Annotated in this window: 53 protein-coding genes (1 of these 53 only partly in view); 30 read left to right on the top strand and 23 right to left on the bottom strand. The window is 63.7% G+C overall.

Going from position 1 to position 56,392, the window contains the following annotated elements; all coding sequences use genetic code 11:
- A protein-coding gene (locus AB3X86_RS18885; protein WP_368597165.1) for a CBS domain-containing protein crosses the window boundary here: on the top strand, positions 1-433 show its 3' portion. Its footprint begins 62 nt before the window's first position; 433 of the gene's 495 nt are visible here — the last part of the coding sequence; its start codon lies beyond the left edge, outside the window; it ends in the stop codon at positions 431-433.
- Between the two features lie 31 nt (positions 434-464).
- On the top strand, positions 465-2,480 hold the full coding sequence (locus tag AB3X86_RS18880) for an acyl CoA:acetate/3-ketoacid CoA transferase (RefSeq protein ID WP_368597164.1): 2,016 nt from the start codon (positions 465-467) through the stop codon (positions 2,478-2,480).
- Positions 2,481-2,497: 17 nt separating this feature from the next.
- Here the strand turns inward: AB3X86_RS18880 and AB3X86_RS18875 are convergent, their stop codons facing one another.
- Positions 2,498-3,046, bottom strand: coding sequence for a hypothetical protein (locus tag AB3X86_RS18875; RefSeq protein ID WP_368597163.1), 549 nt, complete (start codon positions 3,044-3,046; stop codon positions 2,498-2,500).
- 240 nt (positions 3,047-3,286) lie between these two features.
- A complete protein-coding gene (locus tag AB3X86_RS18870; RefSeq protein ID WP_368597162.1) occupies positions 3,287-5,587 on the bottom strand; it encodes a filamentous hemagglutinin N-terminal domain-containing protein in 2,301 nt (766 codons plus the stop codon).
- A 527-nt stretch (positions 5,588-6,114) separates the two neighbouring features.
- On the opposite strand from AB3X86_RS18870, the gene AB3X86_RS18865 reads away from it, so the two are divergent.
- Positions 6,115-7,338, top strand: a complete 1,224-nt coding sequence (locus AB3X86_RS18865) for a YeeE/YedE family protein (protein ID WP_368597161.1) — start codon at positions 6,115-6,117, stop codon at positions 7,336-7,338.
- A 93-nt stretch (positions 7,339-7,431) separates the two neighbouring features.
- Here the strand turns inward: AB3X86_RS18865 and AB3X86_RS18860 are convergent, their stop codons facing one another.
- A complete protein-coding gene (locus AB3X86_RS18860; RefSeq protein ID WP_368597160.1) occupies positions 7,432-8,031 on the bottom strand; it encodes a DUF4410 domain-containing protein in 600 nt (199 codons plus the stop codon).
- A gap of 285 nt (positions 8,032-8,316) precedes the next feature.
- Between AB3X86_RS18860 and AB3X86_RS18855 the strand changes: the two genes are divergently transcribed.
- The gene (locus AB3X86_RS18855) at positions 8,317-9,972 is read left to right on the top strand and encodes an FAD-dependent oxidoreductase (RefSeq protein WP_368597159.1); all 1,656 of its coding nucleotides are present in this window, start codon (positions 8,317-8,319) and stop codon (positions 9,970-9,972) included.
- Between the two features lie 16 nt (positions 9,973-9,988).
- Here AB3X86_RS18855 and AB3X86_RS18850 read toward each other — a convergent pair whose 3' ends face one another.
- The gene (locus tag AB3X86_RS18850) at positions 9,989-10,891 is read right to left on the bottom strand and encodes a DUF4922 domain-containing protein (RefSeq protein WP_368597158.1); all 903 of its coding nucleotides are present in this window, start codon (positions 10,889-10,891) and stop codon (positions 9,989-9,991) included.
- Between the two features lie 51 nt (positions 10,892-10,942).
- Complete coding sequence (locus AB3X86_RS18845) at positions 10,943-11,428, bottom strand: adenosine-specific kinase (protein WP_176111261.1); 486 nt, start codon at positions 11,426-11,428, stop codon at positions 10,943-10,945.
- A gap of 586 nt (positions 11,429-12,014) precedes the next feature.
- Between AB3X86_RS18845 and AB3X86_RS18840 the strand changes: the two genes are divergently transcribed.
- The 3 genes from AB3X86_RS18840 (at position 12,015) to AB3X86_RS18830 (ending at position 14,520) form a co-directional block, all read left to right on the top strand.
- Positions 12,015-13,247 carry a tryptophan leader peptide gene (locus AB3X86_RS18840; protein ID WP_368597157.1) on the top strand — a complete coding sequence of 411 codons (1,233 nt, stop codon included), beginning with the start codon at positions 12,015-12,017 and terminating at the stop codon, positions 13,245-13,247.
- A gap of 64 nt (positions 13,248-13,311) precedes the next feature.
- Positions 13,312-13,641: a hypothetical protein gene (locus AB3X86_RS18835; RefSeq protein ID WP_176121955.1), complete on the top strand. Its 330-nt coding sequence runs from the start codon at positions 13,312-13,314 to the stop codon at positions 13,639-13,641.
- A 33-nt stretch (positions 13,642-13,674) separates the two neighbouring features.
- On the top strand, positions 13,675-14,520 hold the full coding sequence (locus tag AB3X86_RS18830) for a GNAT family N-acetyltransferase (RefSeq protein WP_368597156.1): 846 nt from the start codon (positions 13,675-13,677) through the stop codon (positions 14,518-14,520).
- A 19-nt stretch (positions 14,521-14,539) separates the two neighbouring features.
- Here AB3X86_RS18830 and AB3X86_RS18825 read toward each other — a convergent pair whose 3' ends face one another.
- Entirely contained in the window at positions 14,540-16,129 is a 1,590-nt protein-coding gene (locus tag AB3X86_RS18825; RefSeq protein ID WP_368597155.1) for a methyl-accepting chemotaxis protein, read from the bottom strand.
- A gap of 180 nt (positions 16,130-16,309) precedes the next feature.
- Complete coding sequence (locus tag AB3X86_RS18820; protein ID WP_368597294.1) at positions 16,310-17,266, bottom strand: LysR family transcriptional regulator; 957 nt, start codon at positions 17,264-17,266, stop codon at positions 16,310-16,312.
- A gap of 119 nt (positions 17,267-17,385) precedes the next feature.
- Between AB3X86_RS18820 and AB3X86_RS18815 the strand changes: the two genes are divergently transcribed.
- The 3 genes from AB3X86_RS18815 to AB3X86_RS18805 all read left to right on the top strand — a co-directional run bounded on the left by AB3X86_RS18815 (position 17,386) and on the right by AB3X86_RS18805 (position 21,679).
- Complete coding sequence (locus AB3X86_RS18815; RefSeq protein WP_176121951.1) at positions 17,386-18,552, top strand: mandelate racemase/muconate lactonizing enzyme family protein; 1,167 nt, start codon at positions 17,386-17,388, stop codon at positions 18,550-18,552.
- 147 nt (positions 18,553-18,699) lie between these two features.
- A complete protein-coding gene (gene dctA / locus AB3X86_RS18810) occupies positions 18,700-20,070 on the top strand; it encodes a C4-dicarboxylate transporter DctA (protein ID WP_368597154.1) in 1,371 nt (456 codons plus the stop codon).
- A gap of 61 nt (positions 20,071-20,131) precedes the next feature.
- Complete coding sequence (locus AB3X86_RS18805; protein WP_368597153.1) at positions 20,132-21,679, top strand: methyl-accepting chemotaxis protein; 1,548 nt, start codon at positions 20,132-20,134, stop codon at positions 21,677-21,679.
- A 34-nt stretch (positions 21,680-21,713) separates the two neighbouring features.
- Here the strand turns inward: AB3X86_RS18805 and AB3X86_RS18800 are convergent, their stop codons facing one another.
- The 4 genes from AB3X86_RS18800 to AB3X86_RS18785 all read right to left on the bottom strand — a co-directional run bounded on the left by AB3X86_RS18800 (position 21,714) and on the right by AB3X86_RS18785 (position 26,405).
- Positions 21,714-23,237 (bottom strand): ATP-binding cassette domain-containing protein, encoded by a 1,524-nt coding sequence (locus AB3X86_RS18800; RefSeq protein WP_368597152.1) that lies wholly within the window; start codon positions 23,235-23,237, stop codon positions 21,714-21,716.
- Positions 23,234-24,160, bottom strand: coding sequence for a branched-chain amino acid ABC transporter permease (locus tag AB3X86_RS18795; protein WP_368597151.1), 927 nt, complete (start codon positions 24,158-24,160; stop codon positions 23,234-23,236). The genes AB3X86_RS18800 and AB3X86_RS18795 overlap by 4 nt, the downstream gene beginning before the upstream one ends.
- Positions 24,161-24,183: 23 nt before the next feature.
- Positions 24,184-25,059, bottom strand: coding sequence for a branched-chain amino acid ABC transporter permease (locus AB3X86_RS18790; RefSeq protein WP_176111270.1), 876 nt, complete (start codon positions 25,057-25,059; stop codon positions 24,184-24,186).
- A gap of 80 nt (positions 25,060-25,139) precedes the next feature.
- Positions 25,140-26,405 (bottom strand): ABC transporter substrate-binding protein, encoded by a 1,266-nt coding sequence (locus AB3X86_RS18785; RefSeq protein WP_368597293.1) that lies wholly within the window; start codon positions 26,403-26,405, stop codon positions 25,140-25,142.
- Positions 26,406-26,966: 561 nt separating this feature from the next.
- Here AB3X86_RS18785 and AB3X86_RS18780 point away from each other — a divergent pair.
- The 8 genes from AB3X86_RS18780 to AB3X86_RS18745 all read left to right on the top strand — a co-directional run bounded on the left by AB3X86_RS18780 (position 26,967) and on the right by AB3X86_RS18745 (position 34,122).
- Positions 26,967-28,223 (top strand): ABC transporter substrate-binding protein, encoded by a 1,257-nt coding sequence (locus AB3X86_RS18780; protein WP_368597150.1) that lies wholly within the window; start codon positions 26,967-26,969, stop codon positions 28,221-28,223.
- Positions 28,224-28,263: 40 nt separating this feature from the next.
- The gene (locus AB3X86_RS18775) at positions 28,264-29,133 is read left to right on the top strand and encodes a carbohydrate ABC transporter permease (RefSeq protein WP_368597149.1); all 870 of its coding nucleotides are present in this window, start codon (positions 28,264-28,266) and stop codon (positions 29,131-29,133) included.
- Entirely contained in the window at positions 29,133-29,984 is an 852-nt protein-coding gene (locus AB3X86_RS18770) for a carbohydrate ABC transporter permease (RefSeq protein WP_368597292.1), read from the top strand. The genes AB3X86_RS18775 and AB3X86_RS18770 overlap by 1 nt, the downstream gene beginning before the upstream one ends.
- 102 nt (positions 29,985-30,086) lie before the next feature.
- Positions 30,087-30,926 (top strand): phosphatidylinositol-specific phospholipase C, encoded by an 840-nt coding sequence (locus tag AB3X86_RS18765; RefSeq protein ID WP_368597148.1) that lies wholly within the window; start codon positions 30,087-30,089, stop codon positions 30,924-30,926.
- A 1,067-nt stretch (positions 30,927-31,993) separates the two neighbouring features.
- Complete coding sequence (locus AB3X86_RS18760; RefSeq protein WP_368597147.1) at positions 31,994-32,149, top strand: hypothetical protein; 156 nt, start codon at positions 31,994-31,996, stop codon at positions 32,147-32,149.
- Positions 32,150-32,367: 218 nt separating this feature from the next.
- Positions 32,368-33,111, top strand: a complete 744-nt coding sequence (phbB, locus tag AB3X86_RS18755) for an acetoacetyl-CoA reductase (RefSeq protein WP_176378279.1) — start codon at positions 32,368-32,370, stop codon at positions 33,109-33,111.
- A gap of 305 nt (positions 33,112-33,416) precedes the next feature.
- On the top strand, positions 33,417-33,683 hold the full coding sequence (locus tag AB3X86_RS18750; protein WP_176111277.1) for a hypothetical protein: 267 nt from the start codon (positions 33,417-33,419) through the stop codon (positions 33,681-33,683).
- Positions 33,684-33,867: 184 nt separating this feature from the next.
- The gene (locus AB3X86_RS18745; protein ID WP_368597146.1) at positions 33,868-34,122 is read left to right on the top strand and encodes a hypothetical protein; all 255 of its coding nucleotides are present in this window, start codon (positions 33,868-33,870) and stop codon (positions 34,120-34,122) included.
- Between the two features lie 37 nt (positions 34,123-34,159).
- Here the strand turns inward: AB3X86_RS18745 and AB3X86_RS18740 are convergent, their stop codons facing one another.
- Entirely contained in the window at positions 34,160-34,537 is a 378-nt protein-coding gene (locus AB3X86_RS18740) for a DUF3022 domain-containing protein (RefSeq protein ID WP_368597145.1), read from the bottom strand.
- Between the two features lie 372 nt (positions 34,538-34,909).
- Between AB3X86_RS18740 and AB3X86_RS18735 the strand changes: the two genes are divergently transcribed.
- Positions 34,910-35,098, top strand: coding sequence for a hypothetical protein (locus AB3X86_RS18735; RefSeq protein WP_368597144.1), 189 nt, complete (start codon positions 34,910-34,912; stop codon positions 35,096-35,098).
- A 107-nt stretch (positions 35,099-35,205) separates the two neighbouring features.
- On the opposite strand, the gene AB3X86_RS18730 is transcribed toward AB3X86_RS18735, so the two are convergent.
- The 7 genes from AB3X86_RS18730 to AB3X86_RS18700 all read right to left on the bottom strand — a co-directional run bounded on the left by AB3X86_RS18730 (position 35,206) and on the right by AB3X86_RS18700 (position 42,970).
- The gene (locus AB3X86_RS18730) at positions 35,206-36,162 is read right to left on the bottom strand and encodes an ABC transporter permease (protein ID WP_368597143.1); all 957 of its coding nucleotides are present in this window, start codon (positions 36,160-36,162) and stop codon (positions 35,206-35,208) included.
- A 2-nt stretch (positions 36,163-36,164) separates the two neighbouring features.
- On the bottom strand, positions 36,165-37,175 hold the full coding sequence (locus AB3X86_RS18725; protein WP_368597142.1) for an ABC transporter permease: 1,011 nt from the start codon (positions 37,173-37,175) through the stop codon (positions 36,165-36,167).
- Positions 37,172-38,698 (bottom strand): sugar ABC transporter ATP-binding protein, encoded by a 1,527-nt coding sequence (locus AB3X86_RS18720; RefSeq protein WP_368597141.1) that lies wholly within the window; start codon positions 38,696-38,698, stop codon positions 37,172-37,174. Before AB3X86_RS18720 ends, AB3X86_RS18725 begins: the two co-directional genes overlap by 4 nt.
- 8 nt (positions 38,699-38,706) lie before the next feature.
- Positions 38,707-39,726: an ABC transporter substrate-binding protein gene (locus AB3X86_RS18715; RefSeq protein ID WP_368597140.1), complete on the bottom strand. Its 1,020-nt coding sequence runs from the start codon at positions 39,724-39,726 to the stop codon at positions 38,707-38,709.
- A 90-nt stretch (positions 39,727-39,816) separates the two neighbouring features.
- Positions 39,817-41,154 (bottom strand): amidohydrolase family protein, encoded by a 1,338-nt coding sequence (locus AB3X86_RS18710; RefSeq protein ID WP_368597139.1) that lies wholly within the window; start codon positions 41,152-41,154, stop codon positions 39,817-39,819.
- A gap of 149 nt (positions 41,155-41,303) precedes the next feature.
- Positions 41,304-42,089 (bottom strand): alpha/beta fold hydrolase, encoded by a 786-nt coding sequence (locus AB3X86_RS18705; protein WP_368597138.1) that lies wholly within the window; start codon positions 42,087-42,089, stop codon positions 41,304-41,306.
- Positions 42,090-42,091: 2 nt separating this feature from the next.
- Positions 42,092-42,970, bottom strand: coding sequence for a fumarylacetoacetate hydrolase family protein (locus AB3X86_RS18700; protein ID WP_368597137.1), 879 nt, complete (start codon positions 42,968-42,970; stop codon positions 42,092-42,094).
- Between the two features lie 130 nt (positions 42,971-43,100).
- Between AB3X86_RS18700 and AB3X86_RS18695 the strand changes: the two genes are divergently transcribed.
- From AB3X86_RS18695 to AB3X86_RS18670, 6 genes are all read left to right on the top strand, one after another.
- Positions 43,101-43,808 (top strand): FadR/GntR family transcriptional regulator, encoded by a 708-nt coding sequence (locus AB3X86_RS18695; RefSeq protein ID WP_368597136.1) that lies wholly within the window; start codon positions 43,101-43,103, stop codon positions 43,806-43,808.
- A gap of 786 nt (positions 43,809-44,594) precedes the next feature.
- The gene (locus tag AB3X86_RS18690; RefSeq protein WP_176378290.1) at positions 44,595-45,770 is read left to right on the top strand and encodes an ABC transporter substrate-binding protein; all 1,176 of its coding nucleotides are present in this window, start codon (positions 44,595-44,597) and stop codon (positions 45,768-45,770) included.
- A 96-nt stretch (positions 45,771-45,866) separates the two neighbouring features.
- Positions 45,867-46,727: a branched-chain amino acid ABC transporter permease gene (locus AB3X86_RS18685; RefSeq protein ID WP_176111280.1), complete on the top strand. Its 861-nt coding sequence runs from the start codon at positions 45,867-45,869 to the stop codon at positions 46,725-46,727.
- Between the two features lie 20 nt (positions 46,728-46,747).
- Positions 46,748-47,737 (top strand): branched-chain amino acid ABC transporter permease, encoded by a 990-nt coding sequence (locus AB3X86_RS18680; protein WP_368597291.1) that lies wholly within the window; start codon positions 46,748-46,750, stop codon positions 47,735-47,737.
- The gene (locus AB3X86_RS18675; RefSeq protein WP_176122625.1) at positions 47,734-48,498 is read left to right on the top strand and encodes an ABC transporter ATP-binding protein; all 765 of its coding nucleotides are present in this window, start codon (positions 47,734-47,736) and stop codon (positions 48,496-48,498) included. The genes AB3X86_RS18680 and AB3X86_RS18675 overlap by 4 nt, the downstream gene beginning before the upstream one ends.
- Positions 48,491-49,198, top strand: coding sequence for an ABC transporter ATP-binding protein (locus AB3X86_RS18670; RefSeq protein ID WP_368597135.1), 708 nt, complete (start codon positions 48,491-48,493; stop codon positions 49,196-49,198). Before AB3X86_RS18675 ends, AB3X86_RS18670 begins: the two co-directional genes overlap by 8 nt.
- Before the next feature lie 23 nt (positions 49,199-49,221).
- On the opposite strand, the gene AB3X86_RS18665 is transcribed toward AB3X86_RS18670, so the two are convergent.
- The gene (locus AB3X86_RS18665; protein WP_368597134.1) at positions 49,222-50,085 is read right to left on the bottom strand and encodes an alpha/beta fold hydrolase; all 864 of its coding nucleotides are present in this window, start codon (positions 50,083-50,085) and stop codon (positions 49,222-49,224) included.
- A gap of 108 nt (positions 50,086-50,193) precedes the next feature.
- Between AB3X86_RS18665 and AB3X86_RS18660 the strand changes: the two genes are divergently transcribed.
- Positions 50,194-51,045: a LysR substrate-binding domain-containing protein gene (locus tag AB3X86_RS18660; RefSeq protein ID WP_176111970.1), complete on the top strand. Its 852-nt coding sequence runs from the start codon at positions 50,194-50,196 to the stop codon at positions 51,043-51,045.
- 11 nt (positions 51,046-51,056) lie between these two features.
- Here the strand turns inward: AB3X86_RS18660 and AB3X86_RS18655 are convergent, their stop codons facing one another.
- A complete protein-coding gene (locus tag AB3X86_RS18655; RefSeq protein WP_176122628.1) occupies positions 51,057-52,187 on the bottom strand; it encodes an MBL fold metallo-hydrolase in 1,131 nt (376 codons plus the stop codon).
- An 84-nt stretch (positions 52,188-52,271) separates the two neighbouring features.
- On the opposite strand from AB3X86_RS18655, the gene AB3X86_RS18650 reads away from it, so the two are divergent.
- From AB3X86_RS18650 to AB3X86_RS18635, 4 genes are all read left to right on the top strand, one after another.
- The gene (locus tag AB3X86_RS18650) at positions 52,272-52,886 is read left to right on the top strand and encodes a TetR/AcrR family transcriptional regulator (protein ID WP_368597133.1); all 615 of its coding nucleotides are present in this window, start codon (positions 52,272-52,274) and stop codon (positions 52,884-52,886) included.
- A 209-nt stretch (positions 52,887-53,095) separates the two neighbouring features.
- Positions 53,096-53,470 (top strand): hypothetical protein, encoded by a 375-nt coding sequence (locus AB3X86_RS18645; RefSeq protein ID WP_368597132.1) that lies wholly within the window; start codon positions 53,096-53,098, stop codon positions 53,468-53,470.
- Positions 53,471-53,474: 4 nt separating this feature from the next.
- Positions 53,475-53,813, top strand: coding sequence for a hypothetical protein (locus tag AB3X86_RS18640; RefSeq protein WP_368597131.1), 339 nt, complete (start codon positions 53,475-53,477; stop codon positions 53,811-53,813).
- 23 nt (positions 53,814-53,836) lie between these two features.
- Positions 53,837-54,328: a lytic transglycosylase domain-containing protein gene (locus AB3X86_RS18635; protein ID WP_368597130.1), complete on the top strand. Its 492-nt coding sequence runs from the start codon at positions 53,837-53,839 to the stop codon at positions 54,326-54,328.
- 47 nt (positions 54,329-54,375) lie between these two features.
- Here the strand turns inward: AB3X86_RS18635 and AB3X86_RS18630 are convergent, their stop codons facing one another.
- Both AB3X86_RS18630 and AB3X86_RS18625 read right to left on the bottom strand, forming a co-directional pair.
- On the bottom strand, positions 54,376-55,644 hold the full coding sequence (locus AB3X86_RS18630; RefSeq protein WP_368597129.1) for an RNA polymerase sigma factor: 1,269 nt from the start codon (positions 55,642-55,644) through the stop codon (positions 54,376-54,378).
- Positions 55,641-56,009, bottom strand: coding sequence for a YciI family protein (locus AB3X86_RS18625; RefSeq protein WP_176111289.1), 369 nt, complete (start codon positions 56,007-56,009; stop codon positions 55,641-55,643). The genes AB3X86_RS18630 and AB3X86_RS18625 overlap by 4 nt, the downstream gene beginning before the upstream one ends.
- Positions 56,010-56,392: the final 383 nt, after the last annotated feature.

Here is a 56,392-nt window from a genome sequence, read left to right as displayed (position 1 = left end):
GTCCGCGAACCCGCGGGAGCTGGTTTCGGTCGGACCCGACGACACGGTGCTCAGCGCGCTTCAACTGATGGCCGACAAGGATGTGACGACGGTGCTGGTGCTGCAACGCAGCAATCTGGTTGGCGTGCTGTCCCAGCGCGACTACGCGCGCAAAGTCGACGTGCTCGGCCGCAACGCCGCCAACACCAAGGTTGGCGACATCATGACCACTCAGGTGTTTTATGTGACGCCCGAGCATACCTGCGATCAATGCCTCGCGTCGATGCACACGAAGCGGATCCGGCACCTGCCTGTTATCGAATCGGGGCGCGTCATCGGCGTGCTTTCCAATAGTGACGTGCTGGAGGAACTCCTGCAGGAAGACGAGCATTTCATCCGGGTTCTCGAGGACGACATGCTCCATCTGACCATCGATACCGGCGGCGCCTACTAGACGGTCGCGCTCGAATCAGACGAGGTGAAACGTGAGCACGCAATCAACCGCGGGGACGCCTTCACCGGCGATCCTTTCCCGCTCGTCGGGCAAAGTGGCGTCCGCGCGCGATGCCGTGCGCCTGATCCGCGCCGGGGATACGGTCGCGACAGGCGGCTTCGTCGGCATCGGCTTCGCCGAAGACATCGCTATCGCCATCGAGGAACTGTGTACGACCCGTGACGAGGATGCGTTAGTCGCCCTCCCAAAGCCCCGCGACCTGACGCTGGTCTATGCGGCCGGTCAGGGAGACGGCAAGGATCGGGGACTTAACCACCTGGCGACGCCGGGACTCGTCAAACGCGTCATCGGCGGACACTGGGGTTTGGTGCCGAAGCTACAGCGGCTTGCGGTGGATAACCAGATCGAAGCCTACAACCTGCCGCAGGGCGTGATCAGTCACCTGTTTCGCGACATCGCAGCCGGAAAACCCGGGCATCTTTCACGAGTCGGCCTCGGTACCTTCGTCGATCCGCGCTTCGGTGGCGGCAAACTGAACGAACGCACCACCGAGAACCTGGTCGAGTTGATGCAGATCGGCAACGAGGAATATCTGTTCTACAAGTCCTTCCCGATCAACGTCGCGATCGTGCGCGGCACCACCGCCGATCCCGACGGCAATGTGACGATGGAGCGCGAAGCGCTGACCTTGGAGGCTCTGGCGATCGCCATGGCCGCGCACAACTGCCACGGTCTGGTGATCGTCCAGGTGGAGCGCATCGCCGAAAGCGGCTCGCTCAATCCGCGACAGGTCAAGATTCCCGGCGTGCTGGTCGATTGCGTCGTGCTGGCACCGCCCGAGAACCACCAGCAGACCTTTGCCACACCGTACAGCGCGGCGTTCGCCGGCGAAATCCGGGTGCCCGCGAGCAGTGTGGCGCCGATGCCGATGAGTGAGCGCAAGGTGGTCGCACGGCGCGCGGCAATGGAACTCCAGCCAAACAGCGTGGTGAATCTCGGAATCGGCATGCCTGAGGGCATCGCCAGCGTCGCCAACGAGGAAAGAATCCTCGACCTGCTGACGCTGACCACCGAGCCCGGCGTGATCGGCGGCATTCCGGCGGGAGGCTTGAACTTCGGCGCGGCGACCAATCCGCAGGCGATCATCGATCAGCCCGCCCAGTTCGATTTCTATGACGGCGGCGGGCTCGACATCGCGTTTCTCGGCCTCGCGCAGGCCGATCGGATGGGTAACCTCAACGTGTCGAGATTCGGGCCGCGCCTGGCTGGTGCCGGAGGCTTCATCAACATCAGCCAGAATGCCAGGAAGGTCGTGTTTGTCGGCACGTTCATGGCGGGCCAAAGCCAGATTTCAGTCGTCGACGGCAAGCTGCGCATCCACCGTGACGGCACGGCCAGGAAGTTCATCGAGGAAGTCGAGCATCGCACGTTTTCTGGCCCGTATGCGGCGGCAGCGGGACAACCGGTCCTCTACATCACCGAGCGTTGCGTGTTCGAACTGGGCGCCGAGGGCATGGAACTCATCGAGATCGCACCTGGCGTCGATCTGGAGCGCGATATTCTGGCCAGGATGGACTTCGCACCGATCCTGCGTTCGCCGAAGCAGATGGACGAGCGGATTTTCCTGCCGGAACCGATGGGCCTGCGCTCGAATGTTTTGCGGCTGCCGCTGGAAGCGCGCTTCATCTACGACGACGACAAGAACATCATGTTTCTCAACTTCTCGCGTCTCGAGGTGAAGCGTCCCGACGACATCGCCGCGATCCGGGCTCAGGTATGCCGCGTCTGCGAACCACTGGACCACAAGGTTTATGCGGTGGTGAACTACGAGGGCTTCGTGTTGGACCCCGCGCTGGAAGACGCGTATGTCGAAATGGTCGAGGATATGGTGCAGCGCTACTACCTCGGCGTGACGCGCTTTACTACCAGCGCTTTCATGCGCGCCAAGCTGGGTGGCGCACTGACGCGGCGCGGGCTGTCACCTTATGTCTATGAGACGGAGGCGGAAGCGCAGGCCTTCCTGCGCGAGCAGTCGTCGGAGCGCTAGCGAAGCTGAAATCGACCTCACATCGGCTTGTTGTCACCACCCTGCAAGTGGAGCGGGTCCGGGCTCTTCTGGGTTGAGCGCAGCACGCCGGTGTCGTCGAAATAGAAATTAAACAGCAGGTACCAAACGTTGTCTTCCAGATAACGATAGCTCCAGACCTCGCGTTTCATCACTGGAAAGTAAGTCGTTTCCTCCGGCCGGCCGAAGTTGAACAGAACGTCATTCTTCGTCCACTTGTCAGGCTCCGCGCGGTAAAACTCGTTCGGCTGCAGCACTTGCCGGACGCGGATCACCTTGCCGGTCGGGTCGATGTCCGCGGCGACGGTGACTTCCCCCATGGGCTGCGTCGGCCACATCAGCCGCCTGGAACCGTCGGGCAGCTCGTAGACCTCGCGCGGCTGCCCCATTCTGGCGACCACGGCCGATTCCGGTTCGCCCGCATGGAACGCCTCCCACGGCTGCGCGCAGGCCCCAAGCGCGAATACCGCCGCGCCAAGCAGCGCGACGCGTGTGTGACGGGCACGACCGAATGCCGATCGCGATGAATTCGATCGCCGGGATGTCATTGGGGACTCTACCCGCCAAACTCCGGAGTCAGTGCCTGTGATGTAGCCAACCCATGTGATGGGCGTCGAGCCACTGGGTCATAGTCTCTTGCGGATGTGCGTGCCTGTATCGCCGCGCGAACACGAACGCGATGACCAGCAGGGCCGCCAACACCACTACCAGGCCGATCATTGACTGAGTCATGGCAGCCTCCTTTCTAGGTTGCGACCATGGTTATATGGTAGCCGATGCGCTCGATGTCAGGGCCCTGCCAGCCAGCGCAACTGCGGCCCCGGGTAGCCCGCGACCCACGTGCCGTTCGCGCTGAAATCCCAGGTCGGACCGAAGCTCGCCGGCTCGAGCAACTGTTGATCGGTGAGTCCGCTCGAGTCGGCCACCGCCGTGCCCGCGCCGACGCCCGCCGCCGCCCCTGACGATTCGCGGTTCCAGAACACGTTCGCGGCGATGCGGCCGCTGTTCGTGCCCGCGATACCGCCTGTCGTCGCGTTCGCGCCCGGCGTGAGCCGGGACGCGGCATACGACTCGCGGATGAAGCCCGTATTGGTGCCGACAAGCCCTCCGACAGTCGCGCCGCCGCTCAGGAATTCGTCTGCATACGATCGGGCGATCGCGCCATGGTTGGTGCCGACGAGTCCGCCGACTGTGCCTTGCGCATCGGCTGTTGCCCGGCCGATCGCGAAAGACTGACCGATGCGGCCATCGTTCAGGCCGACGAGTCCACCGATCTGATCCGCGCCGTTGATGGTCACGCCAGCCCACGAGCGCTCGATACGTCCAAAGTTCTCGCCCACCAGGCCGCCGGTCACCGTACTCGTGTTGCCTGTCACATCGATGGTGCCCGTGGCGCCGACGTTCACCATGTGCCCGTAGTTGACGCCGGCCAGCAAGCCGACCGTTCCTCCCGATGAGGTCGCGACGCCGTCCGCCAGCGTGAAATTGCGCACGACCCCGCTCTTGCCGATCACGCCGAAGAGTCCGGTATCGGCCGCGGCCGACAGATGCAGGTCCGCGGGCAGATGCCCCATGCCGTCGAACTGACCGGTGAACGGATTCGCGGCGGTGCCGATGCCGCCGAAGTCCGTCGCACCCGCGAATTCCAGCCCCCTGCTGCCGAGCGCATAGTTGCCGGACAGGTTGTTATTCACCGCGCTCAGATCCGCCATCGAGTTGACGAGCTGATAGGCCGTGAACTGCGTGACGAGCCCACTGAACGGCGCAGGGCGCCACGATGCGTTGGTGTACACGGTGCCGGGCGTGTAGCTGCCGTTCATGTCGTACAGGCCACTGACGATGCCCAGGCTGCGTGACCAGTCGATCGTGCCCAGATTGGTCAGGCTGCCGCCGTTGTCGAAACCATTGGTATCGGCGGACAGCGTGAGCGAACCTTTGCCCGCATTGGCGATGGTCGCCCGCGGTGCGATCGTAAGCGAGTGAGCCGCATCGAGCGTCAGCGAGGAGGCTCCGTGCCAGCGCACGCTGGCGTCGATCGCGATGTCTCCTTCACCGGTCGCACCGAGCTTGCCGTCCCCGCCGTTCGCGATCACGGAGATCGACGCGCCGTTGCTCAGGCTCGCGCCAAGCGTATATGCAGTGGGGCCGTCCGCGATGAAATCCCCGGTGGTGATGTTCCATGCTTTCGCCCGCACGTCCGCGCCGCCGACCTTGACGTCTTTGCCTGACATATCGACCGTGCCGCCGCTGCCGTCCGCATTGCGCGCGCTGATTCGCGCGCCGCGCGCATCGACGTTGCCGGAATTGACGAGGACCCCGTTGACGGTCGTGTTCGCGACGAGCCATACGTGGCCGTCGCGCGTCGCGGTGCCGGTGGCGCGCAGCGCACCCGAATGACCCGCGAGCGCGAAGATGTTGCCGTCGGCCGCCTGCACGTTGACGATCGCCGCCCGCACCGTGCCCGAGTTCGTTACCGTGCCGCCGCTGCCCACGTCCACGAAGACTTGTTGATATTTGCCGTCGTATAGACGCACCTGACGGCCCGTGGCGAGTTCGGCATTGCCGTTCGGCGCGACGATCGTCCCTGCGTTCGTGACCTTGCTGGCCGATATCAGGAACACGTCTCCACCCGACGAACTGATCTTGCCGAGATTGACGACGTCCGCCGTAGAACTGCCTGTATAGGCTGACCCACCGATCACAGGCGGGTTGAGAAAGACATCGTTGGGGACGTCGAGGGTCGAAGCGACGAAGCGCCCGCCCGTCGACACCACGCCGCTAGGCCCGATGAGCACGCCATGCGGATTGATCAGGTAGATGCTGCCGGTGCCCTTCAGCGTGCCGTAGATCGCCGACACGTCGTTACCCGTCACGCGATTGAGCGTCGCGCCGGTGCCGTTGTCGATCGACACCGTGCGGCACGATCCGATCGAAAAACTGTTCCATTCGATGATGCCGCGCGAACCCGCCTGCGTGATGCTGATGCCGGCGTCGTTCTGAGCAATGCTTCCGGAGCCGGCGACGAAATGGCCGCCCTGTGGCAGCGCCCCCGCCGCGCACGCGACGTGCGTCGTGAAAAGTCCGGTCAATGAAACAACGATGGCGGTTGAAATTCGCCCGCTTGAATGACGACGTTGCGATGCACGTCGCCGCAGCAGAGGTGGCCTTCGAGTTCTCATACATCCCCCCTTCCACGCTCGCGCGAAACGGCTGCGCCCCGTACGAAGACTAGCAGTTCGCCTGCTCGCCAGTTGCGGGAAATCTCAACGATTTGCGCCTTCCGGTAAGGCTTTTATTACCACCGCCTTCCACGTTGATGACGATTTCAATGCAAGTTTGAAATACCGTTATTACGATAGGTTATTAAACGACGGACCTCCAACCACCGTCGATTTCCGCAAAAACCCCGTCCGGCGGGCATTGCAGGCTCGCGACACCGCACGCGCCCCGACTTGCCGTCGAGTAGCGCGAACCTTGGCAGGCAGCGGCCGCGACCTGACATTTCGGTATACTCCCGGGCTTTCCCGAAACGATTATTTGCGGCCCCTCCCGCGCAGCGACCGCCGTTTGACCGGCGCGCCGCCCTCGCGCGACAAGCGCGTCCGCCCCACTCTTCATGTCCGATCTCTCCACGCCATTCGGCGCGCCTCGCCGTGTCGTCAACATCAATCCGAAGCCGCTCGCCGTCGCGCTCGCGCTGGTCGTGCTCGGCGCGATCTATCTCGCGCAGACCGTCAGCGTGAAGCAGGCCGCGCTGTACGTCCTCGGCGCGCTGCTCGGCATCACGCTCTATCACGCCGCGTTCGGCTTCACGTCCGCATGGCGCGTGTTCATCGCCGACGGCCGCGGCGCCGGCCTGCGCGCGCAGATGCTGATGCTCGCGGTCGGCGTGCTGCTGTTCTTCCCGGCGCTGTCCGCCGGCACGCTGTTCGGGCATCCGGTGGTCGGCGAGGTGTCGCCCGTCGGCACCTCGGTCGTGGTCGGCGCGTTCATGTTCGGCATCGGCATGCAGCTCGGCGGGGGTTGCGCGTCCGGCACGCTGTACACGGTCGGCGGCGGCAGCACGCGGATGGTGGTCACGCTGATTGCGTTCATCATCGGTTCGGTGATCGGCACGGCGCACATGCCGTTCTGGTCCGCGCTGCCGCATCTGCCGCCGATCTCGCTCGTGCAAACGCTCGGCGTGGTTCCGGGGATCGCGCTGAACCTCGTAGTGTTCGCGGCAATCGCCGCGCTGACCGTGCTGATCGAGAAGCGCCGTCACGGCCGTCTGGTCACCGAGGTGGAGCGCGCACCGAACGCATCGCCGTGGCTGCATGGCCCGTGGCCGCTCCTCGCCGGCGGCGTCGTGCTCGCCATCCTCAACTTCGTGACGCTCGCGCTGTCGGGTCGTCCGTGGGGCATCACGTCGGCGTTCGCGCTGTGGGGCGCCAACGCGTTTTCCGCAATGGGCGTCGACGTCGCGAGCTGGCCGGTGTGGAGCACCGGCCCGAACGCGGCCGCCCTCGCCGCACCGATCAGCCACGACATGAAGTCGGTGATGGACATCGGCATCGTGATCGGCGCGATGCTCGCCGCTTCGCTGGCCGGCCGCTATGCGCCGGTGTGGCGTCTGCCGCTGCGCTCGTTGATCGCGGCGATCGTCGGCGGTCTGATTCTCGGCTACGGCGCGCGTCTCGCGTACGGCTGCAATATCGGCGCGTACTTCAGCGGCATCGTGTCGGGCAGCCTGCACGGCTGGCTGTGGCTCGTCGCGGCATTTTTCGGCAACGTGGTCGGCACCAAGCTGCGTCCGCTGTTCGGCCTCCCGGTCGAGCGCGTCAAGCAGACGGGCTGCTGATCGGGCGGCTTCGGCCGCCTATCGGGCGGGGGCTGCGCTGCTGCCCCGCCCGCGCAGTTCCGGTCGAAAGTCGTCGCAACGAAGTCGAGTCTTCTACCTGGCGCCAGTCTGAAGCCGTCGCGCGATCTCGTCGGCTATCTGCGCCGCGCTGTTCCTGACCGCCGTCTTTTCATCGCGACCGGACAGAACGACCTTCGCGGCGATCACGTACGGATTGAGCTTGATCACCGCGCCCGGCATATCCCTGCTCTTGCCCTCTTCAACACTTTCATAAAGCGGCGGCAACTCCGGCGCAGCCAGGTTATCGCAGGAAACCGCGACCTGAAACTGGCTTTGGCCCGCGCCCATGCCCACCATCGCGCGACGCAGCCGGTTACCCTCGTCGACGCTGAGAAAAACACCGCGCACCTGCCAGCCGTCGTGAGGCAGCGGCTCACCCGGCGCGACGCGGCGCGCGTCTACTCCGGCCTTCTTCAGATCGTCCGTCAAGGATTGCGCCATCAGCGCGACGATCTCCCGCGCCCGCGCCTGCGGGTCCTGTTGCTGGCGCAGCGGACCCGCCGGCACCAGATTGCCCACGATGCCCCGCGCGCGGTGGCCCGGCCCGCTGTCAGGGGCGATATTCGCGGCGTCGAGATCGAAATCGGCGACATAGACAACCGGCGGCGCGACAGCAGCCGCGAGCGCTGCCAACGCATCCGCCGCCAGACATCCGTCCGCGCTGGCACACACATACGTCGCCAGACCGACCATTCGCATCCATCGAAACATCATTGCGCACCTCCGCGCTGATCGCCTGGTACTGGTTGCATGGCAACGACGAAATACGCCACTCGCATCTTGGCTCTTCACCCATCTTAGGACTTTCGATCGTCTGCATCGCGATCCGAAAATCCTATACTGGGTCGATGCGGTTGGTGGCTATGCGCGTTGTCCGCGTATGCCTTGGCGCGAGTTCGACAAACGGAAAACAAAGCCATGCTGACGATCGAGGACATTCGCGCCGTGCCGCTGTTCTCCACCCTCCCCGACAGCGAATTGGAAACCCTCGCGCACACGGCCGCGGACCTGCATCTGTGCGCGGGCGAGTTCGCGGTTCATGAAGGCGGCGAGCGCGCGTTATACGCGGTGCTGTCGGGCAAGATGGAAGTCATCAAGACGTTCGACGGCATCGAGCGGACCTTGGGCTGGCGTCTGCCCGGCGCGATCTTTGGCGAAGTGCCGCTTGCGCTGAGTTCGCCGTTTCCGGGCGCCTATCGAGCAGCCGAGCCTTCGCGCGTGATGCGCGTCGACGCGCCGCAATACTATGCGCTCGCGGCGGCGTCGCCCGAGGTGGCGTTCAAGATGGGGGCGCTCGCGCGCGAACGCATCGGCGGGCTGCAAAGCCTTTCTGCCGAGCCGCCGAAAGCGCGTGTGACGATCGTCGGCAACCGTTGGGACGATGCGTGCACGCTGCTGCGCCAGTTTCTCGCGCGCAATCAGATCAGCGCCGACTGGCTGGCGCCGGATGCGCCCGAACTGGCCGCGCGCTGGCCTGGCACCTGTCCGACGGAACGCGAGTGCCCCGCGTTGCGCCTCGTCGACGGCACGGTGCTGAGCCGGCCCGCGACCCGCGAACTGGCGGGACTGCTCGGCCTTCAGACGCAGCCGCGTCTGGACGGATACGACACGGCGATCATCGGCGGCGGCCCCGCGGGGCTGGCTGCCGCGGTGTACGGCGCGTCGGAAGGTCTGCGCACGCTGGTGCTGGAGCGCGAGGCGCCGGGCGGACAGGCGGGCACGTCGTCGCGCATCGAGAACTATCTCGGCTTTCCCAATGGCGTTTCCGGCGACGAACTGGCGAGCCGCGCGCTGCAACAGGCACGGCGGCTCGGCGCGGAAATCCTCGTGACGCGCTCGGTCGAGCGCATCGATGTAAAGACGCGGCGGATTTATCTCGATGGCGGCGACGCCGTGCACGCTCGATCCATCATTCTCGCGACGGGCGTCACGTGGCGGCGGCTTGCCATCGACGGCTTCGACCGCTTTATCGGCAAGGGGATCTACTACGGCGCGGCGCGCAGCGAAGCGAGCGCGACCCACGGCCTCGACGTCCATCTGATCGGCGGCGGCAATTCGGCCGGCCAGGCGGCGTTGTTCTTCGCCAATCATGCGCGCAGCGTGACGCTCGTCGTGCGCGGCGATTCGCTCGAAAAGGGTATGTCGCGCTATCTGGTCGAACAGCTTGCGGGCAAATCGAATGTCGCGGTGCGCTTGCGCTCGGAAGTCGTCGGCGCGCATGGCGACACGCATCTGACGGCCATCGACATTCGCGATTCGACGACAGAGGCAGTAAGCCGGCACGACTGCGGCGGCCTGTTCGTCTTCATCGGAGCCGATGCGCAGACGGAGTGGCTGCCGGCCGAAATCGCGCGCGACGTACGCGGCTATGTTCTGACCGGCGACGACGTCGTCAAGGCCGCACGCTGGCCGCATCATCACCGCGATCCTTATCTGCTCGAATCGAGTGTGCCTGGCGTGTTTGCGTGCGGGGACGTGAGGCTGAGCCCTGTGAAGCGCGTCGCTTCGGCCGTCGGCGAAGGCAGCATGGCGATTGCTTTCGCGCACAGGTATTTGCAGTCGGACGGTGCGTGAGGTCGCCGCTCGGTCGCTATGTGTTCGCAGGCAGCGCGGCGCGTTCCAATACCGTCATCGGGCCTAGCCTTTCGATCACGTCCAGTTGAGCCGCGTCACGCACGAACAGCGAACCCGCAAAGCCGAGCGCGTTGACCGACACGCCTTCCACACGCTCTTGCGATCTCGGCACGAGCAGCATCCAGCGCCGTGTGACCAGCAGGTTGTAAGGCGCCGCATGACACCACACACGATCGATTTCGAGCGCGCCGACACCCGCCGCTTCGAGCAGCGTGCGATAGCGGGACAGCGCCAGCTTCGGCGCATCCGCGCGCGTCAGATCATCCGCGTCGAAGCGCGCGAACGCATGCCAGAACGGCAGCTCCGGCGAGCGTTCGTGCGCGCCCAGCAAGGGCTCGATAGGCACCGGCGGACCGGTGTCCCCGAGCGGCAGCGGCACGATCTGCAGATGCTTGTGCGGCTGACTCGAACCCGCCTCCGCGCCGCCGTTGTAAAAGCCGACGCCGTCGAATTCGGCCATGCACGCGAGCAGCGCTTCGAAATCGGCAAGATCGAGCAGCGCTTCCTGCGGTTCGAATTCGCGCGTCACGATCAGCAGATGATGATCGATCACGTTGAACTTGTTGAGCAACGCGAGATGCGTGTCGGAGATATCGGCGACGAACAGATCCGGGTCGGGGGGAAGAAATGGGTCCGCTTGCGGGCGCTTTGCGGTCTGCAGCTTTTGCGCTTGCTCGCGCTGCTGTTCCTTGTGCGTCAGGCTCGACACCTGACGCACGAGAAAGCGGATGCCGCCGCTGTCGATCATGCACTGTTGCGTGTCGATCGGCCGCAGCGCGCCGCAACCGAGCGCATGGTCGGTCTGTCGCAGAATGGCGGGCCACAGCGTGCCCGGAATCAGGCGTCGTTGTCGTTCCATAGCATGTCGGCAGGTAGGGCGGCGCGTGTAAAGCGAGTGAAAGCGCAGCGGCTACAGCTTGTAGCCTATCGTGCGCAAAAGATCCTTGCGCCATTGAACGTCTTCCGCACTTTCGGTGCCGACGGGTGGAAAGCCATCGATCACGCCGACGATCCCGCGCCCCTGATCCGTTTCAGCGATCAGCACTTCGACGGGATTCGCCGTTGCGCAGAAGATGCGGCAGACCTCGGGCACGGCCTTGATCGTGTTCAGCACGTTGACGGGGAAAAAGCCGTCGCCGAGAAATACGAAGAAGCTATGGCCCGCGCCGACGTTGGTCGCGTTCTGGCATGCGATTTCGACGAGGCTGTCGTCCGTGCCGGAGCGCCGCACGAGGCGCTTGCCGGAGGCCTCGCAAAACGCGAGCCCGAACTTGATGCCTGGCACCGTGCCGACCATCGCTTCGTGAATATCCTCGACGGATTTGATGAAGTGGCTTTGCCCGAGGATGAAGTTGGTCGCTTCGGGCTTGACGACCTTAACGGCGGACAATTGCATGGTGGACCTCGCTCCATTGCGGCAACACGCCGATGAAAACACGTCGCACACCGGCCAGCCCGACTGCGGATGGGTCGCGCGTCAGCCGGTCTTCGTCGATCCGGCTTCTAGCCTAGTACGAAAACCGGGCCTCCGGCGAACGACGCCACGAATTCCCGAATTCCGGAGCCAGTCGCGTACCGCACGTGGCTCGTTGCGGGTCTATCCTGAAGCGATCCCGGCATCCAGGAAACCTGCGCCGTCGCGGCGCACGATCCGCGCCGCGGCTGCCCGGAAACCCGCTTCCGGCTAGCATCAGACCTACGTCGAACAGGCAGAGAAAGCCTGACTTATGGCGGCATTGATCGACCACAAGCCGCCTCTCCGTCATAGCGTTTTGACCCGCTTTAAACCCCCATCGCGCCGCAACAGCCTGTCCGAGTCAACAAGGTCAAGCGCCGGTTTACGCCCCCGACCGAGTGTGCAAGTATCTTCACCAAGCCGCATCCCGCACACTCTTGCGAGGTCCACGATGGCCTGGAAACTTTGGAAGACCGAGAAGCAGAACGACGACACACGAAGCTGGCCGAGCGGGACGCATGAGTCGTTGAAGCAGCTTCTGGACATGTACCTGGTCAGCGACTCGCCACCGTTTGCGAACTGGGCCGCGCCCGGGATCACCTTCACGCCCGAAGTCGAAACGCTCGCCCGAAACGGAGTTCGGGGCTATCAGCTTGCTCTCTGGCTGTGGCTTTTCGCCGAGAAGCACGGCACCATCGCGGCAAAAATGGTGCGCGAATCTTTTTGCCTGCTCGCCGACGCGATGCAGCCGTCTTCCGGCGACAAGATCGACTCGCTCCTCGAGCTCGAAAACCGCCTCGCGCATTCTGTCGAAGACCTTTCCGCTCAACAGCGCACCTTCCGCCTGGAGGGACTGTCCGTCGAGCTGCCGATGGAGTTTTTCCTCGCTACCGCCTTCCTGCGGCTCGCGCCGGATTCTCCATATGCGGGGACCGAAGGCACTCACGTGCAAGGCAATGACTTCAAGCTGGCCGACTGTTTCCGCCATGCAACCGAAGAGGGGCTGGCGGTATTCCGGCCGATGGTAGACGCGGTCGAGTTCGACGCGAAATCGCTGCCCAACTGGCGATGGAGCGCTCATCCCGGCGCTGCCGAGCGACACCTGCAACGCCGCCACAAGAATCCGCTGTTCGCGCTTCATCGCCAGATGGTGACCGCTCACGAGGTCTATGAGGCGCGACTTGCCGATGCGCGGGCCATCGAGGAGGTCAGGAGCGAGCTCAATGAGATCAGCCGCTCGTTCTCCGAGACGACCGAATTGCCGTTGAACTGGCAGCCCTTCCTCGAACGATACCGGGACCACGTCGACAGGCTCGATGAACGCCGGCTCGTGGTTGGCGGACAGAGCACGTCTCTCGGCAATGCAATTGCGGAGTTGCGCGCCGACATACTTGCAACCTGGCGCGCTTCGATTCACAAGAACCGGCACAGTCTCGCGACCCTGGAGCAGGACGAAGCGAAACGGACCGAGCGGCGCACGCTGCTGTATGTATGCGACTGGACGGCTCAGCTTTTGAGCCACGGGTCGCTGATTCCGCCAGAAGAGGTGGTGCCCGCGCTGCTGAGCGAGCCTCCCTCCGAGCTGGAAAAGGTGGTGGCGGGTCTGCGGGGCGAACCGCGACTGCATGAGACGCTGGCGCAGTGTCGTGCAACCGCGCATCGGCTCGTCAACGAGCTTCGCGCGGCCGGCCATCAGCTTCCCGATATCGACGACAAGCTTCGCATTCTGGATGGCGCGCCCGGGCAATTGCCGGATTGATCGTCTTGCAGGTATGCGAAGTCTTGTAACCCGTGGATGCCACGCCCGACCACAAAGGCCACTTATGAATTCTTCCTCTCGCGCCCCGCTCGATGTAGCGACCGAGGCGGCATCCACGCTTTCGGAGTACCTGGAGCTTTCGCTAGACAAAGGACAGAGCCTGATTTTCGTGCTCTCTCACGGCGAAAATAGCGAAGTCTATCTTGGCGACCCCGGCGAGCCAGACGCGGACTGGACAAGCTGCGCGGCCATTCCGAACACGATGGTCCACGCGCTTCTGGAGACCACCCGGTCGGGATTCAACCAGTTGGTCATCGAAGGACAGGCCTATCGCTTTGCCCGGACCTTCGCGCAAGTTGCCGGGCATGGCGCTGTCGTCTTCACGCCCGCATAGACGTTGTAGCCAATCACGTTGCTGCGTTTGAGCATGGATGATCATAGCGATTTCGTTGTGCGCAACATGTCGTCAAGCGAGGTCGATCTGGCGATCGAATGGGCTGCGGCAGAGGGATGGAATCCGGGCCTCGACGACGCGCGATGCTTCTGGAATGCAGACCCCAATGGCTTTTTCGTCGGTATCTGGCGCGGCGAGCCGGTGGCATGCATCTCGGCAGTCGCCTACGACGAGCGCTTCGGTGTCATTGGCCTCTACATCGTCAAGCCGGCATTTCGCGCCAGGGGTTTCGGTCTGCGCACGTGGCAGCACGCGATGCGCTATCTCGGAGATCGGACGATCGGCCTCGATGGTGTCGTTGCCCAGCAGCAGAACTATAAGAAATCCGGCTTCCAGTTCGCGTATCGCAACATCCGCTTCCAGGGCGTCGTGCGAGCCGCGTCGACGCCCAGGCTGACGAACGCGCGGCAGGTACCCTTCGCGCAACTGCTTGCCTACGACAGCGCATGTTTTTCGACCAACCGTTCCCGTTTCCTCGCGGACTGGATCGCCCAGTCACAGGCGCTGGCTCTGGCGGATGTGCGCAACGATCAGATCAGAGGGTACGGTGTGCTGCGCCGCTGCAGGAGCGGCTACAAGATCGGTCCGCTCTTTGCCGACGACGCACGGATTGCCAACGATCTATTCGACGGGCTGGTCGCGAGCGCCGCAGGCGAAGTCATCGCGCTCGATGTGCCGGAAGTCAACGCGGCTGCGGTCGCGCTCGCTGAACGCTACGGCATGGTGAGCGCATTCGAAACGGCGCGCATGTACACGCGCGCCGCGCCGGCCATTCCCGTGCAACGCGTGTTCGGGGTGAGTACGTTCGAACTAGGTTGACTGCAAAGCAACAGACCGATCATCGAGCGGCCGGGAGCGACGACTCACGCTGACCGGAAATGGTGAAAAGGCGCACGGTCTCATCCAGCACCTGAGCGGAGTCGATCAGCCGTTGCGCGGTGGCCGTCGCTTGCTCCACCAGCGCGGCGTTTTGCTGGGTCGCGCTGTCGAGGTGCGTGATTGCCTGATTCACCTGCATGATGCCTTTGGCCTGCTCGTCGCTGGCGTTCGACACATCGTCGATGATGGTCAGTACGCGTCTGACCGTCTCGTCGATCACTTTCATCTGCGACGCGGTGCGGTCGATCAGTTCCGTTCCTTGCGAGACTTCCGCGACGGTCAGATCCACCACGGACTTGATTTGCCGCGCGGACTCCGCGCAACGTTGCGCGAGCATGCGCACTTCGGTGGCGACGACCGCGAACGATCGGCCGGCGTCGCCGGCACGAGCGGCTTCGACTGCCGCGTTCAAAGCAATGATGTTGGTCTGAAAGGCAATGCCATCGATCACGCCCGTGATATCGGCGATACGCTGCGACGCCGACGTGATGCCGGACATGGTCCGCTCGACGTGACCGACGATCTCGCCGCCAAGCGCCGCGGCATCCTGTGCTTCCCGCGCAAGTCCGAGCGCGGACGCGGCGGCGTCTGCATTGGCCTTCACGCTGGTGGTGAATTGCTCCATGGTCGCAGCGGTTTCCTCGAGCGACGCCGCTTGCGATTCAGTGCGGCGCGCCAGATCTTCATTGCCGCTCGACATTTCACGAGCGGAGTCCACCACCCCGCCGATCTGGCCACGCACGTCCAGCACGATCGCGCCGAGGTTCGCCTTCAGTTGGTTCAGCGCGCTCAGTACGTCGCCGAAATCTCCGTTCCTCGAAATGCTCATTTCGGCGGTCAGATCACCGGCAGCCATACGGGTGGCGAAACTAGAGAGCCCCGCGAGCGGCGCACCCAATTGCTTTCTCAACGCCAGCCAGGCCAGGCCGGCCAGCACCGCGGTGACGCCAGTCGCGCTCCAGTACGGCAGCGGCGGCATCCCGCCGTACAGCGCCGCACCGACGAGCGGGAAGACCAGCGGCGCGATCGCATAGCCGATACCGATGCGCGCCACGACGGACAAGTGCGTCAGTGCCTGCAGCTTGCCGGCTATCCCGGTACGCACCAGCTTCCCGCGGCGCAACTTGTGCGAGCGCAACGTGCCTTCGCGCATCCGCGCATAGGTTGATTCGGCAAGCCTCACTTCGTTGCGGGAAGGCTTGGTGCGAACGCTCAGATAGCCGACGGTCTGACCGCTTTCGATCACCGGCGTGACGTTCGCGCATACCCAGTAGTGGTCGCCATTCTTGCGGCGGTTTTTCACGAGCGCCGTCCAGGGCTGACCCGCGCGGATCGTCTCCCACATGTCGGCGTACGCGTCGCGCGGCATGTCGGGATGCCGGACGATGTTATGTGGTGCGCCGAGCAACTCTTCTCGCGTGAAGCCTGAGATCGCAATGAATGCGGGATTGCAGTACTGAATCCTTCCTTTCAGGTCGGTTGCCGAGACAAGCATCTCCGAGGCGGGGAAATCGAATTCGCGTTGTGTTACAGGCTGGTTATTGCGCATGAAGGTCGTTAGCGAGGCACCGCGCTCTGCTCAAAGGCGCCGGAATGTCGGTCAATGGACGTTCTAACGGCAATACCCTCAAAATATTGAGGGTTATCTGACTAGCTTGGTCGGGTAATCGAAAGCTTCGCCCCAACAAGTGCTATGCACCTGTCGCGGCGACGCCTGGCGGCATCAACGTCACTTCCGCGAGCCCCTCTTCTTCCTTTCCGGAGCTTCGACGCTCGTGTCGACCGGCGTGAACGGCGCCTGAAAATGATCGACCAGGAAATCGATGAAGGCCCGCGCTCGCGCCGTCTGATTGCGCTGCCTCGGGTAATAGACGAACAGGTCCGCCGACGGCAGCACGGTATTCGGCAGCACCAGCTCGAGGCGCCCGCTCTGTACGTACTTGGCCAGATCCCATTCGGAGCGAATCAGAATCCCGTGACCGTCGAGCGCCCACCGAAGCGCAATGTCGCCATCGTTGCTCGAAAGCACGCCTTTGACCTTGATCGCCTCGATGTGGTCATTCACGATGTAGCGCCACACGCCATAAGCATCATCGTTCTGCCGATGAATGATGCACCGATGCTGATGCAGGTCCTCCACGCGCTCGGGCGCTCCAAAACGCTCCAGATATTTCGGCGACGCGCAAAGAAAACGGCGATTGCTCATGATGCGCCTCGCGCTCAGCCGACTGTCCGGCAGCTCGCCGAACCGTATCGCCATGTCGAAGGCGCCTTCGACGAGATCGACCGGCCGGTCCGTCACCTCGAACTGCACTTCGACGTTCGGAAAACGCCTGGCGAAGTCGGAGACGAGCGGCGCGATGGTCGTCCTGCCGAAACCCAGCGTCGCGTTGATGCGCAACGGCCCATGCGGATCGCGCCGGGCGCCGGAGATGGCCTCCTCCATCTCGCGGACCTGCCCGACGATCTGGGACGCGTAGCGCAGATAGGTCTCTCCCTCGGGCGTCAGGCTGACGCTGCGCGTAGTCCGGTTGACCAGACGGGCGCCGAGCCGCTGCTCGATGATCCCCAGCCGCTTGGTCGCCGCTGGCGGACTGAGATCGAGCGCCCGGGCGGCGCCGGACATGCTCCTGAGTTTTGCGAGAAGAATGAAGAACTCGAAGTCGGATACGGGTGCAGTACTCACTTTTGGTGAAATATGTAGTGAACACAAGTGAATTTTAACAAGCTCTTTCGCGGCTAAGCTATGCACCACATTGCAGCCAGGATGGCTCAATAACCGTTCAAATCTCTGGAGACAGTGGCGTGAGAATCGTTGAAATCCGCGAAAAGACCGTTCCGATAAGTTCCCCGATCCGGAACGCCTACATCGACTTCAGCAAAATGACCTTGAGTCTCGTCGCGGTCGTCACGGACGTGATCCGCGACGGTAAGCCGGTGATCGGCTATGGCTTCAACTCGAATGGCCGCTACGGTCAGGGCAAACTGATGCGCGAGCGCTTCATCCCGCGCCTGCTCGAGGCCGACCCGGCCGCGCTCGTCGACGACTCCGGCGACAACCTCGATCCCCACAAGATCTGGGCGACGATGTTCATCAACGAGAAGCCCGGCGGCCACGGTGAGCGCTCCGTCGCGATCGGCACGATCGATATGGCCGTCTGGGACGCAGTGGCGAAAATCGCCGGCAAACCGCTGTTCCAGTTGCTCGCCGAGCGGTACGGCAATGGCGAGGCCAACCGCAAGATCTTCGTCTACGCGGCGGGCGGCTACTACTATCCGGGCCAGGACCACGAAAAGCTCAAGGATGAGATGCGCAGCTACATCGACCGGGGTTACACGGTCGTGAAGAAGAAAATCGGCGGAGCGTCGCTCGACGAAGACCTGCGACGCATCGACTCGATCCTCAGCGTGCTGCAGGACGGCCAGAAGCTCGCGGTCGATGCCAACGGCCGCTTCGATCTCGATACCGCGATCAGCTATGCGAAGGCGCTGTCGCAGTACGACCTGTTCTGGTACGAGGAGGCGGGCGACCCGCTCGACTTCGAGTTGCAGGCGACGCTGCGCAACTACTATGACAAGCCGATGGCGACCGGCGAAAACCTGTTCTCGATGCAGGATGCCCGCAACCTGATCCGCTACGGAGGTATGCGCCCCGATCGCGATTGGCTGCAATTCGATTGCGCATTGAGCTACGGTCTCGTCGAATATCTGCGAACGCTCGATATGCTGCATCAGCATGGCTGGTCGAGAAGCCGTTGCATTCCCCACGGCGGGCACCAGATGTCGCTGAACATCGCGGCGGGCCTCGGACTCGGCGGCAACGAATCGTACCCGGACCTGTTCCAGCCATACGGCGGTTTCCCGGACGGCGTTCGCGTCGAGAACGGATATATCACGATGCCGGAGCTGCCCGGCATCGGCTTCGAAGGCAAATCCGACCTGATCGCCGAGATGCGCAAGCTGGCTGAATAACGCGCGCTCGCAACAATACCGACAAACATTCCCGGTCGAATGGTTCATAAAAAGACGGAACGAAGCCGGCTCAATGCGGCCTTCCCACGCTGCTCGCGTGGGAAGGCCGCATTTTCCCTTTGAAGACGCCACGCACAGGAGACAGACATGCCAGTATCGAAAGTAAGAAGAGCACTTTCCAAGCTGTACGTTCAGGTCCTCATCGGGATCGTGGCCGGTGTCCTGCTGGGTCACTTCTACCCCGAACTCGCGTCGCAGATGAAGCCGCTGGGCGACCTGTTCATCAAGCTGATCCGGATGCTGCTTGCGCCGATCATCTTCGCGTCGGTCGTGGTCGGGATCGCGCGCATGAACGACCTCCATCAGGCGGGCCGGGTAGGCGTGAAAGCCCTTCTCTATTTCGAACTGGCATCGACGGTCGCGCTGATTGCGGGGATGGTGGTCGTCAATGTCATCGAACCCGGCAGCGGCATGAACATCGATCCCTCGCAGATCGATGCGGCCGCGATTTTGACCTATACGCACGCGGCACAGCAACACGGGATGCTCGACTTCTTCATGAGCATCGTTCCGAATAGCATCGTCGGGGCATTCGCCAAGGGCGAGATGCTTCCGATCATTTTCTTTTCAGTTCTGCTCGCTATCTCGCTGGCGAAGCTCGGACCTCGTACCGCACCATTCGTCGACATGCTCGACATGTTCCTTCAAGGCATGTTCGGCGTGGTGCGGATCGTCATGTACGTTGCTCCGATCGGCGCATTCGGCGGCATGGCCTTCACGATCGGCAAATACGGCATCGGCACGTTGGCATCGTTCGGCGAGTTGATGCTTTGTCTGTATCTGACCTCGTTCTTCTTCGTGTTCGTCGTGCTTGGCCTTGTCATGAAGATGTGCGGGCTTTCGCTATGGAAGTTTCTTCGCTACATCAGGGACGAGATTCTGATTACGCTTGGCACGGCGTCGACAGAAGCGGTGTTGCCGCAGATGCTGATCAAGATGGAGGCGATGGGCTGCGCTCGCCCGGTGGTTGGCATGGTCTTGCCCACCGGCTACACGTTCAATGCCGACGGAACGGCGATTTACCTGACGATGGCGGCGTTGTTCATCGCCCAGGCGATGAACGTCCACCTCAGTATCTGGGACCAGTTGCTCGTGCTCGGCGTGCTGCTGCTCACGTCGAAAGGCTCCGCGGGCGTGGCCGGGGCGGGATTCGTCGCGCTGGCCGCGACGCTGGCCTCGATGCACAAGATTCCCGTCGAAGGCCTCGTGCTGCTGCTCGGCGTGGACCGCTTTCTGAACGAGGCGCGTGCGGTCACGAACCTGATCCGCAATGGCGTTGCGACCGTCGTCGTCGCTCGCTGGGAGGGCCAACTCGATAGGAACCTGGCGCGCGTGGTGCTGAATCGCGACAACACGGCTCACGTCCAAACATCGGGGCCTGCCGCGCAACCCGCAGTCTCGCCGACATCGCCGACCGAAGCGGAGGCGCTCCTCGATGGCTCACCGAACCATCAATAGAACTGAACTTTTCGGAATGGGTGCCGTTAACCCAGCGGTGTCTCACTCTTCCGAATTCAGCATGAAACTGACCATCAAGTTCCGTCTTCTCGCCACCCTCACCTTGCTCGGGTTCCTGCTGACGGTGACTGGCGTACTGGGTATCGCCGGCATGCGCGGTTCGAACCATGCGGTTGCGCAGGCGTATACCAACGACGTGGCCGCCGCGACCGCGCTCGGCAAGTCCAACCTGAACCTGACCGTAGTGCGCACTACGCTCGATCGCGTGCTGCTGCACCCGGAGGCGACGGATAGAGCCGCCCTCATCGATAAGGCGCGCAACTATCTAGCGGTCTCCGACAAAGCCTGGAAAGAGTACCGCGCACTGCCCGTCTCCGATGCGGAAGCGGCCTTGTCGAAGGCCGTCGCCGACGCCCGCGAAGCGATGCTGCATGGCGGACTCGAGCCGATGATGGACGCGATGAGCCGTGGCGACCACGAGGGTGCCGACCAGATCGCGATGGTCGTTATGCCGCCGTTTGCCGCGGCTCTAACGCAGAAATCCGCGGAGCTGGACAAGTTTCGCAACGCGCAAGGCAACGCTCGCTACGACACGGCACAGCACAGCTACCAGACGCTTGCAACCATTACCGCAATCGCGATCGCCGTCGGTCTTCTGACCTGCGTCACCTGCGGCTTCACGCTGCTTCGCGCAATCGCGCGCCCGATCGACATGACGGTGCGCCATGTCGAGCGACTCGCTCAGGGCGACATGTCGCAGCAACTGCGGTTCGACAGTAATGACGAAATGGGTCGCCTCGTCAGAAGCGTTGGGCAGATGCAGAAGGACATCGGCACGATGATCGAACAGATCGCGCGCGGCAGCGAGTCGATCGCGTCCGCGACCCAGCAAATTTCGGCCGGCAACGCGGACCTGTCGGCGCGCACCGAGGCGCAGGCGGCGTCCATCGAGGAAACGGCGGCGAGTATGGAACAACTGACCAACGCCGTCACGGAGAACGCGGCGCACGCGCGTGAAGCGCGCGAGCTGGCCGACGCGACGAAGGCGACGGCCGGTGCGGGCGCGGACGTCGTCCGTCAGGTCATCGACGCGATGCGCGACATTCACGACGGCGCGAAAAGAATGGGCGAGATCATCGGGGTGATCGAAGGCATTGCCTTTCAGACCAACATCCTCGCGTTGAATGCGGCTGTCGAGGCCGCGCGCGCCGGAGAGGAAGGACGCGGCTTTGCCGTCGTCGCCGGCGAGGTGCGCAATCTCGCTCAGCGCTCGGCGACCGCGGCGAAGGAAATCAAGGAGCTGATCGACGCGTCGACCGCGCGCGTCGCCGACGGTTCGCGCCTCGTCGGCCGGGCCGGTGAGACCATGGGCGAAGTACAGACGGCCGTCGGTCGCGTCACGTCGATCATGAGCGACATCGCGACGGCTTCGGCCGAACAGAGCGATGGCATCGAGGAAGTCAATCGCGCGATTACGCAGATGGATCAGATGTCGCAGCAAAATGCCGCGCTGGTCGAACAGGCAGCCGCCGCGGCCGCGTCGCTCACCGAGCAGACTGGCCTATTGACTCGGGCGGCTGGCCGATTCCGCTTTGCGTCCCTGTCCTGATGCCACGCTATAGGCTCGCGTGCCGCGGCACGCCTTAGGTTCGCGAGCCGCCCGAGGTCGTGGTGTCGGCGTCATTGGCAGGCACCGCCTCGAGAAAACCGCGCCCCATCTCCGCCTCGAAGAGCGCAGCGCTGCCCTCCCAGATGATGCGCGCGTGTTCGAGCACGTAGACGCGATCGGCATGCGGCAGCGCAAACCTGACGTTCTGCTCGCCCAGCAAGACGGTGATGGGCGTGGACTTCTGCAGCGAATCCAGCGCTTTCGACAATTGCTCGAGAATCACGGGCGCGAGGCCGAGTGTCGGCTCGTCGAGAATCAGCAGCTTCGGTTGGGTCATTAGCGCGCGCGCGATCGCGAGCATTTGCTGCTCGCCGCCGGACAGCGTACGCGCGGTTTGGCCCTGGCGCGACTTCAGGATCGGAAACAGATCGAACAGCCACGACAGCTGCTTAGTGCGCGCCGAATCAGCAAGATGATATCCGCCGAGTTCGAGATTCTCGCGTACCGTCATGTCGCCGAATAGCTCGCGCGTTTCCGGGCATTGCACGAGGCCGGCGCGCGAGATCGCGGCACCGCCGATACCGCGCAGATCGCGGCCATCGAAGCGGATCGTCCCCTTGTACGGCACGAGGCCCGAGAGCGCGTTGAACAGCGTCGTCTTGCCCGCGCCGTTCAGGCCGACAACCGAGACGAATTCGCCCTCGCGCACTTGCAGACTGACGTCGTCGAGTGCGCACGCCTTATCGTAGAGCACGCGCACACCGCTCACCTCGAGGATCGTGGGCTTCGCATTGCCCGCGGCTCCGCTACGCTGGCGCAGCTCCAGCTTGCCGCCCAGATAGACGCGGCGCACCGTCTCGTTCTGCATCACCTGTTCGGCGGTGCCCTCGGCGACACGCTCGCCAAGGTACATCGCCAGCACGCGGTCGGCGAGCGCGGACAGACTCTTCACGTTGTGATCGACCAGCAGCACCGCGCGCCCTTCGGCGCGAAAGCCTCGGATCAGCTCGGAAAACGCGTGCGATTCCGCCACCGTCAGTCCCGCGAACGGCTCGTCCACCAGCACGACCTGCGGGTCGCGCGCAATCGCCTTGGCCATCTCCATGCGGCGCAGATCCGCAAACGGCAGCGTCGCGGGATGCCGATGCATGACGCCGGCAAGGCCCACGCGCTCGGCGATTTCCTGCGCGCGCTGGTGCACGTGGGGTTCGGCAGCGAGCTTGACGAGCGAATCAGGCAGCAGCGCGAGCTTGATATGTTCCAGCACCGTTTGCCGATGCAGCGGCCGCGAATGCTGAAACACGATGCCCACGCCCGCGCGCGCGATGCGGTGCGGCGCCCAGCCGGCCATCTCCACGCCATTCACCTTGACCGACCCCGCATTGGGCCGCTCGATGCCCATGATCAGCTTCATGACCGTGGACTTGCCCGAGCCGTTCGGTCCAATCAGACCGAGGATCTCGCCGGGCCGGATCTCGAAGCCGATATCCTTGACTGCGACGAGACCGCCGAAGCGCTTGGTCAGCCCGTGTACGGAGAGCAGCGGCGTGTGGTTCATTGGCGCTCCCTCGCACGTAGCAGATTGCCGAGCAGACCGTCTGGAAAGAACAGCAGCGCAGCCAGCGCAACCGCCGCGACGACGAACGTGTTGAGCTGCCCGAGCGGTCGCAGGAACTCGCCGGCGACGATCAGGAAGATCGAGCCGAGCACCGCTCCGAGTATCGTCCGGCGTCCGCCGAGCACGGCCGCGATAATGATCTGCACGCCCACGCTGAGATCCACCACCGTGCTCACCGAGGCCGTGCCCTGGTAGAACACCAGCATCGCGCCGGCCACGCCCGAGAACACGGCGCTGATGCAGAAGGCCACGAGCTTGTGCCGCGCGACATTGAAACCCAACGCCTGCGCGCCGGTCGCGTCCTGGCCGCTCGCCTGCAGGATCAGACCGACTGCCGAACGCGACAGGCCGAACAGCAGGATCGCGCAAACGATCAGGAACGCGAGGGCGATCCAGTAGTTATGGTTCGCATCGACCGACATCACGTCCGGCACCATCATGCCGATCTCGCCGCCCGTTATGCCCGCGAAGATCACGATGGCGTTTTGCAGCAGCAGCACGGCCACGAGCGTAACTAGCCCGAAGTAAGGACCGCGCAGCCGCAGCGCGGGCACCGCGAGCAGCAAGCCGCCCACTAGCGCGACGCCGCCGCCCGAGAGCACGCAAACGGGTATGGGCAGGCCCCACCTGGCGTTGAGGATCGCAGCCGAATAGGCGCCGAGTCCGATCAGGAACGTCGGCCCGAAGTTGACCTCGCCGGCAAAGCCGAACAACAGGTCCCACGACATCGCGAACACACCGAAGTAGAACGCCACCGTGAGCACGCCGAGGATGTAGCCAGAAAGCCACCACGGCAACGTCGCCGCGATCAAGGCGAGCGCTACGGCGATCCATGCGCCACTCGAACGGAGAAGAACGGACATAGGGGTACGCTCCATTCGCGCTGTTAGCGGCGTCCCAGGAAGCCCTGGGGCCGTACGTACACGACCAGCACCAGCAGAAGCAACGCGGGCAGCGGGCGCAGCGTCGGCGCGATCAGATAGGCCGTGACCGTCTCCAGATAACCCACGACATAGGCCGCCATCAACGAACCCGATACACTGCCGAGCCCGCCCAGCACGACGATCGAGAATGCGCTGGCCGTCAATTGCCCCGCGTTGTTCGTGCTCACGCCAAGGAACGAAGCGAGCAGCACGCCCGCTATGCCGGCCAGCACGCCGTAGATGCTCCACGCGAGAAGATAGATCCGGGAGAGTTCGAAACCGAGCAGCGTGAGACCGCGCGGATTCATCGAAGCCGCGAGCAGCGCCTTGCCTGCACGCGTGCGGTTCACGAACAGCCACAGCATGCCGATCACGGCCCAGCAGACCACGGCGATCATGATTTCGTTGTACGGCACGCGCACGCTGCCCACCATCGCCACCCCGCTGATCAGCGGGCGCATCGTCACCGGGTTGTCGGTGAAGAGCCACGCCATGCCCTGCTGGATCATGATGCCCCACAGCAGCGTGCCGGTGAGCACGAAGATTTCCTTCTCTTCGCCGGGAATCGCAGCCGAGCGTTGAATGGGCCGCACCACCATCAAGTAGGTGACGAAGGCCGTCACGAGACCCGCGATCACGCCGAGCAGCGTGCCGAGATAGGTGCCAAGACCCGCCTCGCCCGCGAGCATCCAGCCCATCAGCGCCGCGACCAGCATCACGCCGCCGTGCGCGAGATTCAGGATGCCGGAGACGCCGAAGATCAACGTGAAGCCGATCGCGCCCAGCGCATAGAGGGAGCTGATTGCAAAGCCGTCGACGAGAATCTGCAGTAGCAACATGCCCGGCCTTTCATGTTGGTTAGGGTGTCGATTCGTGCGGTGTCCGGGCCTTCGCCCGGACAGTCGCGATCGTCGTACGGCTAGTTCGCGCTTGCCTGCTTCACCTTGATGAAGGTCGGGAATTTCACCGCGCCGTTGGCGATCGACTTGGGCCAGATCGCGACCTGCTTGCCGTTCTGCCATTGCAGGTTGATACCCGTGATATAGCCGGGCCCGTACTTCAGCGCGTGCGTGAACTGATCGCTCTTACCATAGAACTGCCAGCGTCCGATCGTGCCCACGTAGTCGGTTTTCTCGAGCGCGTCGACCATCTGGTCCGGATCGGTCGAGCCCTTGTTGCGCCTGATCGCGTCCGCGATGATGTAGACGAGGTCGTAACTGGTGAAGCCGCAATACGCCGGAGATACGCCGAACTTCTTCTGGTACTCATCCGCGAAGGGGACCGTTTTCGGCGTGATCGCCACGCCCGGCGCGGCGGCCGAGGCCGTGATCACGCCTTCGGTCGCGCCGTTCGTGTCCTTCCAGAAGCTGGTGGTCGTGGCCTGCGAGCTTTGGCCCGACATCGGGATCGGCACTTGCTGGTCGTGCCATTGCACGGTCGGCTGCACGCCCACGTGGCTGATGCCGGTGGTGATCGTATCGGGGTGCTTCGCCTCGATCTGGTTGAAGATCGGCGTGAAGTCGGAGGTATCAGGATTGAAGCGAATGTGATCGAGCACCTGAAGTCCCGCTTTGGGCAGGCATTCGAGGTAACGTTCGTCGAGCGGCTTGGTCCACGCCGCGTCCTCGCTCATGACAACGGTCGTTTTCATCTTGAACTGGCCGACCAGAACGTCGTGCGAGAAGTCGCAGATAGACTGCGCGATGAATGCCGACGTCATCCAGCCGTGGAATGTGTATTTGTAGTGGTCGTAGTCGTCGTGAACGTGCTTCGAGATGTCGTTGCTAGCCGCGCCGGGGGTGATGAAGGGCACCTTCAGGCGCCCGGACCACGGTTCCATCGCGAGCGCCACTTCGCTGATGTAGCTCCCGATCACAGCGACCACCTTGTCCTGGGTCGCCGCCCGCTGGAAGGCGCGCACGCCGTCCGAGGCCGATGAATGGTCGTCGTACGCGACGATCTGGATGGGCCGGCCATCCACGCCGCCGCTAGCGTTGAGCTGGTCCGCGGCGAGCTGCGCCGCCTTGCTGATCGAAGCGCCCGCCACCGAGGATTCTTCGCTGATCACGCCGATCTTGATCGGCTCGGCCGCCGCATGAGCGCCTGCCGCCAGACCTAGCCCCGCCGCTGCCATCCCCGTCGCGACGACGCAATGAAGGTTTCGCCACACATTGTTACTGGACATCATGCATCTCCGATTCGAATGGATCGTTGAGCAACAATTGCCCGCCACATTGCAGCATCTTAAGAATGCGCACACAACAATATTCACCCGTTTTGCGCCGCTCAATCGGTACAAACGATGACCGGGTCCGCACGGACTTCATGGTGCGGAGCGGAAAAATCGTGCCGCTCGCGCCGCGGGAAGCGGTTTTTTCTTGGTGAGAACTATCGCTGTGTAGTGTGAGATTAGCGGCCTTCTTCCGCTCGCTTATTCGTCATCCGAAGCATTGTGTCGGCGGTTCAATGCACCAACGTCCGGCCGCCTTGCAACCGCCCGCGACGCAGCGCATCAACCCGCGCCACGATCAACTCGACGGTGGCATGCGCGCCTGCGTGCGGGTCCGAACATTACGCGGCAACCCTGCTTGCTGACATATGTACGTCATGATAGGTTGCTGCAATTCCCGCTGCCGAACCTGGCATCTGTTTTCGCAACGCTACGCGCCTGATAAAAAAAAAGCGGGATGGGTTGATCTGGACTCATCGTACGCATACGCCTTTCCCCAACAGGAATTCAAGAGCCATGGCTTCAATGATCCAGCGAACGACCCTGTTCGCCTGTCTTCGCGCGGCTTGCGTCGCGGCTTCCCTGTCCATCGCCGCACTTGGCGCGCACGCGGCCGATCTCGTGATCGCAGGCCGGGACGACATCTACGGCCGCGGACTCGCGCAGGCGGTGGACGGCTACAAGAAACAGCACCCGGGCGTCGATATCGAATTGCTGAAGCTGCCGAATAACGACCTGTATCAGAAGCTGAAGCTGTCGTTACGCGAAAACACGCGCGCTTATGACCTGGTGATGCTGGACGACACCTGGTCGCCCGAATTCATCGCCAACGGATGGCTTCAGCCGCTGCCCGCCACGCTCGCGGATGCCGATATGGTGACGTCGACGATCTCTCTCGGACGCGCGTCGACCGGAACCTTATATGCAATGCCGATCGTCGGCAATGTCGAGATGTTCGCCTATCGCAAGGATCTGCTCGCGAGTCGCGGCCTGCAGCCGCCGCGCAGCTGGGACGAGGTGCTGAAGATTGCACAGACCATCGGGACTGCCGACAAGGACGTTTCCGCTGTCGTGTTTCGTGGCGTGAAGGGCAACCCCGTCGTCACCGGTTTTCTGCCGATCCTTTGGGCCTATGGCGGAGAAGTCGTCGACACGAACGGCAAGGTCACGATCGATTCGCCCGAAGCGCTGGCCGCGCTGAAGATGCTGCTCGCGCTGAAGAAGTGGGCACCGAAGGATGTCGACGTGTATGGCGCCGGTGAAGTGCGCGACGCATTGCAGGGCGGCACGGCCGCGCAGGCCATCGAAGTGTGGCCCGCCTGGCTGCCAGCGCTCGACGATCCGGCGAAGTCGCGCGTCGTCGGCCAGGTCGCGCTGCAACCGCCGCCTGGCCAGGTCAAGGGGCCGGCGCCGATGCTGGGCATCTGGCAAATGGGCATTGCGAAAGATGCCGCGCATGCGAAAGTGGCGACGGACTTCCTCGCCTACCTGACTTCGTCGGCGACGCAAACCCAACTTGCCGTGCTCGGCATTCCGCCGACGCGCAAGAGCGTCTTCGTCAATCCGACACTCGTTAGGCGATATCGCTGGTACCCGGATCAGCTGAAGGCGCTCGAAGCGGGCCGTGCGCGGCCTCGCGTAAGAGATTGGCAGCAAATCGAGGCGATTCTCGGCGACGCGTTGCAACTCGCGCTGACGGGGCAGGCCACGCCCGACGCAGCGTTGCATCAGGCTGCACAGAAGATCGCCCTGGCCAACGCCGCAGTCCAGTGATAGCGGCAGTGGCAGCGCAGGCAAGCCTGGAAACGGATCGATGAACCGCTTGCGACGTTATCTGCCGCTGCTCGTCCTGATGAGCCCAGCCGCGCTCGTGCTCGGCGTGCTGGCGCTCTATCCGGTCGCGCGCGTGCTGATCGATTCTTTTTTCTCGGTCGATTACGCGTCGGGGCATCGCTCGTTCATCGGGCTCGCCAACTATCGATCGGTCATTGCGGACGGCGAGTTCGGCACGAGCTTCGTCAATACGACCCAGTTCATGATCGTGGCCTCGCTCGCTGAAGTCCTGTTCGGACTCGCGCTCGCGCTGCTGTTCGTCCGCGCGTTTGCGGGCCGGCGCATCGCGTTGCCGCTTGCGGTGCTGCCGATGATGCTCTCGACGCTCGTGTGCTCCGCCATCTGGCGCAACTGGCTCAACTACCGAGGCTTTCTGAATGCGCTGCTCAAGGCGATAGATCTACCGGCGGTGCCCTGGCTATCCGATCCGCACCTCGCGCTGTGGTCACTGATGCTGGTCGATGTCTGGCAATGGACGCCGATGGCATTCCTGATCATTCTCGCGGGGCTACAGTCGATCCCGCCTGAAATCGCCGAGGCAGCGCGCACCGACGGCGCGAACGAATGGCAGTGCCTGCGCTACATCACGCTTCCGCTCGTTGCACCGCACCTCGCACTCGCGATGCTGCTGCGCTCGATCGATACCTTCAAGCTGTTCGACAAGGTGTACGCGTTGACGGGCGGCGGCCCGGGCAATGCGACGCAGACGCTGTCGACATACATCTACGACACGGGTTTCCGCTTCTTCAACGTAGGACCCGCCAGCGCGGCTTCGGTATTGATGCTGCTCACGTGCGCGGTGCTGGTCTCGGGATACATATGGAAATCGGCAGTCAGGCGCGACCGTTGATGCCGCTCGCGCGCTTGCAGGGTTTCGCGCGACGCTCGTCCGGTGCCGCGGTGCGAGGTCTGTTGCGGGTCGTAGCGCTGGCGGTGTTGCTGCTGCCGTGCATATGGATGGCTGGCGCGGCCTTCACGCCGACGCTGGAACGCCTCGCCCATCCGCTCGCGCTGTGGCCTTCGGCGCCCACGTCCGAGCATTTCGCGGCGGTGTGGGAAAGCGGCATGGCCCAGTCGGTGCTTAACTCCGTGTGGGTCGCAGTGGGCGCCACGTTGCTCGCACTCGCGCTGGCTTTTCCGGCCGCCTATGCTCTCGCGCGACTGGCGTTTCCGGCGCGCCTCGATCTGCTGTTCCTGATGCTCGTGCTGGCACTGAAGCTGATGCCACCGATTACGGTGGCCGTACCGCTGTTTTCGCTGGCCAAGTGGCTCCATCTGCTCGATTCGCTGTTTGGGCTGGTACTCGCCTATCAGCTGTACGCGTTGCCGATGGCGATCTGGATGTTGCTGCCGTTCGTGCGCGACGTGCCGTTCGAATTCGAGGAGGCTGCGGCGCTCGACGGCGCTAACCTCGCGCAGCGCATCGTCTTCATCGTCGTGCCGCTGTGCGCGCCGGGTCTCGTTGCCACCGCCATCTTCGTGTTCATCATCGCGTGGAACGAGTTTCTGCTGGCGCTGTTGTTTGTCTCGTCACCGAGTCATTTCACCCTGCCGCTCACGATGGCGAGTTACGTGACCGAGAACGGCATCGACTGGGGCGAACTGATGAGCGCAGGGCTGATCTCGTCGGTACCGACGCTTCTGCTCGCGGGCTATGTGCAGCGCTATCTGCTGCAGGGCTTTTCGGGCGGCCTGAAGTAACGGGCTCCAACTCTGCGTCGACGTTGCAGCAGACGCTTTGCTTATCCAGAGGTTTTCTTGCGCCCTGCCCTGACCCATCCCAACGTTTCGCCCGCTGACTGGATGTCGGCCATCGAGGGCAGCCGCTTGCTGTCTGCACTGACCTTGCCAGGCAGCCACGACACCTGCGCCTACACGGTCGATGACCGGCTCGCGCGCACGCAACATGCCACGCTCGACGATCAGTTGCACCATGGGGTGCGGGTTCTCGACATCCGCTGCCGTCATCAGCGCGATCGATTTGCGATTCATCACGGCGGCATCTCGCTGGGTCTGAGTTTCGACGATGTGGTACGGACATGCGCTCGGTTTCTCGCGCGTCACCCTGGCGAATGCATCGTCATGTCGATCAAGGAGGAATGGCCCGCGCGTGACTGCGACCGCGCGTTTTCTGCGACCTTCGAATGGTATGTCGAACGACACGCCGATGTGCACTGGCACCTTGCCTCCGACCTGCCGCTGCTGGAGGCGGTACGCGGGAGCATCGTGCTACTGCGGCGCTTCGCGAGTGAAAAGCCGCTCGGCATCGACCTGACGGCCTGGCCTGACAACGCAACGTTCGATATCGACGACGTGCCGGTGCCGTTCACCATCCAGGACGAATTTCGCGTGCCGGTGCCGACATCGATCGCTTACAAGTGGCGCGCCATCGATTTGCTGTTGAACCGCACCCCCGGTGTGTGCGACGAGCGTTGGATCATCAACTTTTGCAGCGGCACGGGGATGGCGGCGCCGCCGGTCGTCGTGGCGTGCGGCGATACACAGCATCGCGGTATTCACGAGCAGCTTGCCGAGCGGCTCGCGGCTCGTCCGCAACCATGCGGCACCATGCTGCTCGACTTTTGCGACTGGCAGGACTGGCGCCTCGTTGATGCGTTGATCGATTGCAACTGGAGCCGATAACGCATCGCTGCGGGCATGACGTTGACCGCGAATCTCAGCGTGATTCCTTTGCTCGAGGCTGCCGCGGTGGCGGCCTCGATTCCGGTCCGCGCCTCGCCGGTTCACGCGTGCAGGCGTCTGGCGGCATGACATAAGGAACGTCGTCGCGACAACACGCATAGATCGGAAATCCGTACGCGTTCGTACCGACGATGGTCGTTGGCCCGTGCAGCGGGCACACCGCCTTCATGGCGCCTCCTCGAATCTCATCGATCAATCGCTTCCATCTTACGCTCGCGACAGATGTTCCATGTGCGCCTGCATTGCCCTTCGCACCGCCTGGTACCGCTCACCGCCACCGACGCGCATTCACCATCCGTGCCGCGCCGCACCCTCACGTACTGTCACTTGCGTGGACAACCAGCCGAGCACGGTCAGCGCAAAGTGCGCTGGCGGACCGGCGTCCCGTGCAGCGACTCGCCCGGGCGACAGCAGCGGTGCAAGGAAGCGTCGGTTGAATTGTCATTTCTTGCATAACATGCAATGATTCATCCCAATGCCTGATCCTGTCATTCTGGCCATTTCCATGACATTTCAGGGATGCTCTGCGAAGCAGTCGAAGAGCCGCCTCATCGGGGTCGCGGTTCCAGTCCGTTGTCCGGACGATCAAACATCGCCTTGGCTCGTCAGCCACCCTTCAAGGCGGAGCTTTTGGTGCAGGGTATTCACCTAGCCGTTGTTCCCGAAAATTTAACATTTTGAAGTTAGAATGAACCCTCTAAAATCGATTGTTATCTCATCTGATGACAATTGAATTAGACATCGAAGCGCCGGGTCGGCCGCACGACCTACCGACGCGGGCCATGGCCAACTCAGCGGCTATGACTGGTGAAGAAACACCATGTTGTATTTCGACTGACGAATACAGACATGAGAAGTGCGCTCCGGACATCACTGTTTTTTGCAGCGTTCATTTAGTCTTACTAATAATACTTTTTCTCCGGAATCCTCACCGACGATATTCCGCATACTGATTGCGGATATGGTCTCCGGAGCAGGCGGGTTCGAAATTCAATCCAGGAGAAGCAATGAAAGACCTTTCGTCCGAAGATTTGCTGAAATTCTGCCGAACGAATCTGTCGACGTTCTTTTCGCCCGCCACGGAAGCATTTGAAGGAACACGGAAACTCGCCGGCCTGGACCGGCAGGCGGGGAGCACCGTTCGGGGCACCTGGAATCTTTGAGCAGTGCGCCGGCGCGGCATGTCGCCGCCAGTTGATGCGCCAGCTCCATTCGCGCAATACCAAGCCTATAAAAACCCGCGCAGTTCAATCAATGCGGAAGCCGCTCCTCCCGTGACGCTGGAGGCGGCCGCGCGTTGTGGCAAAGCAATGGCGGGTTGTGCGAGACGGCCATTGGGTATTCACGATCCTCGCAAACATTTCGATCACGGATGGAAAGGATGACGAAACGAATCGTAGTAGTAACGGGCGGCATGGGCGGACTCGGAGAAGCGATCAGTACGAAACTGCACGACGCAGGGTATGCGGTGGTGGTCACGCACTCGCCGAGCAACACCGGTGCGGACAAATGGTTGGCTGACATGGAAGCCCAGGGCCGGAGCTTTCGCGCCTACCCGGTCGACGTGGCCGATTACGACTCATGCCAGCGTTGCGCGGACAAGATTCGGGCGGAAGTCGGCCCGGTCGACATCCTGATCAACAACGCAGGCATCACCCAGGACATGACCCTCAGGAAGATGGACAAGGTGAATTGGGATGCGGTCATTCGCACCAACCTCGACTCGGTCTTCAACATGACCAAGCCGCTGTGCGAAGAGATGGTCGCACGAGGCTGGGGGCGCATCGTCAATATCTCGTCCGTCAACGGCTCGAAAGGCTCGGTCGGCCAGACCAACTACGCCGCGGCCAAGGCCGGCATGCACGGCTTTACCAAGTCACTGGCGCTGGAAGTGGCGCGCAAAGGGGTCACGGTAAACACGATTTCGCCGGGCTACCTGGCCACCAAGATGGTCACCGCGATTCCGCAGGAGATCCTCGACACGAAGGTCCTGCCGCATATCCCGATGGGACGTCTGGGCAAGCCCGACGAAGTCGCGGCGCTCGTGCTCTATCTGTGCTCGGAAGATGCCGGCTTCGTGACCGGCTCCAATATCGCGATCAACGGCGGCCAGCACATGCAGTGACGCAACGTACCGCGCCGGTACGTGCCGCAACATCGGACGAATCGGCGTGAACCGTTCACGCAACACCCCTGTGCTTCCATGAGAGAGGAATGTGTCATGAGTGAGACCTGGATGGGCCTGATCATTGGGGGCACGGCCCTCAGCATCGCAATGCTCATGGTGATTGATCACTATCGCCGTGAGCGCAGAAGGGCAAGACTGCTACGACATCTGGATCATCATGAGTGGTGGCATCAACCGCGCGGGCGAATGTAAGTGCGTCGACCGCGCCAATAAAAAATCAGATACATCGAGAGGGCTGAAGAATGACACCGGAAATCACCGGACAACAAAAGGCCACAGGCCATCAGATCACGGTTCGTACGAGGCGCGGCGGCATGAGGGTCGCCGCAGTGTGGCAGGTATTGATGCCGGTCGCCGATGCCATCGAGGACGTACGGATTACGAGTAACCGCAAACATGATGTCGAAGACATGACGATCGCGTTTGCCGACAGGTTCTCCGGATCGCTGCACACCGTTCTCAAGAAGTTCGAGACGATGCCGTGGGTGGCCGCCGCGGAGCTTTGCTGAACACCGAGGGCCGTGCCGCTTGCGATGAGTCGCGTCGCTGCGAGGACCGGCGAGCGTCACGCTACCTGGCTCGCCAGATAGCTGACGGGCGCGCGCGCCTCGCAGGGGCTGCATGGCACAAGTGGGCCAATTGAAGTCCGAGGTACACGGCCGGACCCAGCCGGTCACCACCTGAGAGAAGTGGATGAAAACAACAATCAAGAGAGGCCCCCGGGACAGGGAGAGTCCCTATACACCCCTGACCGCTGGAGATGCAATTTCGCATCTGGAACGGATCCTGTCCCACGATGGCGTGGATTCGTTGTTCAGCCGGACCTACTGGCGCGCGCGTGTCCAGCAGGTGAGCGCTACTCAAGGACTGACTCCGCAGCAGCAGGCAAGGCTGGTGAAGCTGCTCGAGTCGCTGCATCCCCCGGTCACGAGCGAGGAGGCGTGCTAGTCACTCGCCGACGCGGACGTACGTCGTCCGCGGTCGATCAGAGCTGATCGTCGACATCCAGCAGCCGATCCTCCACATGCAGATCTTCGGCGCACTCTCCCTGCAAGCTCAGTTCCCTGCCTTCCGCTCGGAGGTGATCGCGGACCATCCGGCACAGGCGTTCGCGCACGAGGACACGTTGTGCCGTGTCCATCTGCGCGTAACGCTGAATCTGCGCAGCCGAAAAGTGCAGTGTCAACACGCACCGGGCATCCAGCGTCGTGTCGCCGTGTGACTCGATCACCCAGGAAGCCTGAATGAGGAAGTTCCGGCCGTCGTCGTAACCGCTGATCGCAGGCGCTTTCGGTGACTCGAATAACGCGGACAGAGCCAGTTGGATTTCTTCGATGCGCTGGTTCAGATCGATCTCTTTCATTGAAAGTCCTCCTTGTGGTCGAGGCTCCGGGCCCCGCCCTTATGCGAGCAAAATCCGTGTCCGGCTGGCGCTGGCTGTCCAGTGCTTCGACTGGAGCCGGACTCGCAATTCCGTTGCCGCTCACTGGCAATATGTACCGTTGCCCCATCAGCAGGTATTCGAGCGGGTAAGGAGTGATCCGCACGCTTCACACAGCGACAAAACGACGCCGCCGCGCACCTATCGCCGGTTCAAATCGCTCTTCAGTTCTTCAAACACGAGCCGACATAAGGAACAGGCCACGCAAGCATCTGGCTCGCTTGCGCAGCCTGCTCGTCGCGCAGACGGCTCCCCTATTTCCAGCCGGACTCCCTGCATGAAAGGATCGCAACGTTGTCGAAATCGCTCGCGCGTCCCGAACTGGGTGAGCGGCTCGTGAAGCAAAGCGCAGACTACGATCACGGCATCGAAAAGATCGTCGGGTATGCCGCGCTCGTCGAGCAGGCGGCCGCCGCGGCGAGCTCGCTGCAGGAGCAATCGGGCACGCTGGTGCAACCGGTAGCCGTATTCGCCGTCGACTGATGCGCCAGCATCGGTTTCGCGTCACCGGTCGCCTCGTCACCATCGCGGCCCGGTATGACCGCGCAGCGGGCGGCGATGCCGCCGCCTCCGCAAGTGCGAAAAGCGCCTCATGCATGCCGACGTTGCATCGCCCCCTTGAACGACCAACCGTTGAGCGCGAGAAAGACGAGCAGCGTCGCACCGAAAATGCATTGGCGTCCTGCTTCGCCTATCTGCAGCGCGGTCAACAGACTCGTGAGAACCGTAAGCAGCACGGCCGCGCTCGCGACCGCGATGTAGTCGCCCCGTCCGCCCGCGAGCGACACGCCGCCAATCACCGCGACGACGACGCTCGGCAGCACATAGGTCGTTCCGAGCCCCAGAAACGCCTGGCCGACATAGCCGACGAGCAGCACGCCCGTCACAGCGGCGATGATGCCGCTCGCGACATAAACCGCGATGCGGATCGCGCGCACGCGCGTACCGGCGATGGCGGCAGCGACCGGATTCGCGCCGGTCGCCATCAGGCGACGCCCCCAGGCTGAATGATCGAGAAAACGCCACATCAACGCGCCGGCGCCGAGCCAGATCAGCGCGACGCTCGGCACGCCGCCGAGCGTCCTGCCGGCGAGCGCGGCGAGTGCGGGACTCGCGGCCGTATTGACGTGCATGACCGACGACCAGACGATCAACGCGCCGTCGATGAGACTTGCCATCGCCAGTGTCATCACGAGCGGCGGGATGCCCAGCAGCGTGATGCCGACGCCATTGAGCGCGCCCACCAGCGCGCCCGCCAACGTCGCGACGGCGAACGCGGCCGGCGATCCAGCCGATGCCGCTCCGAGCAGCGCGGCGCCAAGAATGCCGCCCAGCGTCGCGGCCGCGCCTACCGACAGATCGAGCCCCTGCTCTCCCGCGATCATCACGAGCGACTGCGCGAGGCCGAATAGCCCCAGAAACGTCGCGATCTTCAACTGATTGGCAACCTGCCCCAGGCTCGCGAAGCCCGGCACCGCGAACTGTCCACTGATGAGCACGATCACGGCGAGCGCCAGCAAAAAGGCGCGGCGCAAATTCGGTTTCATCGTCACACTCTCCTTTTCGCGCCCACGAACGTGAAGCCGAGCGCAAGCACGATCACGGCACCCTTGAACACTTCCTGGTAGTTGCTCGGGATGCCCGCGAAGTACACGACGTTGCCGATCAGCGTGAGCACGAGCGCGCCGCAGACGGCGCCGAGCATCGTGCCGCGCCCACCCGCCAGCGAGATGCCGCCGATCACCACAGCCGCGACCGAGTTCAGCGTGTATGGCAATCCCAGACGCGCATCGCCGGACGCGGTTTGCGCGGTCAGGCAGAGCGCCGCCGCAAACACGAAGAGCCACGCGAGCAGATAGCCGAGCAGTTTGACGAGCCGGACATCGATGCCGGCTTTGAACATCGCATCGGCGTGGCTCCCGGTCGCGATCAGTCGCCGTCCGAAGCGATGCCGCTGCAGGACCGTCCACAGCGCGATCGCGGCGAGCACCGGCAGCGCCGCGAGCGGAATCACCGAGATACGCGCCGCGAACCATTCGCCCAATGCGTCCGGCACCGCGCCGCCCGGCTGCGGGATCAGCAGCAGAGCACAGCCAAACCAGACGGCGCCGGTCGCGAACGTCGCGATCAGCGCGCTTTGCTTCGCATAGCCGACCAGCAGACCGTTGCACACACCGGCAAGCAGCGCGGCGGCCAGCGCGGCGACACAGGTCGCGCCGAGGCCCCACCCCATCAGACCGGGCGCGGCCGCGAGCACGCAGTTGACCAACGAGATTCCCGCGCCCATCGACAGATCCAGCTCTCCCATCAGCACGACGACCGCCTGCGCCATGCAGATCAGGGCGACCGGCGCGGCGTTCTGCATGTTGCTCGCGAGCGAATCAGCGGTGAGAAAGTCCGGCTGCAGCCATGCATTCGCGATCACGACCGCGAGCAGCATGACGAGCGCGGGCAGCGCACTCGCGGCACGCGCGCACGATATCCTTAGCGCCGCGCCCATCCGCTTGCCTGGCGACCAGGCGCCAGTGTGGGCAAGTCCGTCTCCCAGTTGCGCCTTCATGCCGCGCTCCGGCCGAACAGCGCGCTCGTCACGCGGGATTCATTCATCTCATCACCTTCCAGCTGCGCGATGATCCGACCTTCGTACATGACGATCAGGCGGTCGCACACCGCGAGCAATTCTTCGGTATCCGATGCATAGACGAGCACGGCCGTCCCCGCTTGCGCGAATGCACCGATCGTCTCGTAGATTTCCCTGCGGGCGAGCACATCGACGCCCTTGGTCGGATCGCTGAGCAGCAGCACGTCGACCTGCCGGTTCAGCCAGCGCCCGATCACCACTTTCTGCTGATTGCCGCCCGACAGATCCCGCACCGGCTGGCACACGTCGGACGTCTTGATGCGCAGTCGCGCGACCACGTCGTCGACGAACCGGCGGATCGGCGCGCGACGCAGCCGCCACGGGCTCGCCGCGAAGTTCACGCTGACCTGCGCCAGATTGAATTCGACCGGGTGATCGAGCCACAGGCCCTGCCGATGCCGGTCGTTGGGCACGAGGCACACGCCCGCGGCGATCATCTGACGCGGCGAACGCGGCACGATCGTCCTCGCTCCACCTCGTCCGTCGAGCCTCACCTCGCCGCCGTCCGGCACACGAAAGCCCGCGAGCGCGTCGAGCAGTTCTTCCTGGCCATGGCCCTGCAGTCCCGCGATGCCAAGAATCTCTCCGCGTTCCAGTTCGAAGCTGACGCCGCGCAGCCGCGCGCCAGCGCGCAGATCGGTGACGCCGAGCGCGACGGTTCTTTCCGTGTCCGCCGGATCACGGCCACGTCTCCGCTTGCCGTCATGCATATGCGTGGCAGCCGCGCCGCCCATCAGTTCGAGCACACGCGCTTCGTCGAGTTGCCCGCGCACCGCTAGCTCGCCGACCGGGCGGCCGTTGCACAACACCATCACGCGATCGCACAGCGCTTCGATCTCCGCCATCCGGTGCGAAATGAAAATCACCGCCGTGCCGTGCGCCGTCAGACTACGCACGACGCGCATCAGGTTGTCGACTTCAGCGGCGGCGAGTGCGGCGGTCGGTTCGTCGAGAATCAGGATGCGCGGCCCGAGCGCAAGCGCCCTCGCGATCTCGACCAGTTGCTGATCGGCGGCGCTGAGGCTGCCTGCGCTCGCTTCGAGATCCCAGCCGGGTCTCAGGCTCTCCAGCAGCCGCGTGGCGCGATCGCGCGTGCGCCGCTGATCGAGAAAGCGACCCGTATGGCACAGCTCCGCGCCAAGAAACACGTTCTCCCACACCGGCAGATCCGGCGCGAGACCGGGATGCTGATGCGCAATCGCGATCCCCGCCGCGCGCGCCGACTTCGGCGAGCCGGGTCGCAGCGGCGCACCGATCATTTCGATCGTGCCGTCGTCCGGTATAGTGTCACCGGCGAGAATGCTCGACAACGTCGATTTGCCCGAGCCGTTGGCGCCTAGCAGCCCCAGCACTTCGCCAGGGTTCAGCGTGAGGCTCGCGCCGTCGAGCGCGAGCACGCCGCCATAGCGTTTCGTCAATCCCTTCGCGATGAGCACGGACATGATCGGCGCTATTGCGTGAACAGCGCATCGAGCTGGGCTTCGCTCAGCCATTGACCGAGAAAGTAGCTGTCGGGCTTGTCGCTCATCGAAGCGAGCGTAGCGTCGAGGTTCTCGGCGGTTACGGTCTTGGTGATCGGGAAGTAGTAGGTGTTGTCGGGCAGCGGTTTGAGCGTGCGTCCATGCGCGAGGCGCACTGCGATGCCGAGCGCCGTGCGACTGATGTCGGGCGGATTCACCTGCACGAACACCTTCATCGGATTGCCGGCGTCGCGCTGCTTCTTCCATTCCGTCAGAAAGCCCTTTTGCGCTTCGCCGGTCATGATCGGTACCCGCCGGTTCGCGTTCTCGAATGCGCGCAGAACGCCGAGAGCCATCGCGTCTTCGGTGAACACAGCGTCGATCTGCGGTTGCGCCGCGATCACCGTCGCCATCACCGCTTGCGCCTTGGCCTCGTCCCATTCGCCATAGCCGGACCAGACGACCTTGATGCCCGGATACTTCGCGAACGTCTCGAGCGCGGCCTTCTTGCGCGCCTCCGCCGCCGGATGTCCGGGGATGCCGTCGAGCACCACGACATTGCCCTTGCCGTGCAGTTGCTCCGCGATCCATTCGGCGTAGCGTTGACCCCACTTGTAGTGATCGACGGTCACGTTCGTCGCGTAGCGATTGGATACCGCCTGGTCGAACGACACCACCGGGATCTTGCTGCGCTGCGCCTCCGAGATCACGCCGTTGAGCGCGGTGGCCGAGTTCGCGTCGACCATGATCGCGCCCACCTTCTGGCGAATCATGTTGCGCATGTCCTGAATCTGCTGACCAGTGTTGGCGCCCGATTGCTGCACGATCAGCTTGTCGGCCAGGCCGCTGGTTTTGTAGGTCTGGAACTGCTGATTGGCGCCGTCGATCATCTGGTTGCGCCATTCGGTGCCGAAATAGCCGTTCGACAGGCCGATATCGGGCGCGGCGGCGAACGCCGATGCGCACGCGAGGCTAGTCGCCACGGTGGCAAGCAAAGTGCGCGGTTTCATGTCGTCGTCTCCTGATGTTTGGTGTGCGCGCGAAGGCGCCAGCCGCGGCGTGCGGCCGGCTCCGCGCAACTTCTGATGGGCGATGCAGTTTCAGTGCACAGGCGCGGATGCCGCCGTCGCGACACCGGGATCGGCCGGCAACGCCGCGCCTACATGAAGTTCGCCGCGCGGCGGCAGCGCGTCGTGCGTGCTCTTGAAGATGTCGCCGTCCTTCATCACCAGCGTGATCTTGCTCGGGTCCTGCAGCACGGTGAGGTCCGCGAGCGGATCACCGTCCACCAGAATGATGTCGGCAAGATAGCCCTCGCGGATCTGGCCGAGCTCGTCGGGCATCATCATCAGCTCGCCGCCGTAGCGCGTGGCCGAGATCAGCACCTCCATCGGCGTCATGCCGATGTAGTCGACGAAGTATTGAAGGTCGCGCGCGTTCGTGCCGTGCGGCATCCACGCAAAGCCGTAGTCGCCGCCCGGCAGAATGCGGATGCCGCGCTTGTGCATCTTCTGGAGTGTCACCGCGGCGGTTTCGAGCTCGCGCTTGTAGCCCATCTTCGTCGCCAGTTCCTCGCTGATGCCCCACTTCTCCGCGTGATACAGCGTGCTGATCAGCCAGCCGATGCCCGGCGCGACGAAGTGCTTTTCCTTGTTTGCTTCGAGCATGTCGAGGGCTTCCTCGTCGGCGAAGCTCGCATGGAAGATCAGTTCGAGCCCGTGCCGCACGCATTGCTTGACCGATTCGCTCGAGCGGGCATGCGCGGCCACGCGCTTGCCGGCGCGCTTCGCCTCGGCAGCGAGCATCGCGATCTCTTCCTCGGAAAACGGCGACGATTCCGCCGAAATGCCCGCGATGTACTCGCCTGACAGATTGATCTTCAGATGATCGACACCGTACTTGACGAACATGCGCGTGGTCGCGCGCATTTCTTCCGGCCCGCTCACGACCGCGCCGAAGTTCAGTTCCTTGAACGACATGTGCGGCAGCGTGTTGTCCGCGAGGCCGCCGAGAACGGTGATCTCCTGGCTGCCCGCCAGATAGCGCGGTCCCGGAAATTCGCCGGCGTTGACCGCGTTGCGCAGCACGACATCGAGCCGCGGCTTGGCCGCGGCCGCGCCCAGTGCCGAAGTCCAGCCCATTTCCAGATAACGCTTCGCGACGCGCACGCACCACAGCATGTGCTCCTCGGGCGGCATGAACTGGATCGCTGACAGCGACGGCTGGTCGTTCCATGAGAAATGCGTGTGCGCCTCGGTCATGCCCGGCATCAGGAATGCGCCACGGCCGTCGATACGCTGTGCCTGGGGCGCGTTGATCGGCTCTTCGTCGCGAGCGACGCGGACGATGCGCTGCCCGTCCACCAGCACCTGGCCTCTGAAGGGCTGAGCACCGCTACCGTCGAAAACCGATACGTTGGTAAACAAGATCGAACTCATGTCTGTCTCCTCCACGTGGGGCCGAACGCGCGCGGGCGTCCGCCGCCGGTTGCTTACTGCCTGACTGTGCCTGTTTGCCGATCGGGGGCCCGTCGATCGCCGTTCTGCGCGGCTATTCTGATCGACGCGGCGCCCACCTGTTCAATGCGTCACCGAGCCGCTTGATAGAAGCGCTTCAGCTCCGCCGTCGTTTCGACGGGTTTTTCGAACGTGGTCCAGTGACCACAGCCGCTCAGCACGACGACTTTCGCCCCCGCAATACGCTCGCCCATCGCCTTCACCGCATCGGGTCTGCCAACGCCGTCCTGGTCGCCTGTCACGAGCAGCGTCGGCACCTGGATGCGTTCGATCTCCGCCGCCTGCGCGCCAGCCAATGCCTCGCAGCTTTGCGCGTAACCTTCGGGCGATTGACGCATCACGCTTTCGCGCACGAGCGCGAGCGTCACGGGCCGCTGCGACCTGGTCTCGTCGCTGGTGGCGCCTTTGACGATCGCATCGGCGATTTCCTGCAGGCCCGGCACGCCCTGGTCGCGCGCGATGCGCGCGCGCTGGCGCATGCCGTCGCGCGCGGCGTCGGGCGGAGCAATGAGCGGCCCGAACAGCGCGAGGCTTTTAACCAGCTCGGGATGCCTGACGGCCAGATGCTGCGCGACGATGGTGCCCATCGAATGCGCGACGATGTCCGCGTCGCTCACCTGCAGTTCGCGCAGCACGGAGGCAATGGTGTTCACGTAGGAATCGATCGACAGCTTCTGCGCGGGCAACGGCGAACGCGCGCTCCCAGGCAGATCGATGCGGATAACCTTCCTGCCTTCGAACGCCGGCAGCACCGGGGTCCAGTTGTTCGAGGAACCGCCGAGACCGTGGATGCACACGACCGGCGCGCCGTCGCCTTCGATCTCGATGAAGATGCCTTGCACTTGAGTTGTTGCCATGTTTACGCCACCTCGTTTTCAAGGACGCCGATGCGCGGAATCTCCATGCGCACGACATCGCCGCTTTGCAGAAATTTCGGGGGATTGAAGCCGATGCCGACACCCGCCGGCGTGCCCGTCGCAATGACGTCGCCGGGCTGCAGTTCCATGCCGGCCGACAGCGTCGCGATGATCGTCGGGATATCGAAGATCAAGAGCTTCGAGTTCGATTCCTGACGCAACTCGCCGTTGATCCAGCAACGCACGTCGATGTTCGACGCGTCGAGTTCGTCGGCCGTCACGAGATACGGGCCCATCGGGCAGAAGCCGTCGAGCGACTTGCCGATGAACCACTGACGATGCAGCTTTTGCAGATCGCGCGCGGTGACGTCGTTGATGATCGTGTAGCCGAACACGTGATCGAGCGCCTTCGCCTTCGAGATCGCGCGACCTGCCTTGCCGATGACGACACCGATCTCGACTTCGTAGTCCATCTGTTGCGTCACGTCGGCATGGCGCGGAATGCGCTCGCCAGTCGCGATGATCGTCGATGCGGGCTTCGTGAAAACGACCGGTGCTTCAGGTATGTGCTCGCCTGCCTGCGCGCTCTTGTCGAAACCGGACTTGCTGAACTCTTCGGCGTGGTCGTGATAGTTCTTGCCGACGCAGAACACGTTGCGGCGCGGCTGGTCGATCGGCGCGAGGAGCGTCGCCGACGCGAGCGGGCGCCCTTCGCCGCGCGGGCACAGCGACTCGCGCAGGTCGGAGAATTGTTGTACCAATTGGACCATGTCGCCGGCAAAGCCGTCGCAAAGCTGGGATACCGGCCAATAAACGCCGGCTTCGGGTTCGACCAGGGCGACCGCCCTCGCCCCGTCGTGGCGCAAAGTTGCTAATTTCATGATGGGCCTTTAATCTAGGTCTGGTGGGTCAATCTGGAACCACTGTAGGACCAAATTCGGACAAAAAGAACCAGGGTTAACCAAACTCAAGAACCAATTGGTTCTTGTTTGATGCGCAGCAGGACTGAGGATGAGTGACGTCGACACAAGGGTGACAGTCAGGGCGAAGGGAGCACGGGAGCTCGCGAGCTATCTGGAGGAAGCGATTCGCAGCGGACGCTTCGCCGAAGGCGTGCGCCTGCCGCCCGAACGCGAACTTAGCGAGGAGTTCGGCGCTTCACGTGGCGCCGTCCGGCGAGTCCTCGCCGATCTGAAAGAGCGTGGGCTGATCCGGCAGACGGTCGGCAGCGGCACGTTCGTGCTGCCTGGCGCAAGCGTGCCGGCGCCGCCGCTACCCGAGGCGAAGCCGCACGCCGTGCAGACGAGCCCAGCCGAACTGATGGAAGCGCGGCTTTTGATCGAGCCGCTGATGCCCGGGCTCATCGTCCGATATGCGACGGCGGCCGACTTCGCGCAGATGAGCGACTGCATCGAGCGATCCGAGGCGGCGCAAACCATCGAGGAGTTCGAGCACTGGGACGGCGAGCTGCATCGCGCGTTGGCGGTCGCTACGCACAACACCTTCTTTCTGCGCGTGCTCGAATTGACCAACGAGGTGCGCGAACAGGGCGAGTGGGGACGTCTGAAGCGCCTGTCGCTGACGCCCGAGCGGCGCAGTCAATATGAGGCGCAGCATCGCGCGATCGTGGATGCGCTTCGCGATCGCGATGCCGAGATGGCTTGCGAGCTATTGACGAACCATCTGCGGCAAATCAGGGAAAACCTGTTCGGACGTTGACACCTTTACGAATACTTGCGGCGGCACGCATTCAAGGGTTGCGATTTCCTTCCGGGGGTATCGAATCTGTTTATCACACGCGACGCGAGACCACGCCAGACCAAACCTGGATGCCTCACCCGCGACGTTCGTCGAGCCCTACCGGGGCGAGGTTCCGCGCGACGCAGATCGCCGCCGCCCGCGCACGGACCCGGCAATGCGCGATTCATGCGCAACCATGCGTATGTGGTTAACCCGCTCTTTCAACCCTTGGCGCGCGTGCTTATCGTGCTGGGTGCGCACGGCAGGCCGACAACTTCAAGCAGCCTACCGGAGCATAACGTCTTCCGCGGCGCGGGGGCGACCGCCACATCGGCGAGTCGAAAAGCGCACGCAGAAGCGAACAGATACCTGCACCGCCGGCATGGCCGGACGGGTTCGCAGCCGAGCGGGCCACAATCGGGAGGCCTCCGTAGAGGGGACAAAAGATGTTCGGATGCAAGCTGATCGACGTCAACGCATTATCCGCCCGACCCGCCCGAGCGCCGGTCCAGCGGCACGCTCGCCGATCCAATGACGGCCACGTCCATCCCGTGCCCACGCCCCACGACAAGACACAGTACGGTCATTAGCCACTGGCAGGCTCACCGCCGGATTTCATGACCGCGCTACTCCCAACCGATCATTCAATCCCTCGGCTTCGGGTGTGCAAACCGTTACGCCGGACCCCGCTCACAGCGCTCGCCCAGCAATGAACAAGGGGTCCGATTTTCAACGTTGTTTATGGTTCGTTAGCAAGGAAATCGAATGCAAAACAAAAAGCGCACTTTGCTTAAGGCCGCCGCCGCACTCGTGCTGGCAGGTTCGAGCGTGGTCGCCCATGCGGACGATGTGGTCAAGGTCGGGCTCATCGTTCCGATGAGCGGACCGTTCGCGTCCACGGGTCGTCAGGTCGACGCGGCGGTCAAGCTGTATATGGCCCAGCATGGCGACACGGTCGCGGGCAAGAAAATCCAGGTCATCCTGAAGGACGACACCAACGTCCCGGATACCACCAAGCGCCTCGCGCAGGAGCTGATCGTCAAGGATCACGTGTCGGTGCTGGCCGGCTTCGGGCTCACGCCGCTGGCGCTCGCCGCCGCGCCGCTCGCGACCCAGGCGAAGGTGCCGATGATCGTGATGAACGCGGCCACCGCGATGATCACCGAGCAGTCGCCTTACATCGTGCGCGCGGGCTTCACGCTGCCGCAGAACACGTTGGGCATCGCGCGTTGGGCGCCGAAGAACGGCATCAAGAAGGTGGTCACGCTGGTCGCCGACTACGGTCCCGGCATCGACGCGCAGAACTCCTTCAAGAAGGTCTTCGAATCGGAAGGCGGCAGCGTCGTCGAGCAACTGCGCGTGCCGGTCGCCAACCCGGACTTTTCGCCGTTCCTGCAGAAGGTCGCCGACCTGAAGCCTGACGCGCTGTTCATCTTCGTGCCATCGGGTGCCGGCGCCGCGTTCATGAAGCAGTTCGCCGAGCGCGGCCTGAGCAAGCAGGGCATCAAACTGATCGGTACCGGCGACGTGGTGGATGACGACATCCTGAACGCCATGGGTGACGTGGCGCTGGGCGCGGTGACATCGATGCACTACTCGGCCGCTCTCGACAATCCCGAGAACCGCGCCTACGTGGCCGCCTTCGAAAAAGCCAACCCCGGCATGCGCCCGAACTTCCACAGCGTCGGCGCCTATGACGGCATGCACCTGATCTACGCGGCGCTGCAAGCCACCAAGGGCGACACCAACGGCGACAAGCTGCTGGCAGCCATGAAGGGCCAGAAATGGAACAGCCCCCGCGGCCCGGTGGAACTCGATCCGCAGACGCGTGAAATGGTCCAGAACGTGTACATCACCCGGACGGAACGCGTGAATGGCCAGCTGTTCAACGTGTCGTTCGACAAGATCGACGCCGTCAAGGATCCGGCCAAGATCAAATAAGCTCGCGAAAGCGAGGCACGCCGTATCCGGATGATTCGATTTGCCCGCCGCGCCCCTCGCACTGCCAGGGGCGCGGCGTTTCGGCGGTAAAAACTCATGCTAACCATTCTCTTCGACGGTATTGCCTACGGCATGCTTCTGTTCGTGCTGGCGAGCGGTCTGGCCATCACGCTGGGATTGATGAACTTCGTCAATCTCGCTCACGGCGCCTTCGCCATGGTGGGCGGCTACGCCACCGTGCTCGCGATGTCGCGTCTGGGCATTCCTTTCCTGTGCGCATTGCCGATTGCGTTCGTCGCGTCCGCGGTGCTTGGCGGCATTCTCGAACGCACGCTGTATAAGCGCGTGTACGGGCAGTCCGAACTCAATCAGGTGCTGTTTACGATCGGCCTGACCTTCATGGCCATCGCGACGGTCGACTACTTCATGGGCTCGACCCAGCAGTTCCTGAACCTGCCGCAATGGCTGCAGGGCCGCACGGTGTTCGCCGGCATCGGCATCGGTTACTACCGGTTGTTCGTGATCCTGGTCTGCGTGGTACTCGTCGTCGCGCTCCAGCTGATCCTGACCAAAACCCGCTTTGGCAGCCGCCTGCGCGCATCGGTGGATGATCCGCGCGCGGCGAGCGGCCTCGGCATCAACATCAACTTCGTGTTTCTGACCACCTTCGCGTTCGGCTCGGGCCTCGCCGGCCTCGGCGGCGCGCTCGGCGCAAACATGCTCGGCCTCGATCCGATCTTTCCGCTCAAGTTCATGATCTATTTCCTGGTCGTGGTCGCGGTGGGCGGCACGACCTCGCTGACCGGTCCGTTGCTGGCTTCGCTGCTGCTCGGCATCGCGGACGTGGCGGGCAAGTACTACATCCCCGATCTGGGGGCATTCATCATCTACGGCGTCATGATCATCACCCTGATGTGGCGACCACAGGGTTTATTCGTCAGGGCGGGGGGCAAATGAAGTCGGCAACTTCTAGCGAAATGGGTGCATCGACGATCGTGCCCGAAGTCCGCAGCATGGGCAGGCAGTGGTCGCGCTGGCGCCCGGCGGAAATCATCTTCTGGATCGTGGCGCTGGGCATCTGCGTGACACCGCTTAATAACTTTCTGCTGCTCAACGAGATGGCGATCCTCGCGTTGTTCGCGGTATCGCTGGACCTGATTCTCGGCTATACCGGCATCGTGTCGCTGGGCCATGCGGCCTTTTTCGGTCTCGGTGCTTATTCGGCTGCGTTGCTGGCCAAGTACTTCAATGTCGATCCGCTGCTGGGCATGCTGCTCTCGTGCGGAGTGGCGGCGCTGGCGGGCCTCGCCACCAGCGTGCTGGTGATGCGCGGTTCGGACCTCACGCGCCTGATGGTGACGCTAGGTGTGGCCTCGATCCTGCACGAACTGGCCAACAAGCTCGGCTGGCTCACCGGCGGGGCCGACGGCATGACCGGCGTGCCGATGGTGCCGCTCTTTGGTCACATCGAGTTCGATCTGTTCGGCAAGGTGGCCTACACCTATTCGATCGTCACGCTGTTCGTGCTGTTCGTGATCGCGCGCGCGGTGGTCAAGTCGCCGTTCGGCATGTCGCTGCAGGTGATCCGCCAGAATCCGCTTCGCGCGGCGGCCATGGGCGTGCCGGTCAAGCTGCGCCGAACTGCCGTCTACACGTTGAGCGCGGCCTACGCGGGCGTGGCCGGCGCCCTGCTCGCGCAGACCACCGGCTTCGCGTCGCTCGACGTGCTCGACTTCCACCGCTCGGCCGACGTGCTGCTGATGCTGATGATCGGCGGCGCGGGTTATCTGTATGGCGGCATCATCGGCGCGGTCGTATTCAGGTTCATGCAGGACCGGCTGGCGGACATCACGCCGCAATACTGGCAGTTCTGGATCGGCTTGCTGCTGGTGATCATCGTGATCGTCGGTCACGAGCGGCTCGTGCGTCCGTGGACGTGGTTCCGTCGCAGCGGGAGCAAAGCATGACGATCGCACTGCAAACATTCAATCTGATCAAGCGCTTCGGCGGCCTCGTCGCCACCAATGACGTGTCGATCGCGGTCGAGAAAGGCGCCCGCCAGGCGCTGATCGGCCCCAACGGCGCCGGCAAGACGACGCTGATCAATCAGCTGACGGGCGTGCTGTCGCCGAGTTCGGGCCGCATCGAGCTCGAAGGCCACGACATCACATCGCTGTCCGTGCACAAGCGGGCTCGCGCCGGGCTCGTCCGCACGTTCCAGATCAATCAGCTTTTCAAGCACATGACGCCGGCCGAATCGCTGTCCGTCGCGATCTCCGAGCGCGACGGCCTGGGCGCACGCTTCTGGCGTGCGCTCGGCCAGCGCGGCGAAATCATGGACGAGGTCGCTTCGCTGCTCGAACAGTGCAAGTTGCTCGACGTGATGAGTCGCGAAACGCGCGTGCTGCCCTACGGCAAGCAGCGCCTGCTCGAAATCGCGCTGGCGCTGGCGGCAAAGCCGCGCGTGCTGCTGCTGGACGAGCCCGTGGCCGGCGTTCCCGACGGCGAACGCCGCGAGATTCTCAATACGGTCGCCGCATTGCCCGACGACGTGACCATTCTGCTGATCGAGCACGACATGGACCTCGTGTTCAGCTTTGCCAACCGCATCTCTGTGCTGGTGAGCGGCGGTCTGCTTACCGAGGGCGCATGCGCGGACATCGCCCGCGATCCTCGCGTGAAGGCCGTGTATCTGGGCGAGGAGCTGGTTGGAGGTGAATATGTCTGAATTGCTGAAGCTGGAAGGAGTCGTAGCGGGCTACGGCGAAGCCAGGATCCTGACGGGTATCGATCTGACCTTGGATCATGGCCAGGCTCTCGCGCTGCTTGGCCGCAACGGCACGGGTAAAACCACGCTGATCAACAGCATCGTGGGTCACACGCGTCGCTTTAGCGGGCGGATCTGGCTCGATGGCAAGGACGTCACCGGATTCAAGCCGCACCAGCGCGCGCTGGCCGGCATCGGCTGGGTGCCGCAGGAACGCAATATCTTCAAGTCGTTGACGGTCGAAGAGAACCTGAGCGCGATCGCCGTGTCTGGTCCCTGGGACCTGGCGCGCATCTACAAGATGTTTCCGCGCCTGGAGGAGCGCCGCGCCAATATGGGCAATCAGCTTTCCGGCGGCGAGCAGCAGATGCTCGCCATCGGCCGCGCGCTGATGCTCAATCCCAGGGTGCTGCTGCTCGACGAACCGCTCGAAGGCCTCGCGCCGATCATCGTGCAGGACTTGATGCGCATCCTGTCGGAGATCATCCGCGACGAAGGCCTGTCGGTGATTCTGGTCGAGCAGAATGCGCGCAAGGCGCTGAGCATTACGCACAACGCCGTGGTGCTGGAGCGCGGCTCGGTGATTCATTCGAGCACGGCGGCCGAGCTGCTGGCCCAGGATCACAAGATCGATACCTTGCTGGCCGTGTCTCAACACTGAGCGGCGCGCGATGCGTGGCCGGGCTACGCGACGAAGGTCGTGACCGCCCGGTTGAACGCATCCGGTCTCGCGACATTCATCCCATGCGACGCACCGTCGATCGTTTCGCGTTCGGCAAACTCGATCCACTGTTCGAGCTTGTCGACCGTATTGCGGAACATGCGGGGACTTCTTTGGCCGTCGATCAACAACGTACGGCACTTGATATCGCGCGCGGCTTCCGGCGTATAGGCCGGAAGCGGATCGAGCAACTGCTTCGGCAGCGTGAGCGCGTTGTCGAGCGCCATGCGACGAAAGCTCTCCGGGCTTTTGTTCCAGTAGCCCGGCATGCTCACGGAGTCGACGAACATCGACAAGCCGGCGTCGTACTCGCCCCGCTCGATCAGTTCCGCGACCCGGGCGCGCAACACGTTGGTCGCCGGCGGCATGAACGCGGGCTGCCCCCGCGGTTCGGTTTGCAGCGGGCCGCCGGGATCGGCTAGCGTCAGCGTTTTCACGAGGCGCGGATAGGCGCGCGCGAGATGGAAAGCCACGCACCCACCCCGCGAGTGACCGACCAGATGAACCGGAGCCAGGTCGAGCGCCGTGATGAATCCGGCCATTTCCTCGACGTGCGCCTCCCAGCTGAAGTCGCCGTGTCCAAACGCATCGGTCTCGGGCCAGTAATGGCTCAAGCTCGGCGCGAAGCAGCGAAACCGGCCAGACAGCGAAGCCATCTGGGCGTCCCAGTAGCGATAGTCGCATAGCGAGCCGTGCACGAACACCATCGGCTCGCCGCTCCCGGACTCGACATACGGTATGGCAACACTCGATGCGGTGGTCACGAACGATGGCGCGGACGCGCCATAGGCTGAGGCCAGGATCGATGGGCTGGTACGTGCATTCATCAAAGGGCTCCTTTGGCGACACTATCGATGGTGTGCTGGCAAAAGAAAATCGCATAATATTGATGGAATCGATCTACTTTTCTGATACGAACCATCATGGCAACGGAAATGAAAGCGCTCGATCTGGACGTGCTGTCGATGATCATCGCGGTGGCGGACGCCGGCACGATCAGTCGCGCGGCGCAGGTCGTGCATCGCTCGCAATCGGCGGTGAGCATGCAGATCAAGACGCTCGAGACGGCGCTCGGCAAGGCGCTGTTCGTGCGCAAGCCGCGCAGCGTGGTGCCGACGCAGGACGGCGAAATGCTGTTGACCTACGCACGACGGATGATCGCGCTGCGCGATGAAGCGTGGGCAGCGGTGGTTCGGCCCGACGTGACCGGGCGCGTGGTGATCGGCGTGCCGGACGACTATGCGACGTCACTGTTCCCGCCGATCCTCAAGAAATTTTCGGCGACCTATCCGAAGGTGGAGATTCAGGTGGTGGGGCTGCCAAGCGTCGCGCTCGAGCCGATGTTGAAGGACGGCACGGTCGATCTCGTCTGCGCGACGCGCGTGAAAGGATTGCACGGCGAGTTCCTGCGTCACGAACCGATGGTGTGGGCCGCCGCCCCGGGCGCGACCGAGATCTGGCGCGAAAGGCCCTTGCCCATCGCCGTGTTTTTGCCCGGCAGCGTCGCGCGAGAGAAGGCCATCCGGAGCCTCGAGCGTGCGCGCATCACGTATCGAACGTCGTATGAGAGTCCGAGTCTGCTGGGTCTGCTGACGATGGCCGAGGCCGGACTCGCGGTGACCCCTTTGGCCAAGTGCGCGGTACCGGCTCACTTCTCGCTGCTGGGGGCCGCGAATGGCCTGCCGGAAATCGGCACGCTCGAAGTCGTGCTGGCGCGAAGCGCGGCTTCGAAGCGACCTGTGTGCGATTTTCTCGCGGAGCACATTCTCGCCGACCTGAAGAATTAACCCGGAAGACGTCAGGAAGACTCCTCCGCGCCGGCTCGGCACGACGCACACATCCACCACGCAGCCTTCGGCGCAGCGACGGTTTCCGCAACCCCGCGCCACCAGCGTTCACCGCGATGCACCGCAGTCAGATCGAGCCGCTCGCCCATGCGCGGTGTCGACAGCGCGACGCCGCGCGCGAGCGCCAGTCCCGTCACCCTCTCGAACGGCTCCTGCCAGCGATGCATCGCGAGGTCGAAGGTGCCGTTATGAATCGGCACGAGCCAGCGGCCGCGCAGGTCGATATGCGCCTGCACGGTTTCTTCGGGCTGCATATGGACGTATGGCCACATCGCGTCGTACGCGCCGGTCTCGATCAACGTGACGTCGAATGGTCCGAGGCGCTCGCCGATTGCGCTGAAACCATCGAAGTAGCCGGTATCGCCGCTGAAGAACACGCGCAAATCGTTATCGACGATCACCCACGACGCCCACAACGTGCGGTTGCCGTCGAACAGGCTGCGCCCGGAGAAGTGCTGCGCCGGCGTCGCGGTGAACTCGATGCCCTCGACCACCGTGCCCTGCCACCAGTCGAACTGCCGGACCTTCGCCGCGTCGATACCCCATTCGATGAGCCGGTCGCCGACCCCGAGCGGCGTCAAGAACACCTCGGTACGCTGCGCCAGGATCAGAACGGTCTCGCGGTCCAGATGGTCGTAGTGATCGTGCGACAGGATCACGCCATGCAGCGGCGGCAAATCGTCGAGCGAGATCGGCGGCGCATGAAAGCGCTTCGGACCGAGATTGCGGAACGGCGACGCCCGCTCGGCAAATACGGGATCGGTCAGCCAGAACTTGCCGCGCAACTTCAGCAGCATCGTCGAGTGACCGAGCCGGTACAGGCTGCGATCGGGCGCCGCATCGAGTTGCGCGCGTGTCAGCGTTTCGACGGGCAACGCGTCGGCCGGCACGGTGCCGCGCGGCTTGTTGAACAGCACCGTCCACGCGAGCCCGAGCGTTTTGCGCAGGCTTTGCGCCGGACGCGGCTTGACGTTGCGAAAGCGCTCGCCGTCATGCTGCGGCGACAGGCCGAACTTCGCGCGGCTGCGTTGCGCAGCGTTCACGCCGAGCATTTGGCGGACATAGGCGGGAAGCGACGTCATGAAGTTGACCTTTCGAAGAAAATGTACACCCGGCAGTGTAGTTTATTTTCAAGAAAAGTAAACTGACCAGTGTAAAATTAGGGGATGGAATCGCCTGCCCGCCCCCAACGTCTGACTGATCGGAAGCGCGTCGCGATCGTCACCGCCGCGATCGAGGAATTCCTCGCGGCCGGATACGACGCAACCAGCATGGACCGCATCGCCGCCCGCGCGAGCGTCTCGAAGCGCACGGTATATAACCATTTCCCGGGCAAGGAAGCGCTTTTCGCGGCGATTCTCCAGCAACTGTGGGACGCGAGCCACGATGGCGATGCGCCCTGCTACCGCGCCGATCGACCATTGCGCGCGCAGTTGCTCGACCTGCTGGAGCGCAAACTGAGCCTGCTTAACGACGAGTCTTTCTTGTCGCTGGCACGGGTGGCGATCGCGGCTGGCATCCATTCGCCGGAGCGCGCGCGCGATATGGTCGCTCGCATGGGGGAGCGCGAGGAGGATCTGACGGCATGGGTCCGCGCGGCTGCCGCGGACGGCCGCATCAAGACCGGGGACCCCGTCTTCGCCGCACTGCAGTTGCAGGGGCTCGTGAAGGCCTTTGCCTTCTGGCCGCAAGTGGCGATGGGTCAAGTGCCGCTCGATGCCAGCGAGCAGAAGCGGATCGCGCAAGCGGCGGCGGATATGTTTCTCGCGCGTTATGCGTGAGTCGGTTTGTCGGCTTGGGTTTGCTTTGGCTCTGCCCGTATAAGCAAGAAGTTCTTTGCTCGAAGGCCGCCGCACGCGTAGCGAATTTCCGCAAAGCGGCACTGCGAGAGCGAACTCTTCCTTTTTCGCAAACGTTTGCCTCCGGGTATCAAGTCTCAGCTTCTGAAGCCGAAAACGCGTACATCGCCTCGAAACTTTGGAGACCCAATGTGACGCGCGTTGTGCTCTTACTTGCCGTAATGTTCATGACAGGCTGCGCACAAGTGCAGCAGCCCACTACGGCTCAAGCCGAGAAACCTGCGGTGTCGAACGTCATCATGAAGTTCGACATTCCCGCCGATGCCCTCGGCGCGCGCGATCCGCAACTGGCTACGGTGCTCGCCAAGGCAGGCGCGCTCGCCGCCGCGCAGAAGCGGCCCACGGTGATCCGCGTGACGGCGCTGGGCCAGGACTTCAAGTACATCAACGAGGCGATCTGGCGGGGCGTGCCGCAGCAGGGGCTCAAACCCGCGCTCGAAAACCTGACGACCGGCGCGAACCAGACGTACAGCGTGTCGATCCAGCCGCTACATGCGGGGAGCTGACACGATGCGCCTGATCGCTTTCGCCGCGGCATCGCTATGCTTGAGTTCGGCCGCGTGGGCGGGCCAGCCCGCCGCCAGCGCGGCCGCAACCGCCGCCCCCCCTGCCACCCTGGCCTCCGCGGACAAGGTCTACCCGCCGCTGCCCACGCTCGCGATGCTGCCGCCCTCCACCGGCGACGATGACGACCTCCCCGCGCCGCGCTCGAGCTCGCGCAACAAGAAGAAGACGCAAAAGCGCGATTGCCACTGCGCGATGCCGACGCCGCGCCTCGTCGTCTCCGATGAATCGCGCGCCTATCTGAAGGACATCGAGCGGCAGCTCGATTCCGCGCTGGCGCAGTAAAGCCGGACCCGGAGCTCCGACCCATGGACCAGCCCAAGACCAACGCCTTCCACCCGTTGCGATCGTGGGCCATCTGCGCCTGGGCGGCGCTGGTGGTCCTCGGCAGTTCGTCCGCGTACGCCGCCCCGAGCGCCGATGATTGCTTCGACAAGGCTGGCGCTTACCAGGGCGTCAATCCGCACGTGCTGCGCGCCGTGGCATGGCGCGAATCGAAAGGCGACGTGACCGCCATCAACCGCAATGCCAACGGGTCGATCGACGTGGGCCAATTGCAGATCAATTCGATCCACTTTCCGGAACTGGCGAGCCAGGGCATTCCGCACCGCGCGCTCACCGACCCATGCGTGAATATCTTCGTGGCCGCCTGGCTGCTCAAGCAGAAGATGGTGCGCTACGGCAACACATGGCGGGCGATCGGCGCGTATCACTCGGAATCGCCGCGCGAGCGCGACAGCTACGCGCGCAGCATTCAGGCGATTCTCGTCAGCTGGGGGCTGTTGCAGCCGGAGCGATGAGGTTCAGGCGCGGGCGCGGCGGGTCGTTGCCGGCGCACCGCGCTCCGCTAACTCCCCGCTGATGCAAGCTCCATCCGCTTGCGCTGCAGGAACCGGCGCACGGCCGGGTCACGCTCGAGACCGATCGCCAGATCGTACGCACCGAGGGCTTGTGCCGTCGCGCCCGCACGCTCGAGCAGATTGGCGCGTGCAGCCCAGTAGGGCTGGTAGTCGGTGAGCCTCGGATCGTCCGCATACGGCGCCAGCGCATCGAGCGCCGCCTGCGGCCCGTCACGCTCCGCCACCGCGAGGGCGCGGTTCACTGCGACTACCGGCGACGCCGCAATCGAAAGCAGCCCATCGTAGAGCTGCACGATCTCGTCCCAGTTCGGGCGCCCCGTCCGGCAGCGATCCACATGCGCCGATTGCAGCGCGGCCTCGAGCTGAAAGCGGCCGATTGCGTTGAACGCGTTCGCGCGCCGCAGCAGTGCGTTCGCCGTTTCGATCATCGGCGCGTTCCAGGTTGCAGGGTCTTGTGCCGACAGCGGCACGTAGTCGCCAGCCGCATCGCGTCGCGCATCGCGCCGGGCCTGTGCAAACAGCATCAGCGCGAGCAGGCCCAGCGTCTCCGGTTCTTCCGGAAGCAGCTCGACGAGCAGTTGCGCGAGATACAGCGCCTCGTCGGCGAGCTCGCGACGCTCGCTATCGCCGCCGATCGGGTCCGTCCACCCTTCCGCGTACGCCGCATAGACCGCTTCGAGCACCGCGTCGAGCCGGCCGGGCAGCTCCTCGCGCTCGGGTACGCTGAACGGAATGCCCGCTTCGCGGATCTTGGTCTTCGCCCGCACGAGGCGCTTGCTCATCGCGGCGGGCGACATCAGGAACGCCGACGCAATCGTCTTCGCTTCCAGCCCCAACACCACTTGCAGCATCAGCGGCGTGCGAATCGGGGCCTCGAGCGCAGGGTGCGTGCACGCGAACAGCAGCGCCAGCCGCCGGTCGGGCAACGCGTCTGTCGAGCACTCGTCGATTTCGTCGGCGAGAATCAGCAGCTGGTTCGCCACCTCGTCGCCGACCTGGCGATGACGCGCGCCGTCGATCGCCCGGCGGCGCGCAACCGTCATCAGCCACCCTTCAGGACTCGCCGGACAGCCGTGCTCCGGCCAGTCCGCGAGCGCCGCCGCGAATGCGTCGGCGAGCGCGTCCTCGGCCGCGGCGACGTCGCGCGTGCGCATTGCCAGCAGCGCGACGAGCTTGCCGTAGCTGCGGCGAGCGACCGCCTCGGCGATCGACCGCGCGACGCCGTCATCGCCTCGGGCGTCGCGGGACGAGCTCATGCAGACGGCGCTTCGTACGGAGCGGTCCAGACCGGGCGCACCTCCATCACGCCGTGCGCCGCGCCGGGACAGCGCGACGCCCACGTCATCGCCGCGTCGAGGTTAGGCACGTCGATCAGGTAGTAGCCGGCGAGTTGCTCCTTCGAATCGGAAAACGGGCCATCGAGCACCTGCGGCTTGCCGTCGACGAGCCGCACCGTGGTGGCCGTGTTCGAGTGCTGCAGCCGGTTGGCGCCCACCAGAGCGCCCGATTTCTTCAACGATTCGGTGTACGCGTGATAGGCGGCAACGCCTTGCTGCCGCTCGCTATCGGTCATCTTGTTCCAGCTGTTTTCTTCCGAGTAGATCATCAACAGGTATTCCATTTGAGCCTCCGTCATGGGGTTGAGGCGGATGAATTGCATCGGCCGCCATCACAATGACGCGCAGGCCGCAGGCTGATGGACAACGTGCATCAAATAATCGCGCGTCGGCGCGAGCAGCCGCGCTGCGGTGGGAAAAAACGACTGGATTGCAGCCCGTTCGACCGTGTTTCGTGAAACATTGTCGGGCGCTCGACGCGCGTTGTCGACTCGGGATTCGCTTGCGGCGCAGCGATGTGGAACCGCTGTCCCTTGCCGTTCGATCATCACGGATTGAGCGTACTCCTGCATGCATCGTCGCGTTCGACAATCCGAGCATCAGGCGGCACTGAAACGACGCGCGCAACGCGCCAACCGGGCGATCTCCGCCAGGGCATCAGGCCGGC

The sequence above is a fragment of the Paraburkholderia sp. BR14374 genome (assembly GCF_040948685.1).
GTDB classification, from domain to species: Bacteria; Pseudomonadota; Gammaproteobacteria; order Burkholderiales; family Burkholderiaceae; genus Paraburkholderia; species Paraburkholderia youngii.
The sequence above is the reverse complement of the archived record's forward strand: the minus strand, read 5'-3'. Positions and strand labels throughout refer to the sequence as shown.

What these genes read in the sequence shown, in the direction of transcription:
- AB3X86_RS18770 (WP_368597292.1), top strand. Translation starts at nt 29,133, where the DNA reads ATGCCGCTCGCGCGCTTGCAGGGTTTCGCGCGACGCTCGTCCGGTGCC.
- AB3X86_RS18730 (WP_368597143.1), bottom strand. Translation starts at nt 36,162, where the DNA reads ATGAAACCGAATTTGCGCCGCGCCTTTTTGCTGGCGCTCGCCGTGATC.
- AB3X86_RS18715 (WP_368597140.1), bottom strand. Translation starts at nt 39,726, where the DNA reads ATGAAACCGCGCACTTTGCTTGCCACCGTGGCGACTAGCCTCGCGTGC.
- AB3X86_RS18775 (WP_368597149.1), top strand. Translation starts at nt 28,264, where the DNA reads ATGAACCGCTTGCGACGTTATCTGCCGCTGCTCGTCCTGATGAGCCCA.
- AB3X86_RS18705 (WP_368597138.1), bottom strand. Translation starts at nt 42,089, where the DNA reads ATGGCAACAACTCAAGTGCAAGGCATCTTCATCGAGATCGAAGGCGAC.
- AB3X86_RS18655 (WP_176122628.1), bottom strand. Translation starts at nt 52,187, where the DNA reads ATGACGTCGCTTCCCGCCTATGTCCGCCAAATGCTCGGCGTGAACGCT.
- AB3X86_RS18690 (WP_176378290.1), top strand. Translation starts at nt 44,595, where the DNA reads ATGCAAAACAAAAAGCGCACTTTGCTTAAGGCCGCCGCCGCACTCGTG.
- AB3X86_RS18795 (WP_368597151.1), bottom strand. Translation starts at nt 24,160, where the DNA reads ATGTCCGTTCTTCTCCGTTCGAGTGGCGCATGGATCGCCGTAGCGCTC.
- AB3X86_RS18670 (WP_368597135.1), top strand. Translation starts at nt 48,491, where the DNA reads ATGTCTGAATTGCTGAAGCTGGAAGGAGTCGTAGCGGGCTACGGCGAA.
- AB3X86_RS18830 (WP_368597156.1), top strand. Translation starts at nt 13,675, where the DNA reads ATGGATGATCATAGCGATTTCGTTGTGCGCAACATGTCGTCAAGCGAG.
- AB3X86_RS18790 (WP_176111270.1), bottom strand. Translation starts at nt 25,059, where the DNA reads ATGTTGCTACTGCAGATTCTCGTCGACGGCTTTGCAATCAGCTCCCTC.
- AB3X86_RS18675 (WP_176122625.1), top strand. Translation starts at nt 47,734, where the DNA reads ATGACGATCGCACTGCAAACATTCAATCTGATCAAGCGCTTCGGCGGC.
- AB3X86_RS18635 (WP_368597130.1), top strand. Translation starts at nt 53,837, where the DNA reads ATGGACCAGCCCAAGACCAACGCCTTCCACCCGTTGCGATCGTGGGCC.
- AB3X86_RS18695 (WP_368597136.1), top strand. Translation starts at nt 43,101, where the DNA reads ATGAGTGACGTCGACACAAGGGTGACAGTCAGGGCGAAGGGAGCACGG.
- AB3X86_RS18850 (WP_368597158.1), bottom strand. Translation starts at nt 10,891, where the DNA reads ATGGAACGACAACGACGCCTGATTCCGGGCACGCTGTGGCCCGCCATT.
- AB3X86_RS18835 (WP_176121955.1), top strand. Translation starts at nt 13,312, where the DNA reads ATGAATTCTTCCTCTCGCGCCCCGCTCGATGTAGCGACCGAGGCGGCA.
- AB3X86_RS18665 (WP_368597134.1), bottom strand. Translation starts at nt 50,085, where the DNA reads ATGAATGCACGTACCAGCCCATCGATCCTGGCCTCAGCCTATGGCGCG.
- AB3X86_RS18720 (WP_368597141.1), bottom strand. Translation starts at nt 38,698, where the DNA reads ATGTCCGTGCTCATCGCGAAGGGATTGACGAAACGCTATGGCGGCGTG.
- AB3X86_RS18800 (WP_368597152.1), bottom strand. Translation starts at nt 23,237, where the DNA reads ATGAACCACACGCCGCTGCTCTCCGTACACGGGCTGACCAAGCGCTTC.
- AB3X86_RS18865 (WP_368597161.1), top strand. Translation starts at nt 6,115, where the DNA reads ATGTCCGATCTCTCCACGCCATTCGGCGCGCCTCGCCGTGTCGTCAAC.
- AB3X86_RS18625 (WP_176111289.1), bottom strand. Translation starts at nt 56,009, where the DNA reads ATGGAATACCTGTTGATGATCTACTCGGAAGAAAACAGCTGGAACAAG.
- AB3X86_RS18710 (WP_368597139.1), bottom strand. Translation starts at nt 41,154, where the DNA reads ATGAGTTCGATCTTGTTTACCAACGTATCGGTTTTCGACGGTAGCGGT.
- AB3X86_RS18825 (WP_368597155.1), bottom strand. Translation starts at nt 16,129, where the DNA reads ATGCGCAATAACCAGCCTGTAACACAACGCGAATTCGATTTCCCCGCC.
- dctA (WP_368597154.1), top strand. Translation starts at nt 18,700, where the DNA reads ATGCCAGTATCGAAAGTAAGAAGAGCACTTTCCAAGCTGTACGTTCAG.
- AB3X86_RS18750 (WP_176111277.1), top strand. Translation starts at nt 33,417, where the DNA reads ATGACACCGGAAATCACCGGACAACAAAAGGCCACAGGCCATCAGATC.
- AB3X86_RS18630 (WP_368597129.1), bottom strand. Translation starts at nt 55,644, where the DNA reads ATGAGCTCGTCCCGCGACGCCCGAGGCGATGACGGCGTCGCGCGGTCG.
- AB3X86_RS18875 (WP_368597163.1), bottom strand. Translation starts at nt 3,046, where the DNA reads ATGACATCCCGGCGATCGAATTCATCGCGATCGGCATTCGGTCGTGCC.
- AB3X86_RS18650 (WP_368597133.1), top strand. Translation starts at nt 52,272, where the DNA reads ATGGAATCGCCTGCCCGCCCCCAACGTCTGACTGATCGGAAGCGCGTC.
- AB3X86_RS18785 (WP_368597293.1), bottom strand. Translation starts at nt 26,405, where the DNA reads ATGTCCAGTAACAATGTGTGGCGAAACCTTCATTGCGTCGTCGCGACG.
- AB3X86_RS18765 (WP_368597148.1), top strand. Translation starts at nt 30,087, where the DNA reads ATGTCGGCCATCGAGGGCAGCCGCTTGCTGTCTGCACTGACCTTGCCA.
- AB3X86_RS18855 (WP_368597159.1), top strand. Translation starts at nt 8,317, where the DNA reads ATGCTGACGATCGAGGACATTCGCGCCGTGCCGCTGTTCTCCACCCTC.
- AB3X86_RS18685 (WP_176111280.1), top strand. Translation starts at nt 45,867, where the DNA reads ATGCTAACCATTCTCTTCGACGGTATTGCCTACGGCATGCTTCTGTTC.
- AB3X86_RS18780 (WP_368597150.1), top strand. Translation starts at nt 26,967, where the DNA reads ATGGCTTCAATGATCCAGCGAACGACCCTGTTCGCCTGTCTTCGCGCG.
- AB3X86_RS18740 (WP_368597145.1), bottom strand. Translation starts at nt 34,537, where the DNA reads ATGAAAGAGATCGATCTGAACCAGCGCATCGAAGAAATCCAACTGGCT.
- AB3X86_RS18845 (WP_176111261.1), bottom strand. Translation starts at nt 11,428, where the DNA reads ATGCAATTGTCCGCCGTTAAGGTCGTCAAGCCCGAAGCGACCAACTTC.
- AB3X86_RS18680 (WP_368597291.1), top strand. Translation starts at nt 46,748, where the DNA reads ATGGGTGCATCGACGATCGTGCCCGAAGTCCGCAGCATGGGCAGGCAG.
- AB3X86_RS18760 (WP_368597147.1), top strand. Translation starts at nt 31,994, where the DNA reads ATGAAAGACCTTTCGTCCGAAGATTTGCTGAAATTCTGCCGAACGAAT.
- phbB (WP_176378279.1), top strand. Translation starts at nt 32,368, where the DNA reads ATGACGAAACGAATCGTAGTAGTAACGGGCGGCATGGGCGGACTCGGA.
- AB3X86_RS18640 (WP_368597131.1), top strand. Translation starts at nt 53,475, where the DNA reads ATGCGCCTGATCGCTTTCGCCGCGGCATCGCTATGCTTGAGTTCGGCC.
- AB3X86_RS18805 (WP_368597153.1), top strand. Translation starts at nt 20,132, where the DNA reads ATGAAACTGACCATCAAGTTCCGTCTTCTCGCCACCCTCACCTTGCTC.
- AB3X86_RS18725 (WP_368597142.1), bottom strand. Translation starts at nt 37,175, where the DNA reads ATGAAGGCGCAACTGGGAGACGGACTTGCCCACACTGGCGCCTGGTCG.
- AB3X86_RS18745 (WP_368597146.1), top strand. Translation starts at nt 33,868, where the DNA reads ATGAAAACAACAATCAAGAGAGGCCCCCGGGACAGGGAGAGTCCCTAT.
- AB3X86_RS18700 (WP_368597137.1), bottom strand. Translation starts at nt 42,970, where the DNA reads ATGAAATTAGCAACTTTGCGCCACGACGGGGCGAGGGCGGTCGCCCTG.
- AB3X86_RS18660 (WP_176111970.1), top strand. Translation starts at nt 50,194, where the DNA reads ATGAAAGCGCTCGATCTGGACGTGCTGTCGATGATCATCGCGGTGGCG.